This is a genomic window from Paenibacillus vortex V453 (genome assembly GCF_000193415.1).
Lineage (GTDB): Bacteria > Bacillota > Bacilli > Paenibacillales > Paenibacillaceae > Paenibacillus_AQ > Paenibacillus_AQ glucanolyticus.
In genome coordinates this window covers 1-57,671 of sequence record NZ_ADHJ01000001.1, presented here as the reverse complement: position 1 = coordinate 57,671, position 57,671 = coordinate 1, and the positions used below count along the sequence as shown (strand labels likewise).

The 57,671-nt window shown below is 51.3% G+C and carries 46 protein-coding genes and 4 pseudogenes; 35 read left to right on the top strand and 15 right to left on the bottom strand.

The annotated features are described in order from the left end of the window. The first annotated feature begins 329 nt into the window (after positions 1-329). The gene (locus PVOR_RS00250; protein WP_006207038.1) at positions 330-2,252 is read left to right on the top strand and encodes an amidase family protein; all 1,923 of its coding nucleotides are present in this window, start codon (positions 330-332) and stop codon (positions 2,250-2,252) included. Between the two features lie 103 nt (positions 2,253-2,355). Here the strand turns inward: PVOR_RS00250 and PVOR_RS00245 are convergent, their stop codons facing one another. From PVOR_RS00245 to PVOR_RS00220, 6 genes are all read right to left on the bottom strand, one after another. Further along, the gene (locus tag PVOR_RS00245; RefSeq protein WP_006207037.1) at positions 2,356-3,945 is read right to left on the bottom strand and encodes a hypothetical protein; all 1,590 of its coding nucleotides are present in this window, start codon (positions 3,943-3,945) and stop codon (positions 2,356-2,358) included. A gap of 152 nt (positions 3,946-4,097) precedes the next feature. Further along, positions 4,098-5,450: a hemolysin family protein gene (locus tag PVOR_RS00240; RefSeq protein ID WP_040680020.1), complete on the bottom strand. Its 1,353-nt coding sequence runs from the start codon at positions 5,448-5,450 to the stop codon at positions 4,098-4,100. Between the two features lie 57 nt (positions 5,451-5,507). Further along, a complete protein-coding gene (locus PVOR_RS00235) occupies positions 5,508-5,756 on the bottom strand; it encodes a hypothetical protein (protein ID WP_231887955.1) in 249 nt (82 codons plus the stop codon). Between the two features lie 487 nt (positions 5,757-6,243). Continuing rightward, complete coding sequence (locus PVOR_RS00230) at positions 6,244-8,103, bottom strand: LTA synthase family protein (RefSeq protein WP_006207033.1); 1,860 nt, start codon at positions 8,101-8,103, stop codon at positions 6,244-6,246. A gap of 269 nt (positions 8,104-8,372) precedes the next feature. Further along, a complete protein-coding gene (locus PVOR_RS00225; protein ID WP_006207032.1) occupies positions 8,373-9,062 on the bottom strand; it encodes a CidB/LrgB family autolysis modulator in 690 nt (229 codons plus the stop codon). Then, a complete protein-coding gene (locus tag PVOR_RS00220) occupies positions 9,059-9,430 on the bottom strand; it encodes a CidA/LrgA family protein (protein ID WP_006207031.1) in 372 nt (123 codons plus the stop codon). The genes PVOR_RS00225 and PVOR_RS00220 overlap by 4 nt, the downstream gene beginning before the upstream one ends. 126 nt (positions 9,431-9,556) lie before the next feature. On the opposite strand from PVOR_RS00220, the gene cidR reads away from it, so the two are divergent. From cidR to PVOR_RS00165, 11 genes are all read left to right on the top strand, one after another. Further along, positions 9,557-10,447: a cidABC operon transcriptional activator CidR gene (gene cidR / locus PVOR_RS00215; RefSeq protein WP_006207030.1), complete on the top strand. Its 891-nt coding sequence runs from the start codon at positions 9,557-9,559 to the stop codon at positions 10,445-10,447. A 106-nt stretch (positions 10,448-10,553) separates the two neighbouring features. Continuing rightward, the gene (locus tag PVOR_RS00210) at positions 10,554-12,176 is read left to right on the top strand and encodes a catalase (RefSeq protein WP_006207029.1); all 1,623 of its coding nucleotides are present in this window, start codon (positions 10,554-10,556) and stop codon (positions 12,174-12,176) included. Positions 12,177-12,365: 189 nt separating this feature from the next. Continuing rightward, complete coding sequence (locus PVOR_RS00205) at positions 12,366-13,409, top strand: oxidoreductase (RefSeq protein ID WP_006207027.1); 1,044 nt, start codon at positions 12,366-12,368, stop codon at positions 13,407-13,409. A gap of 142 nt (positions 13,410-13,551) precedes the next feature. Further along, on the top strand, positions 13,552-14,346 hold the full coding sequence (gene pdaA / locus PVOR_RS00200; protein WP_006207026.1) for a delta-lactam-biosynthetic de-N-acetylase: 795 nt from the start codon (positions 13,552-13,554) through the stop codon (positions 14,344-14,346). Positions 14,347-14,495: 149 nt separating this feature from the next. Continuing rightward, positions 14,496-16,784: an ATP-dependent DNA helicase gene (locus PVOR_RS00195; RefSeq protein WP_006207025.1), complete on the top strand. Its 2,289-nt coding sequence runs from the start codon at positions 14,496-14,498 to the stop codon at positions 16,782-16,784. Between the two features lie 395 nt (positions 16,785-17,179). Further along, positions 17,180-18,295 carry a ribosome small subunit-dependent GTPase A gene (gene rsgA / locus PVOR_RS00190; protein WP_040680019.1) on the top strand — a complete coding sequence of 372 codons (1,116 nt, stop codon included), beginning with the start codon at positions 17,180-17,182 and terminating at the stop codon, positions 18,293-18,295. Between the two features lie 226 nt (positions 18,296-18,521). Beyond that, on the top strand, positions 18,522-19,004 hold the full coding sequence (locus PVOR_RS00185; RefSeq protein WP_006207023.1) for a MarR family winged helix-turn-helix transcriptional regulator: 483 nt from the start codon (positions 18,522-18,524) through the stop codon (positions 19,002-19,004). Positions 19,005-19,015: 11 nt separating this feature from the next. After that, positions 19,016-20,743, top strand: coding sequence for an ABC transporter ATP-binding protein (locus tag PVOR_RS00180; protein ID WP_006207022.1), 1,728 nt, complete (start codon positions 19,016-19,018; stop codon positions 20,741-20,743). Continuing rightward, positions 20,740-22,614 carry an ABC transporter ATP-binding protein gene (locus PVOR_RS00175; RefSeq protein ID WP_006207021.1) on the top strand — a complete coding sequence of 625 codons (1,875 nt, stop codon included), beginning with the start codon at positions 20,740-20,742 and terminating at the stop codon, positions 22,612-22,614. The genes PVOR_RS00180 and PVOR_RS00175 overlap by 4 nt, the downstream gene beginning before the upstream one ends. Positions 22,615-22,823: 209 nt before the next feature. After that, positions 22,824-23,717, top strand: coding sequence for a diacylglycerol/lipid kinase family protein (locus PVOR_RS00170; protein ID WP_006207020.1), 894 nt, complete (start codon positions 22,824-22,826; stop codon positions 23,715-23,717). A gap of 83 nt (positions 23,718-23,800) precedes the next feature. After that, entirely contained in the window at positions 23,801-24,253 is a 453-nt protein-coding gene (locus PVOR_RS00165; RefSeq protein ID WP_006207019.1) for a hypothetical protein, read from the top strand. Between the two features lie 90 nt (positions 24,254-24,343). Here the strand turns inward: PVOR_RS00165 and PVOR_RS00160 are convergent, their stop codons facing one another. Further along, positions 24,344-24,532, bottom strand: a complete 189-nt coding sequence (locus tag PVOR_RS00160; protein ID WP_006207018.1) for a hypothetical protein — start codon at positions 24,530-24,532, stop codon at positions 24,344-24,346. Between the two features lie 183 nt (positions 24,533-24,715). Continuing rightward, positions 24,716-26,269, bottom strand: a complete 1,554-nt coding sequence (locus PVOR_RS00155) for an FAD-dependent oxidoreductase (protein ID WP_006207017.1) — start codon at positions 26,267-26,269, stop codon at positions 24,716-24,718. A gap of 235 nt (positions 26,270-26,504) precedes the next feature. On the opposite strand from PVOR_RS00155, the gene PVOR_RS00150 reads away from it, so the two are divergent. The 4 genes from PVOR_RS00150 to PVOR_RS00135 all read left to right on the top strand — a co-directional run bounded on the left by PVOR_RS00150 (position 26,505) and on the right by PVOR_RS00135 (position 31,125). After that, complete coding sequence (locus PVOR_RS00150) at positions 26,505-27,875, top strand: spore germination protein (RefSeq protein WP_006207016.1); 1,371 nt, start codon at positions 26,505-26,507, stop codon at positions 27,873-27,875. After that, complete coding sequence (locus PVOR_RS00145; RefSeq protein WP_006207015.1) at positions 27,868-28,983, top strand: GerAB/ArcD/ProY family transporter; 1,116 nt, start codon at positions 27,868-27,870, stop codon at positions 28,981-28,983. The genes PVOR_RS00150 and PVOR_RS00145 overlap by 8 nt, the downstream gene beginning before the upstream one ends. Beyond that, complete coding sequence (locus PVOR_RS00140) at positions 28,980-30,095, top strand: Ger(x)C family spore germination protein (RefSeq protein WP_006207014.1); 1,116 nt, start codon at positions 28,980-28,982, stop codon at positions 30,093-30,095. The genes PVOR_RS00145 and PVOR_RS00140 overlap by 4 nt, the downstream gene beginning before the upstream one ends. A 79-nt stretch (positions 30,096-30,174) precedes the next feature. Further along, on the top strand, positions 30,175-31,125 hold the full coding sequence (locus tag PVOR_RS00135) for an aldo/keto reductase family protein (protein WP_006207013.1): 951 nt from the start codon (positions 30,175-30,177) through the stop codon (positions 31,123-31,125). Here PVOR_RS00135 and PVOR_RS00130 read toward each other — a convergent pair. The 4 genes from PVOR_RS00130 to PVOR_RS00115 form a co-directional block, all read right to left on the bottom strand. Further along, complete coding sequence (locus tag PVOR_RS00130) at positions 31,122-32,234, bottom strand: GGDEF domain-containing protein (RefSeq protein ID WP_006207012.1); 1,113 nt, start codon at positions 32,232-32,234, stop codon at positions 31,122-31,124. The genes PVOR_RS00135 and PVOR_RS00130 overlap by 4 nt on opposite strands. 108 nt (positions 32,235-32,342) lie before the next feature. Beyond that, positions 32,343-33,446: a sensor histidine kinase gene (locus PVOR_RS00125; RefSeq protein WP_006207011.1), complete on the bottom strand. Its 1,104-nt coding sequence runs from the start codon at positions 33,444-33,446 to the stop codon at positions 32,343-32,345. Next, positions 33,439-34,134 (bottom strand): response regulator transcription factor, encoded by a 696-nt coding sequence (locus tag PVOR_RS00120; protein WP_006207010.1) that lies wholly within the window; start codon positions 34,132-34,134, stop codon positions 33,439-33,441. Before PVOR_RS00120 ends, PVOR_RS00125 begins: the two co-directional genes overlap by 8 nt. Before the next feature lie 128 nt (positions 34,135-34,262). Then, positions 34,263-35,273, bottom strand: coding sequence for a D-alanyl-D-alanine carboxypeptidase family protein (locus PVOR_RS00115; protein ID WP_006207009.1), 1,011 nt, complete (start codon positions 35,271-35,273; stop codon positions 34,263-34,265). 200 nt (positions 35,274-35,473) lie between these two features. Here PVOR_RS00115 and PVOR_RS00110 point away from each other — a divergent pair. From PVOR_RS00110 to PVOR_RS00060, 11 genes and pseudogenes are all read left to right on the top strand, one after another. After that, positions 35,474-35,871, top strand: a pseudogene (locus tag PVOR_RS00110) (Fur family transcriptional regulator). Then, positions 35,847-36,665: a winged helix-turn-helix domain-containing protein gene (locus tag PVOR_RS00105; RefSeq protein WP_006207006.1), complete on the top strand. Its 819-nt coding sequence runs from the start codon at positions 35,847-35,849 to the stop codon at positions 36,663-36,665. Before PVOR_RS00110 ends, PVOR_RS00105 begins: the two are co-directional and overlap by 25 nt. A 176-nt stretch (positions 36,666-36,841) precedes the next feature. Then, positions 36,842-38,302 carry a catalase gene (locus PVOR_RS00100; RefSeq protein WP_006207005.1) on the top strand — a complete coding sequence of 487 codons (1,461 nt, stop codon included), beginning with the start codon at positions 36,842-36,844 and terminating at the stop codon, positions 38,300-38,302. Positions 38,303-38,689: 387 nt separating this feature from the next. After that, positions 38,690-39,506, top strand: a pseudogene (locus PVOR_RS00095) (uroporphyrinogen-III synthase). A 107-nt stretch (positions 39,507-39,613) separates the two neighbouring features. Next, a complete protein-coding gene (locus PVOR_RS00090) occupies positions 39,614-40,252 on the top strand; it encodes a ThuA domain-containing protein (RefSeq protein ID WP_006207003.1) in 639 nt (212 codons plus the stop codon). A 35-nt stretch (positions 40,253-40,287) separates the two neighbouring features. Continuing rightward, positions 40,288-40,987, top strand: a pseudogene (locus PVOR_RS00085) (response regulator transcription factor). Beyond that, positions 40,984-42,338: pseudogene (locus tag PVOR_RS00080) on the top strand (sensor histidine kinase). Before PVOR_RS00085 ends, PVOR_RS00080 begins: the two co-directional pseudogenes overlap by 4 nt. Positions 42,339-42,420: 82 nt before the next feature. Then, entirely contained in the window at positions 42,421-43,068 is a 648-nt protein-coding gene (locus PVOR_RS00075) for a PepSY domain-containing protein (RefSeq protein ID WP_006207002.1), read from the top strand. 119 nt (positions 43,069-43,187) lie between these two features. Beyond that, the gene (locus tag PVOR_RS00070; protein WP_006207001.1) at positions 43,188-43,811 is read left to right on the top strand and encodes a PepSY domain-containing protein; all 624 of its coding nucleotides are present in this window, start codon (positions 43,188-43,190) and stop codon (positions 43,809-43,811) included. A gap of 260 nt (positions 43,812-44,071) precedes the next feature. Next, positions 44,072-44,389, top strand: a complete 318-nt coding sequence (locus PVOR_RS29990) for a phasin family protein (protein ID WP_006207000.1) — start codon at positions 44,072-44,074, stop codon at positions 44,387-44,389. After that, on the top strand, positions 44,390-46,060 hold the full coding sequence (locus PVOR_RS00060; protein WP_006206999.1) for an ABC1 kinase family protein: 1,671 nt from the start codon (positions 44,390-44,392) through the stop codon (positions 46,058-46,060). Between the two features lies 1 nt (position 46,061). Here PVOR_RS00060 and PVOR_RS00055 read toward each other — a convergent pair whose 3' ends face one another. After that, positions 46,062-46,631: a hypothetical protein gene (locus tag PVOR_RS00055; protein ID WP_006206998.1), complete on the bottom strand. Its 570-nt coding sequence runs from the start codon at positions 46,629-46,631 to the stop codon at positions 46,062-46,064. 204 nt (positions 46,632-46,835) lie between these two features. Here PVOR_RS00055 and PVOR_RS00050 point away from each other — a divergent pair, with 204 nt between their 5' ends. The 3 genes from PVOR_RS00050 (at position 46,836) to PVOR_RS00040 (ending at position 50,384) form a co-directional block, all read left to right on the top strand. Further along, positions 46,836-48,515, top strand: a complete 1,680-nt coding sequence (locus PVOR_RS00050) for a DEAD/DEAH box helicase (RefSeq protein ID WP_006206997.1) — start codon at positions 46,836-46,838, stop codon at positions 48,513-48,515. A gap of 94 nt (positions 48,516-48,609) precedes the next feature. Next, a complete protein-coding gene (locus PVOR_RS00045) occupies positions 48,610-48,960 on the top strand; it encodes a DUF3243 domain-containing protein (RefSeq protein WP_006206996.1) in 351 nt (116 codons plus the stop codon). Positions 48,961-49,133: 173 nt separating this feature from the next. Continuing rightward, the gene (locus PVOR_RS00040) at positions 49,134-50,384 is read left to right on the top strand and encodes a hypothetical protein (protein WP_006206995.1); all 1,251 of its coding nucleotides are present in this window, start codon (positions 49,134-49,136) and stop codon (positions 50,382-50,384) included. A 30-nt stretch (positions 50,385-50,414) separates the two neighbouring features. Here the strand turns inward: PVOR_RS00040 and PVOR_RS00035 are convergent, their stop codons facing one another. After that, positions 50,415-50,951: a hypothetical protein gene (locus PVOR_RS00035; protein WP_006206994.1), complete on the bottom strand. Its 537-nt coding sequence runs from the start codon at positions 50,949-50,951 to the stop codon at positions 50,415-50,417. A 331-nt stretch (positions 50,952-51,282) separates the two neighbouring features. On the opposite strand from PVOR_RS00035, the gene PVOR_RS00030 reads away from it, so the two are divergent. Continuing rightward, the gene (locus tag PVOR_RS00030) at positions 51,283-51,762 is read left to right on the top strand and encodes a glutathione peroxidase (RefSeq protein ID WP_006206993.1); all 480 of its coding nucleotides are present in this window, start codon (positions 51,283-51,285) and stop codon (positions 51,760-51,762) included. A 97-nt stretch (positions 51,763-51,859) separates the two neighbouring features. On the opposite strand, the gene PVOR_RS00025 is transcribed toward PVOR_RS00030, so the two are convergent. Further along, positions 51,860-52,495 carry an SDR family oxidoreductase gene (locus PVOR_RS00025; RefSeq protein ID WP_006206992.1) on the bottom strand — a complete coding sequence of 212 codons (636 nt, stop codon included), beginning with the start codon at positions 52,493-52,495 and terminating at the stop codon, positions 51,860-51,862. Between the two features lie 459 nt (positions 52,496-52,954). Here PVOR_RS00025 and PVOR_RS00020 point away from each other — a divergent pair, with 459 nt between their 5' ends. The 4 genes from PVOR_RS00020 to PVOR_RS00005 all read left to right on the top strand — a co-directional run bounded on the left by PVOR_RS00020 (position 52,955) and on the right by PVOR_RS00005 (position 57,324). Continuing rightward, positions 52,955-54,316 carry an FAD-dependent oxidoreductase gene (locus PVOR_RS00020; RefSeq protein ID WP_006206991.1) on the top strand — a complete coding sequence of 454 codons (1,362 nt, stop codon included), beginning with the start codon at positions 52,955-52,957 and terminating at the stop codon, positions 54,314-54,316. A gap of 208 nt (positions 54,317-54,524) precedes the next feature. After that, entirely contained in the window at positions 54,525-55,121 is a 597-nt protein-coding gene (locus PVOR_RS00015) for a DUF4352 domain-containing protein (RefSeq protein WP_006206990.1), read from the top strand. Positions 55,122-55,371: 250 nt separating this feature from the next. Next, entirely contained in the window at positions 55,372-55,965 is a 594-nt protein-coding gene (locus tag PVOR_RS00010) for a TetR/AcrR family transcriptional regulator (protein ID WP_006206989.1), read from the top strand. Between the two features lie 111 nt (positions 55,966-56,076). Then, positions 56,077-57,324 (top strand): MFS transporter, encoded by a 1,248-nt coding sequence (locus PVOR_RS00005; protein ID WP_006206987.1) that lies wholly within the window; start codon positions 56,077-56,079, stop codon positions 57,322-57,324. Positions 57,325-57,671 lie beyond the last annotated feature (347 nt).

Below are 57,671 nucleotides of genomic sequence, written 5' to 3'. Positions count from 1 at the left end.
GTGGTTTGCCGTAGTTGCTAGATTCATTTCAATAGGCACAGATTTATATGTTATATAATATAACATATTATTTATGATAGGAGATGTTTGTTTATGCTATTTAGAGTATAATGTTATTTTAATTAACATATATATCCTTCATTCATTATACTATACGAATCTATAAAAAGAGGAAATTGTTTAATAAATGAATGAAAATAAGTGATAATTACCGATATGCATATAATAATGCGCTTACATTATCGAATTCAAAGATTGTTAGGTTAATTTACATGATCTATGATAGTCACTAACTACCTAACAACATCGATAGATTGGAGCGTGCGTCAATGCGTAAAATGACCTCATGGAAATTAAAAGGGAGTGCGGCACTGCTTAGTGCCTCATTGCTGGCCGGATCGTTCATCCTTACTGGTACACCTGCGGAAGCTAGTTCCAGCACGAGCACGAACGCTGGACAAGTGAGCAGCATCCAGAAGAGCAGCTTAACGTCACCTATTACGGTTCAGGAATTCTCCAAACTGCTGAACGCGGTTGCGAAGGGGAATGGACTTGAATTCAAAGGCCTGGACGGAACCGGAACCATCAAGCGCAAAGACGCTGCAGCTGCCATCTATGAATGGATTGAATTGCCGGAGAGCACAAGCGAATATACAGATTTGTCAGAGGCTGAATCCGAGATTGCAGGTGCCTTGCTGAAGGCAGGGATTATGAACGGTTATAGCAGTACGGTATTTGCGCCCAATCAGCAGGTGACGATTTCCGATGCTCATGTGCTGATCGATCGGATCGAAGCCTATTTAACTCCTTTTGACATTACCGAGGCAACGATTGCAGAGATGCAAACGGCGATGGAACAGAGGAAGGTGACTTCCGTCACACTGGTTCAGCTCTATCTGGCAAGAATCCATCGCTACGATGATCAGCTCCATGCCATCCTGACCGTGAACGACAAGGCGGTGGAGGCGGCTAGAAAGCTGGATGAGGAACGCAGAACGACAGGCCCGCGAGGTCCGCTGCATGGCATCCCGATCATTGTGAAGGATAATTATGATACAGCGGACATGCCGACAACGGCAGGCTGCGTGTGTCTGAAGGACTCCATCCCGGATAACGATTCGGAGCAGGTCGCCCGATTGAAGGCTGCCGGAGCGATTATCATTGCCAAGGCGAATCTGGACGAATTCGCTTTTAATATTACCACGTCCAGTTCACTTGGCGGACAGACGCTAAACCCTTATAATCTGGGGCATTATCCTGGCGGCTCCAGCGGTGGAACCGGGGCGGCGATTGCAGCCAACTTTGCAGCGGCCGGCCTTGGCACGGATACAGGCGGCTCCATTCGGATTCCCTCCTCCTTAAACAGCCTGGTAGGCATCCGGCCTACCATTGGACTGTCCAGCCGTGACGGGATTATACCGCTGGCGTTAACACAGGATGTGGGGGGACCGATGGCCCGGACCGTAGCGGACGCGGCAGCCGTTCTTGAAGCTACCGCAGGTTATGATGCAAAGGATCTGGTGACCACGCAGAGCGTAGGTCGTGTTCCAGACAGTTATTTGAGTTATCTGGACAAGGAAGGTCTTCAAGGTGCGCGGATTGGGGTTGTCACGCAGCTTCTGTCAGGCACGAAGGCCGAGCAGAACGAAGTGAATGATATCACTTTGAAAGCCGTGAAGGATATGGAGAAGTTAGGCGCGACTGCCGTTCATATCGAAATTCCGAATTATGAGGCTATCATGAAATTCCCAAGCCTCAGCGGTTGGGAGTTCAAATTCCAGCTGAATGATTACCTGGAGAGTCTGGGTGAGGATGCACCTTACCATTCCCTGGAGGAGATTATTGCTTCCGGTGAATATCTGGAATCGCATAAGAGCTCCATGGAAGCCAGACAAGCTCGCGAGACCCTGGACGACAACGAGTACCGCAAAATTGTGCTGGACCGTACAAAGCTGACGCAGGAATCGCTGCTGAAGGTGATGGCCGAGCACAATCTGGATGCGCTGGTCTATCCAGCCTCGGCCGAACCGGCTGGCAAACTCGGCGAGGGTCAGAACTCGGGTGTGAACAACAGGCTCAGCCCGTTCTCCGGCTTCCCGGCAATTACAGTTCCAGCGGGCTTTACGGATGGCGGGCTTCCCGTTGGCGTGGAGTTCCTCGGGAAGGCATTTGATGAAGGCACATTGATCAAGCTGGCATACAGTTATGAGCAAGGCACCCTGCATCGCAAATCGCCAACCCTGACTCCGTAAGGCTGATGGGGCAAATATCATGAGGGAAACGGACGGATCAAGAGGATAAACCTTGATCCGTCCGTTTGTTGTTATGGGCTCCTGGAAGAGGAGCCCTCACATTTTACATACTCATTGTATTCTTAGCTTCACGGTACCCGGACAGCTTGTTTACGAAGAACGTAATCAGGAACGAGCAGAGCATGCTGGCTGCCATGGAGACCAGGAAGCCGACGGTGTTATTCGATGTGATCGGACCAATGAAAGAGGGGACGTATGCGGTGCCACGAACCCCGAATATGCCGACAAGCATGCCGCCAAGTCCAGCGGAAGCAATGGCGCCCGCAAATACAAATTTATTCGAGAACATGAATGGATAGGCAGCTTCAACAAAGGTGCCAAAACCCATATTGATGGCAAATCCGGGAGCGGCTACAGCGGCCTCCCCTTTGTCGCGGGGTGCAATGATGTTGGCCAGCGTAATTCCTGCGGATACCATGACCAAGCCGACCATATCCACCGCGCCGAGGAAGCTGTTGCTCGTGGTTTCCATCTCAAGCAGTACGATCGGCAGAATGGCCGCATGATAAACGCCGCCAATGATCGCAGGCCAGATCAGCAGTCCTGCAATCAATCCGGCAATGGCCGGGCTCCAGGAGACCAGCGTTTCGATCAGCATGCGGATGCCCTCGCCAGCACTCAGCGCAATCGGTGCGATGAGAAAGTAGACCAGCAGACCGGCAATCAGCCCTGAGACGCCGCCTGCAACGATGTTGACCGTCGTAGCCGGGAAACGCCACTCCACACATTGACGGAATATGTAATGGACAATGATGCCTGCGCCAATTCCGCCGATGATACCCCCGATAATGCCGCCTTCAACGGACAGGACACCGGCCACGATCCCGGCGACAATGGAGACCTCGTCCAGCTCGGATACCTGCTTGGCTGCAATAACGGCCACGATGACCGGCAGCGCCTTGATCATCAGATCAAACACCTCGGTCAGTGCCGATAATCCCGGAATTTTGCTGACCGCGAGGATTAGGGCCATACCGATGAAGCCGGGAAGCGAGGCCATCATTATGCCTCGAATATTGATGCGGCGCCATGGAGATGAGCTTCCGGCTGCCGCGTGGATGCTCGCTGCTGCGTTCCCGATGACCGGCCGATACGGAAGCCGCCAATGCTTGCTGAGGGAAGTAGCAAACGTGACCGCTCGGGTGCGGTTGGTGGTGCCGGTTGTGCCGGAAGCGGCAATGACGTATGCGCCTTTGGTCTGAATGATCGCCATGGACGTTCCTCCCGTACCGGTCACCGGCAGACGGAACTTGGCGGCAGCCTCAATGGCGTGTCGGTTGCTGCCCTCCGGGTCGGCACTCATTACAATGAGACCGTCAATCTCGCCGAGTTCAATCTGCTCGGCAATTTCCCGGTCAAGCCGCTCGGCAGCCTGATTCACTTGCTGAAGGGTGCCTTCAGCGATAATGACCGGCTCGCCTTGACTAGAATTCCAGCCGTAAAGTGCAGCGGGCGTTGAGTCCTTAGCTGCATCCATGGAGACCTGGGCTGCGATGAACTGTAGAGCCCCGCATGACAGACCGGCGCTCTCCATCTGCACCAATATCTCATCCAGCAGCTTGAGCGGGTCCCTGCCGCCCAGATTGTACAGATTGCCGCCGCTGCTTCCTATAATAGCTATTTGACGATTCATGTCTTGCTGCCCCCCATACGATAACAGATTGTAATTTCTATATTACAGCAGAGTTATAACTTGTTAAAGTGCTAAAATGTCGGCAAAGCATGCAAAAAGCCGCCGTGCATCACCCTGTAAGGGCTGCATGGCGGCTATGGTTCATGGTTCGCTTACTCGTTATGTTCCGTTGTTGCTGCCACGGCAGATGTTTCTTCAGCCGTATTTTCTTCCGTTTCCTTGACGATTTGCAGCTTCGTATAACGGTGGGTTTTCTTCTCGATGACGGTAAACGTCAGATCACGGTAGCTCCATGTATCGCCTTTGGCGAGCTCGGAGTTGTGTCCGTACAGCCAGCCGCCGATGGTATCCAGGTCATCCGTGCTCAGATCGGTATGCAGCAGATCATTGATCCGATTGATGGACACCTTGCCGTCAGCGATGATGCGGTTCGGCTCAGGCTGGGTCAGCTCGCGTTCCTCATCCTCGTCGAATTCATCGCGGATCTCCCCGACGATCTCCTCCAGAATATCCTCAATGGTGATCATGCCGGACGTACCGCCATACTCGTCGATCAGGATGGCCATATGCGTGCCTTCCTGCTGCATTTTGCGAAGTAATTTCTTGATCGGAATCGCTTCGGATACTGTCATGGCCGGATGAATCAGCTTGGACAGATCGATGCTGGCATTGTCATCAAACTCCAGGAAGAACTGCTTGGTGTTAACTATACCGACGATCTGATCCTTGTCGCCGCGTACAACCGGGAAACGGGTGTACTGCTCACGCTTGATAATCTGCAGGTTCGCTGCAAGCGGCTTGTCAACATACAGGCAGATCATATCGGTACGTGGCACCATGATCTCCTTGGCAAGCATATCATCAAAAGCAAAAATTCGGCTTACATAACCATACTCGGCTTGGTTGATCTTCCCGCTCTCATAACTGTCACTCAGGATCATGCGAAGTTCCTCTTCCGAGTGAGCTTCCTCATGTTCACTGGCCGGGTGCATGCCGAACAGACGAACGATTTTGTTGGCGGATCCGTTAAGCAGCCAGATGAACGGGTACATAATGCGGTTGAACCATATAATAGGCGTCGCGCATAAGAACGACACAGCTTCAGCTTTATTGATAGCAATCGTTTTCGGTGCAAGTTCACCGATAACAACGTGGATATAAGTCATAATAACAAAAGCAAGCAGGAATGAGATTAGCGAAGCTACAGCTGACGGGATGGAAAAGTTATCAAACACCGGATGAAGAATCTTCTCGATGGTCGGTTCCCCGAGCCAGCCGAGACCGAGTGCCGTGATGGTAATCCCAAGCTGACACGCAGACAGGTACCCATCCAGATTCGAAGTTACCTTTTTAACGGCAAGAGCGCCTTTACGCCCTTCCATAACCAATTGGTCTACTCGACTGGGACGAAGTCTTATGATAGCAAATTCCGTCATAACGAAAAAAGCGGTAGCTGCAATAAGTACAGCGACTAAAAATAAATTTATGCCTATACTGTCATCCAAACAAAACACATCCTTTTTTTATCTGATCTGAATTAGTTTTTAAATAACCATGGTTTACTATGCATGGCTGTCAACATAATTCGACCTGAATTTCAAAGGTTCCAGCAGCATGTGCTTGAGGATCAGAAACATATCGGTTTCAGTACAGCATGTAACGTTATTCAAGGAAAGCAGAGACACATGGCGCTTATCTTCCAGCTTCAACCGAACAGGCTCCGGCGTTTTGGGGACCGGTGTCGACTCAGGCAGATTGCCTTCGGAAGCTTCCATTCCGTGCGTAGCCGCAGCGGAATCGGTTATGTCCACTAGAGGGACGGGCGTAACGGAAGCGATCAGCAGAAGGCCAAGTGTTGAACATATAATTCTGATTATCCTTCGTATGGGGTCCAAGTCGGATCGTCACTCCTACAATTCGTAATCGAGTTGCTCTAAAAAAATATATGGCTAAAATGTCATCCTATGAATGCGTAATTTGAGTTGTTGTACGTAATTTCACCACGAATGCGGTTTTCAAAACAAGGTATATTGTTAAGATTATAAAATTTATAGTTTTCAGCGAAGCTGAACAAATTCGATGATCGCAAGAAAAAATTCCTCTAAACGCGGTCTGTCTACTGAAAGTAAGTCGATAGAGTTTTTCTTATTAATCATAAGAAAAAGTAAGCCACTATGTCAAATGCCAGTTGCTTTCCGTTGTGTAATCCCATAGGGAACAAGGATTGCAGGGTGAGCTGTCTATGAAAAAAAGGACAACTCTCTACGAACCTGGAGAGTTGTCCTGTCATGAAACGAATTATTTATGGAGTGGCAGCTGTCTGACATAGCTGTCGGACAGGTGGAGCAGCTGCAGCGCCCGTTCGAACTCCTCCTGGGAAGCCTGCGTCGACTTCTCATCTGAGCTCGGCAGCGGGTGCTTGGTTCCATCCTCAAAGCCGATTCCCGGGATGTACAGGGTGGTATTGTTGATAAACGTCCCGGAAGGAAGGTAATACCGTTCCGGCAGCAAGTTGTTATCGGTGTTGTTCAGCAAATCCTGACCAAAATGAAGCTGTTGGTCCAACGATACGCCGAGCAGGTTAGAAACCGTTGGCAAGAGGTCGATCTGCCCGCCGACTTGCTCTTTCACTTCCGGTTGAAGGCCTTCGCCATGGATTATGAGCGGAATGTTGATCATATCGCCTGAATTATAGTCCCGGCCATAAATTTCGCGCATCAGCTCTTTATCTTTGTTATCCAGTGAGTAGATCGGCAGTCCAAGGTGATCTCCATAGACAACAACCATGCTGTTATCCCATATCCCGTCCTTCTTCAACTGCTCAATGAATTTGCCGAGCGCGTCATCTGCATAGTTCTGGGAGCGGATATAATCGCCGACAAACGTACCATCATACCGCTCTGGGAGCGTCATCCGGTACTTCTCTTCAGGAATGGTATAAGGATGATGTGCAGACATCGATATGACCTGAGCATAAAACGGCTTTCCTGTATCGTGCATCTTTTTCAGCTCGGCGGCTGTCTTGGAATACAGGGCATCATCCGAGGCGCCGAAGAACAGCTTATCATCCTCACCGAAAAAGGCTTTATCATAATAACGGTTAAAACCGAGCGCTTTATACAGCTCTCCGCGGTTCCAGAACTCCACCACATTGGTATGGAAGGTGGCCGTATCGTAGCCTTCAGCTTGCAGCAATTTCGGCAAGCTAGGGAGGACCCTGTCCGCATAATGCTGCGTTGCCGCCCCCCGCGGCGGGATGTAGAAGGAGGTATTTACAACAAACTCGGCATCGGAGGTATTACCCTGCCCGACATTCTGGAAGAAGTTCGGGAAGTACAGGCTTTCACGAGCCAGCTTGTTCATGTGGGGCGTAATTTCCTTGCCGTCAATCTTCAGATTCATCAAGAACTGCTGGTAAGATTCCATCTGGATGATGATCAGGTTCTTGCCCTGGGCTACACCGGAGAGCAGTGCTTCCTGATCCGATGCTCCAAGTCCCTTCAGTTCATTGATTTTATCCTGCGTGATGGTCTTGGCATCTGCAAGCTCGGTGTTTTCCTGTTGGAAAATCGTGTAGGCTTCGTAATTGAGAATTCCCATCTCCTGCGCCTTTACGATTTCGTTCATGCTTGCGCGGTTAGGCATAATCTGGAACAGGCACAGCATCAGGGAGAACACAAACACGATGGGAACGAATTTGCGTTTCTCTTTTTTGGCATGCCGAATCTTCCACTTCTTCACGCGGTCACTGCGCCACAGCAGTACGAACATGACAATGATATCCGTAAAAATCAGCAAATAATAGGGGTCCATTAAGGAGAACACGCTGTTGCTGACTGCGGTTACCTGGTTGACTTGCTCCAGCGCGTGATACGTCACGATAACGCCGTAGTATTTATAATACATAATAGCTGCAAAGAATATGGCGGTCAGCAGCAGGTTAACGCTCATATAGGCAGCAAGTTTCCGCTTGGAGGCAAACCATTCAATCAAGCTGAACACAAGCCAGATAAAAGGAATTTCTGTAATGAGTGGTTTCCAAGGCATCACATCATCAAAAATGACCATCCAGGCTAAGTAGCTTTTGAGCAGCATAATGACAGAGAAAAATATAAAAGGCTTCGTCATCGTTAACCGAAACCGCGAGGTGGAGAGCACCTGTATCGCCTTCCTTTCAATGCCGCCCAATATTAGGTTCAGGAGCTTTCAGCGGCTATTCGTTTTTTTACCATCGACAGACGTTATTCTTACGGTTCGTTTACATTAGACATGACATTAATTTAACAAAACTTATGAACAGAACTTATTATGACCTCTTCCGCGGAGGTTGTCAAAGAGTTAAAGTAAGTTCCGGAAATGCGCATAACAACACAAAAAAGACAACGAAAAAACCGGTCATCGCCGGTTTAGTCAGAGTCATGCCAATATTAGTGCAGAAATGCCATGATTAGTGGTGCGGTCCCGAGGGTGAAGAGGGCAGCAACAATCATCGAAATGCTGGAGATTGTGCCGGAGAGGGAGCTGAATTCGAATGCTTTGGATGTGCCGGTTCCGTGGGCGCTGGTCCCGAACAGAACGCCTCTTGCGATATCGCCCCGAATCCGGAAAATTCGCATGACGGCCGGTCCGATCATGGAGCCCAGAATGCCGGTCATGATGACAAAGACAGCGGTCATGTTGGGCACCCCCCCGATGACCTCAGATACGTTCATGGCAATGGGCGTTGTAATGGAGCGCGGCACAAGGCTGGTGGCAAGAGAGCTGTTCAGGTGCATCCATTTTGCAAGAAACGCAGAGGATACCATCGCCAGCACCGACCCGGTCAGCACGCTGAGCATAATCTCGGCAGCATGCTTCTTCAGGGTTTGAAAGTTCTTGTACAGCGGAACGGCAAAGGCGATCGTTGCCGGTCCCAGCAGCTTGCTTATCCACTGCGCACCTTCATTGTATGTTTCATAGGATACGCCCGTTTGTGTCAATATCACAACAAGGAGCACCGGAGTAATCAGGAGCGGAGACAAATAGACCTTGGGAAAGCGGCGGTACAGCCTTTTGGCGCCCGCATAGATACCGATCGTTAACAGCAGTCCAACGAATGCAGACAGCAGGATGTTCATGGCGTTCTCCGCTCCTTTCGAGTGGAGATGAAGCCGGCTGTCAGCCCCGAACTCACCATCACGATAACGGTGCTGAACAGAACAACAACTAGAATCTGGAGCCCTTCGGCTTCCAGCATCGGGAAATATTTCATGATACCGACTGCAGCAGGGATAAAGAACAGCAGCAATTCGGCGAGCAGCCAATTAGCGCCAAGCTCAATCCACTCCAGACGCAGGATCTTGGTTTCGAGCAGAATAAACACCACGGCAATGCCGAGTATGCTTCCGGGTATCCCCAGATGCAGCCATTCGGCCAGTTTATCCATTCCCATGGAAAGAAGCATGAAACCGGCCACTTGCAGAGTTCCTTTCAATATGTTGATCATGACCGGCCTCCTATGTTTTCAGTATTAATGAAATTTTACAACGATAATTTTCATAGGTAAAATGCATATATCGAATGATAACTATTCCATTTATCTATACATAGAAGAATCAGGAGGGTGGATCGGATGGACATACGGCATCTGGAGTATTTTCTTGAGGTCGCCAGGAATCAGAGCTTCACCAAGGCGGCGGAGAAGCTTTATATTACGCAGCCGACAATCAGCAAGACCATTCGCAACATGGAGGATGAATGGGGCGTCACCTTGTTCTACCGGCAGGGCAAGCGAATCGAGCTGACGGATGCGGGCCATATCATGTACCAGCAGGCACAGCAGATGGTGGATTCCTTCCAGCGCGTATCCGCCGAGCTGGAGGATCTGATGAACCTGAAGCGCGGACATCTCCGAATCGGTCTTCCGCCTATGGTGGGCTCAAGCTTTTTTCCAGAGGTGATCGGGCAGTTCCACCAGGAATACCCAAAGATTACCATTCAGCTTATTGAGGATGGCGCCAAGAAGGTGGAGGCCGATGTGGAGAGCGGCCAGACGGACATCGGGGTTGCCGTGCTGCCGGTTAACGAAGAGGTGTTTCACTATTATTCCTTTGTGAAAGAGAAGTTGAATCTGCTTGTACATCCGTCCCATCGGCTTGCAGGCAGAGATCATGTGAACCTGAATGAGCTTGCGGAGGAAGCGTTTGTGTTGTTCCGCGAGGATTTCACGCTCCATGACCGGATCATCCGGGAATGTATAAGCGCAGGCTTCGAGCCTAGAGTGGTCTACGAAAGCTCGCAGTGGGACCTCATCAGCGGCATGGTGGCTGCGAATCTGGGGATAGCCCTGCTGCCGGAAACGATCTGCAAAGAAATCGATTCCTCACGCGTTACCATTCTGCCGCTGGATAATCCGGTGATTCCTTGGCAGCTCGGCATGATCTGGAGGAAGGACCGGTATCTGTCTTTTGCTGTCAGGGAATGGATCAGCTTTACACGCGGGCTGCTGGGAGAACGGGGATAAGTTTGTTTTGAATTGAGCTGCATTTCATACATTTTCACTCCTTGGACATAATATCCATAGTAAGAGAACCAATTACAAGCTATCTATCCAAGGAGGAATGACATTCGTGAGTGGCCAAGAACATGAGGGGAATAATGGGATTAACCAGGAGCGCACAGGTTTTGCACAAAACCGGGGTGAGACGGAGCGGGAGGATACACTGACTAATCGTCAGGGGCATCCGATATCAGACAATCAGAATGTAAGAACGGTTGGAAACCGGGGACCGATGACACTGGAGAATTATCATTTTCTCGAGAAGATTACGCATTTTGACCGGGAACGCATTCCGGAACGCGTTGTGCATGCCAGGGGAGCAGGGGCCCACGGCTACTTTGAAACGTATGGAAAAGTGGGCGATGAGCCCGTCTCAAAGTATACGCGGGCGAAGCTGTTTCAGGTTGAAGGCAAGCGAACTCCGGTATTTGTGCGGTTCTCGACCGTAGTCCACGGCTCCGGCTCGCCTGAAACGTTACGTGACCCACGCGGATTTGCCGTCAAGTTCTATACGGAGGAAGGCAACTGGGATTTGGTGGGCAACAACCTGAAAATATTTTTCATCCGTGATCCGCTCAAATTCCCGGATATGGTGCATGCGTTCAAGCCTGATCCGGTATCCAACGTCCCGGGGCCAGTCGGCATGTTCGACTTCGTATCCCGTTCTCCGGAAGCGACGCATATGATCACGTTTCTGTGGTCCCCTTGGGGTATCCCGGCGAATTACCGCCAAATGCAGGGCTCTGGTGTGAATACATACAAATGGGTCAATGCAGATGGAGTCGGTGTGCTGGTGAAGTATCACTGGGAGCCGCTCAAGCAGGGGATCAAAAACCTGACGCAGGAAGAAGCAAACAAGATTCAGGGCATGAATGACAGCCACGCTACCCAGGATCTGTATGAGGCGATTGAGCGCGGAGAATATCCGGAGTGGGAACTGTGCGTTCAGATTATGAGCGACGACGATCATCCGGAGCTGGAATTTGATCCGCTTGATCCGACCAAGCTGTGGCCGGAAGATCAGTTCCCGTTCTTAAAGGTTGGTAAAATGGTGCTGAACCGCAATCCGGAGAACTACTATAACGAGGTGGAGCAAGCGGCCTTCGGAACCGGCGTGCTTGTGGACGGACTTGACTTCTCGGACGACAAGCTGCTGCAGGGCCGTACCTTCTCTTACTCGGATACCCAGCGGCATCGCGTAGGCACGAACTATCTGCAGCTGCCAATCAACGCACCGAAGAAGCGGGTAGCGACCAATCAGCGCGGCGGACAAATGTCTTATTTTGTGGATAAGGCGCCAGGGCAGAGCCCACATGTGGATTATGAGCCTTCCATGACGGACGGCTTGGTGGAAGCCTCGCAGACAGCGAAGCCGCATCAGCCTCACTACGATGCGAATCTCGTGCGCCAGAAGCTTGATCGCACGCTGGACTTTAAGCAGGCTGGCGATACGTACCGAGCATTCGAGGACTGGGAGCGCAATGAACTGATCAACAATCTGGTGGGTGCGCTAAGTCAATGCGATGTTCGCATTCAAGAGAAAATGGTGGAGCATTTCACGTACGCGGATGAGGATTACGGACGCCGCGTTAGGGAAGGCCTGGAACAGGCGAAGAAGGGCTCGGATGGAGATTCACGTGAACAAGCGGTAGAGGATGCCAGCCGCATGGGGCATGAGGCTGATCCTTATTAATTGTATCGCTTGTGCTTGTACACAGCGTCACTTTGATAACGAGAGAATAGAGAAGCCGCCTGCAACAAAGTTAGCCGCAGGCGGCTTTTTTCCGGTTGTAAAATATTTGCGGGATGTTAAGATGTTGCAAGGAATCACAGCGATCCTTATAGAATCAACATAGAACCATGGGAAGAGGAGGCTTGCGTTATGGCAATACAAGCGGGGATCATCGGATACGGCCTGTCCGGATCGGTGTTTCATGCACCGATCCTGAGAAGCGTGCCGGATTATAAGGTACACACGGTTGTGTCATCGGATCCGGATAAGGTTCACAAGGATGTGCCGGATACGGCTGTTGTCGACAGTGTGGATGAACTCTTGTCGGTTTCGGAGATTGACGTTGTCATCATTACGAGTCCTAATACAACACATTATGAATATTCACGGTTGGCCCTTGAGGCTGGCAAGCATGTGGTTGTAGAGAAACCGTTCACCGTAACCGCTGCCGAAGCGGACGAGCTGATTGAGCTTGCCAAGCAGAAGGGCGTCCTGCTTACGGTATACCATAACCGCCGCTGGGACAATGACTTTCTGACCGTCCGCAACCTGCTGGAAACGGGAGCGCTCGGCAAGCTTTCCATTTATCAATCACAGTTCAGCCGCTACCGTCCTGAGGTGCAATCCGAGCGGTGGAGAGAGCAGGCAGCTCCCGGTTCAGGCATATTATACGATCTGGGCTCGCACCTGATTGATCAGGCTCTGTTCCTGTTTGGTCTGCCGGAGACGTTATGGGCAGATTTAAGAATAGAGCGCAAAGGTTCCAAAGCGCATGATTATTTTCATCTGGTGCTGGGTTACGCAACGTTCCGCGTCATTCTGCACTCCGGCTCACTGGTACGGCAAGCCGGCCCGAAATTCGAGCTGCATGGCGATAAGGGAAGTTTCCTGAAATATGGGATGGACCCTCAAGAAGGCCAGTTGAAGCAGGGCATGCGCCCAGGGGATGCAGGCTGGGGGGAAGACTCGCCGGATCAATACGGAGAGCTCGCTACCGAGCTGAGCGGGCTGGCAGTCCAAGGTGAGATTGAGACGCTGCCAGGACGTTATCAGGCATTCTACCAGGGACTTGCTGAAGCCATTCTTAAAGGGGGGGCTTTACCCGTCCAAGCGGAGGAAGCCCGCAACGTGATCCGGATGATCGAGTATGCGCTGCAAAGTCATCAGGAGGGACGTACCATCCAAATTACGTAGCAAAGGATCTCTCTTGTGTCAGGTTAACGTTGGTTTACACATAGTTTGCTCCGATTTGTGGGATATTAGGTGATGCAACCCTGGGCACGTCTTTCATAGGGGCGATTGATCCATATCACTACAAAGAAGGAGAGAGGCGGATATGAAGAAACGTGGAGTCCTTCGGTCGGCGCTTGTGCTTCTGATGAGTTTGGCGATAGTGCTGACCATCTCTGGAGCAGTCTTGGCGGCCGGAAGCGGTCCGTTTCACTTTGGATTTAAGAAAAGCGTCAATGGCCAGCTGCCCTCGATCAATGAGGAAGGCTTTAAGGAGCTTCTGCAAAAATACGATGCCATCTTCATGGGCGATGCCGAGCAGAAGGAGCTTTATCTCACGTTTGATAACGGCTATGAGAATGGTTATACCTCCCGTATCCTGGATACGCTCAAAGAGAAGAAGGTGCCCGCCACCTTCTTCGTGACCGGACATTACGTGAAGACACAGGCGGATCTGCTGAAGCGGATGACGGCGGAAGGCCATATTATCGGCAACCATTCCTGGAATCACCCCGATGTTACCACGATTTCGGCAGAGAAGCTGACTGAGGAGCTGGAGCGGGTGAAGAAGGAGGTCATGAGCATAACCGGCCAGCCGGACATGAAGTATTTGCGTACACCGCGCGGCATATTCGACGAGAAGTCCCTTGCAACCAGCAAACAATTGGGATATACCAATGTCTTCTGGTCGCTGGCGTATATGGACTGGGATGTGAAGTCACAGCGCGGCGCACAGTATGCTTACGACAAGGTGACCGCACAGCTGCACCCGGGTGCAGTCATCCTGCTTCATTCGATCTCCAAGGACAATACAGAGGCGCTGGGGCGAATCATTGATGAAGCGAAGAACCGGGGCTACGAGTTTAAGAGTTTGGATCAGATGCAGAAAAAAGCTCCATAAGTGACCGTTTCGCATAGCGTGCAGATGGTATCCGCGAGGATAACCGTCCGCACGCTTTTTTCTGTATCGATCTGCGCGGATGCTTCGCATTCAGGAACGAATGTTTGGTATAATACGCTTCATAAGAACATGAACGATAGGAGACCATCATGCCTCATACTATCCAAATATCCGTAAGGCCGCTGGTGGAATACGTCTTTCGCAGCGGCAGCATTACCTCGGGCTTTCGCACGGCGACCTCCCTCACCGAGGGTACCCGCGCGCATCAGCAAGTACAGCGCGATTATGGCGAGAACGATCAGAAGGAAGTGCAGCTTGAAGTCGAGATTCCGTACGAGGATCTGCTGTTTGTGGTGGAGGGTCGCTGTGACGGCCTGATTTGGGAGGAAGAACGGATCATGATTGATGAGATCAAGTCGACCTCCGGAGATTTGGGCGAGATTACCGAGCACACCTACCCGGTTCACTGGGCGCAAGCCAAAATGTATGCCTATATGTATGCGAAGTTGCATGAGATGCCAAGGATGGCAGTCAGATTGACCTATTTCCAAGTGCCGAGCGGAGAGCGGAAGCAGTTCGTGCAGGAATGGAGTTTGCCTCAGCTGGAATCCTTTGTGCTTGAGGTCGTGGGGGCATATGCTCCCTATGCGAACCTGTTAAGAGAGCATGCCGAGCGGAGAGATCGGAGCATCCGCGAGCTTAAATTCCCGTTTCCTGCCTACCGGGAGGGACAGCGGAAGCTTGCTGGTGCCGTATATAAAAGCATCGGTGAAGGACGGAGATTGTTCGCCAAAGCGCCGACCGGCATAGGCAAAACCATATCCACGCTGTTTCCTTCGGTTAAAGCGATCGGTGAAGGACTGCTATCGCGGATCTTTTACCTGACAGCCAAAACGATTACCCGAACCACCGCGGAGGAAGCCATGGCGCGCATGGAGCGTCAAGGGCTCTGTATGCACGCAGTCACGCTGACGGCGAAGGACAAGATCTGTTTCAGTGAAGCGGAGGGCTGCAGTCAGATGGGCTGTGCGTTCTCGGAGGGCTACTATGACCGGATCAATGACGCCATACTGGATCTGCTCTCGAATGAAACGTTGATCACGAGGCCCGTCATTGAGGATTATGCCCGCAAGCATACGGTCTGTCCGTTTGAGTTCTCGCTGGACGCCGCTTATGCGGCTGATGCCGTCATCTGTGATTACAACTATGTGTTTGACCCGCGTGTATCCTTCAAGCGTATGCCGGAGGAAGTGAAGAAGCGCAGCGTGCTGCTCGTTGATGAGGCGCATAATCTGGTGGACCGCGCGAGAGGGATGTTCTCGGCTGAACTGAATAAATCTGCGTTCTTAGAGCTGCAGAGGGCTTATAAAGAGAGCAATCCCACGCTGTACAATACGGCTAAACGGGTCAATAACCGCTTTAAGATTCTGCGCAAGGCCGGTGAAGAGGAAGAGCGGATTGTAGGCTCCCAGCAGCCGGAGATGATGGTCGAACTATTGGAGGATTTTGCCCTCCAGGCGGAAGCCGAACTGATGACAGGCAAAAGCGGGGATGAGGCCGATGCGCTTTTGGAGTGCTATTTTGCCGTACAGGGCTATCTGCGTATCTCCAAGCTGTATGACGACCGGTTTGTCACCTATGCAGAGATGAGTCAGAGCGAGGTGTTTCTCAAGCTGTTTTGTCTGGATCCCTCTTATTTGCTTCAGCAAGCGGCCAAGAATTATCGGTCCAGCGTGTTTTTCTCGGCCACCCTGATGCCGCTCGGCTATTATCGCGATATGCTGGGAGCGGAGGAAGAGGACTACAGCCTCTCGATTCCGTCCCCATTCTCGGCCGAGCAGCTGGATGTGCGAGTTCTGCCATTGTCGACGCGGTTCAAGGATCGGGAGCGGAGCCGTGAGGCCATCGTGCGGATGCTGAGTGCTCTGGTTCAGGAGCAGCCGGTGAATACCTTGATTTTTCTGCCGTCCTACCCCTACATGCAGGATATTCATGAAGACTTCGCCCGAATGAATCCCGGGGCACGCACGCTGCTTCAGGGACACGGGATGAGCGAGGAGGAGCGGGAGGCGTTCCTGAATGCATTTCAGGCGGATGCAGCCGATCCGCTGATCGGCTTTGCGGTAATGGGCGGCATTTTCTCGGAGGGTATTGATCTGAAGGGAGAACGGCTCTCCAGTGTCGTAGTGATCGGCGTGGGATTGCCGCAGTTGTCTTTCGAGAATGACATCATCAAGGATTATTTCGACCGTACCGGCAAGAGGGGATACGATTACGCTTACGTGTACCCGGGGATGAACAAAGTGCTGCAGGCCGGAGGACGCCTGATTCGATCAGAGCAAGACAGCGGTACGCTCACACTTGTCGATGACCGTTTTCTGAATCGCCAATACGGGATGCTGCTGCCAGAGGAGTGGAGAAATTTTAGGCGATTCTAAATTTTTCATGGGATGTTGACACCTGGAAATTGGAACTCTATAATACGGATATATTAATTAAGCAGAAGGAGGCTGATGTCAAATGGTTATGATGCATAGTGGATGGGTCGCTTTGACGTTGGTCTCTTTGGACGGGAAATTCTAATGGTAACGAAGAGGTGAGGCTTCAGATCGAGCCCTCACTTCCATACCTGGAACCCGCAGGAGACCGTGTTTGGTATCCTGCGGGTTTTTTGTGTCTATACTCGGGGTTTGGTACTGTCTTCACGGGGTAACCGTAGGGGCATGATGCCTTCTTCTGGTGTATATTCAGATCAGCCGCAGATACAAATCTGCGGTTTTTTTGTGTTTTGATATAACAACCAAATTGATAATGATAAGGGGATATAACGAATTTGACTAAACAAGAAATGACACCGTTACACACATATGGATGGAATGAACACTGGAGCTTGATGGCTGAGCAGATGCCGAAGCAGGACAAAGAGCTCGTGCCGGCGCGCGTGACAGCCCAGTTCTCAAAGCAATACCGCATTATAACCCAAGAAGGTGAGCAGACGGCTGTTGTCACAGGGAAGTATGAATACGAAGCGGGCAGCAAAAGCGATTTCCCGGCTGTCGGCGATTGGGTGCTGGTCGAGCCGCTCCAGGGCGAATCGCGGGCCGTCATTCATAAGCTGCTGCCCCGCAAGTCCGCTGTCACGCGCAGGGAAGCAGGCAGCGTGCCGGATGAGCAGGTTATCGCCGCGAACATCGATACCGTGTTTATCATTAATGCGCTGAATAAGGATTTTAATGTCCGCAGAATTGAACGCTATTTAATTGCTGTCTGGGAGAGCGGAGCTGCACCGGTCATCCTGCTCACCAAGGCGGATCTATGTGAATCGCCTGAAACATATGTCTCGCTGGTGGAAGAGGTCGCTCTCGGTGTGCCGGTGTTTGTGGTGAGCTCCTTAAAGGACCAAGGGAAGGAGCAGCTTCAAGATTACTTGGTGCAAGGGAAGACAGTGGCAATAACGGGCACTTCCGGGGCGGGCAAATCCACGTTATTGAACTGGCTGTCCGGTCAGGAGATGCAGCGTGTTCAAGGGATTCGGGAAGAGGATGCAAGGGGACGCCATACCACGACACACCGGGAGCTGTTCGTGCTGCCGGGAGGTGCTATCATGGTGGATACCCCGGGCATGAGGGAGCTGCAGCTGTGGGATTCAGAGGAGGGGTTTGAGACTGCCTTTGCGGACATCTCCACGCTCTCGCAGCAGTGTCGATTCCATGATTGCCGACATGAGACCGAAGCAGGCTGCGCGGTCCGGGAAGCATTGCAGGACGGGACGCTGGATGCAAAGCGTTATGCGAATTACAAGAAAACAGAGCGCGAGCTCGCTCATATCGCCCGTAAAGAAAAGGCAAGCACCCGGCGGCAGAACAAGAGCTCTGGCAAGTCGTTACGCAAGAGCGGCAGAGTGCACCAAGGGGCTTATCAGCAGCTTCTATACGACGAGGAATTATAGTGTTACGGGAAGACCGAAGTCGATTTGACTTCGGTCTTCTCCAGGTATATAGTTAGGTAACCAAATAGATTGGCAAACTATCTATTTAAGGAGAAATGGTCTGTACCATGTCAATTCAAGCTTTAGTGCTGTAGAGAAGAGGTGGCCAATGACACAGGATAAACAACCAGATTCACATAATGGAGATACCGTTGACGAGGAAAGACAGTCACGAGAAGAAAGGTGCATGAAGGGGGGCATGCGGGAAGACAGCGTAGCCAGCAGGCTCCTGTACAGCATCCGTATGTTTCATAAGCAGGAGTGGGATCAGCACATGATTTCCGGTTATACCCCTGGTGAAATTCGAGTTCTAATGGGGCTCAGACATCATATCGAGCCTGACGGACCCGGTATGAAGGTGTCGGAGATCAGCAGCATGATGAACGTTACGTCACCAACGATCACGCAATTTATCAACGGCTTGGAGAGTAAAGGCTTGGTGGAGCGAGTGATGGATGCACAGGACCGACGCGCGGTTCGCGTACAGCTTACGGAGGCAGGGAACCGTATTGTCCAGCAAACCTACCTGAAAGTCAAAAACAACTTTAACGAGATGGTTGATTTTCTTGGTGAAGAGGACAGCGTCAAGCTGACGGAGCTGCTGACGAAGATTTACCAATTCCAAGAACATAAGCGCAATTCGAATGAAACAACATCAGACAACGAGTAGGGGTGGGGGATTTGTTAAAGCTGTTTCAATACATGAAACCATACCGGACAGCGGTCATTTTTGTTCTGCTGTTCACATTTTTCCAATGTCTGTCTGATCTTTACTTGCCGACCTTGATGGCTGACATTGTGGATATCGGCATCGTGAAGGGAGACGTTCCTTACATTTGGAGTGTGGGAGGTTTTATGCTCCTGGTTACAGCAGGCGGCATGGTCTGCTCCATTGCGGCAAGTTATTTGGCATCCAAATCGGCAACCGGTTTTGGCCGGATTCTGCGTGGGCGCGTATTCTCCCATGTCGAGAATTTTACGCTGCAGGAATTTGACAAGATCGGAACAGCTTCCCTGATAACCCGTACCACCAACGATATCACACAGGTGCAGCAGGTCACGATCATGATTCTTCGCATGATGGCCATCGCGCCGATGATGTGTATCGGGGGCATCGTGATGGCGGTATCGAGAGATCCGGGACTGACAACGGTGCTTCTGATCGTCCTGCCGATTCTCGCGTTGGCTATTTTCATCATTGCCAAAAAAGGGATTCCGCTCTTCAAGGCCATACAGATCAAGATTGATACACTCAGCCGCGTGCTGCGTGAGAATCTGACCGGAATGCGGGTCATCCGTTCGTTTAACCGCATGGACCATGAGACGGTCCGGTTTAATGATGCCAATGAGGATCTGACAGCCACCTCGATCAAGGTTAACAAAATCATGGGTGCCATGATGCCCGTCATGATGCTTGTCATGAACTTCGCCACGCTGGCGATCGTTTGGTTCGGAGCCCACCGCATAGAAGCCGAACACATGAAGGTCGGTGACCTCATGGCCTTCCTCCAATACGCGATGATGATCATGTTCTCACTGATCATGCTGTCCGTCATGTTTGTCATGATTCCGCGCGCGCAGGCATCGGCAGTCCGGATCAATGAGGTATTGAACATGATACCGGAGATCCACGATCCGAAGCAGCCGCGGAATACCGGCATTCCGACGGGTTCCATTGAATTTCAGGACGTCACCTTCTATTATCCGGGCGCAGAGGAGCCGGCCATATCCGATATCTCCTTCCAGGCAGGACCGGGTGAGATTACCGCGATTATTGGAGGAACAGGTTCAGGCAAATCAACGCTGATCAGCTTGATTCCGCGTTTCTATGATGTGACCTCCGGGCGGATTCTCGTCAACGGGACGGATATTCGGGACTTGATGCAGGAAGATCTGCGGAACCGGATCGGATTTGTGCCGCAGAAGGCGCTGTTGTTCACCGGTACGATTGCAGAGAATATCCGCTACGGCAAGGAAGACGCAACGGACGAGGAGATTCAGCATGCCGCGAAAGTTGCCCAGGCGGCTGATTTCATCTCTTCAATGGAAGGCGGTTATGATGCCGAGATTTCCCAAGGCGGCAGCAATGTATCCGGAGGCCAGAAGCAGCGGCTCTCCATTGCCAGGGCGCTGGTCCGGAGACCTGAAATCTACGTGTTCGATGACAGTTTCTCTGCGCTGGATTTCAAGACCGATGCGAATCTTCGTGCAGCGCTGAGGGAGGAAACGACCGAGGCTACGGTTCTGATTGTGGCCCAGCGTGTCAGCACCGTCTTGGACGCTGACCGAATCATCGTGCTGGAACAGGGACGCATTGCCGGAATGGGCACGCATGGGGAACTTATGGCATCAAGCGATGTGTACCGTGAAATTGTCACCTCACAGCTGTCAGAGGAGGAGATCGCATGAGCGAGAAGAAACGGGGAGGACATCCTCGGGGCCAGGGCGGTCCCTTCGGCGGCGGGCCGCATGGTGCCGGGATGGCAGCCGAGAAAGCCAAGGATTTCAAGGGGACTTTGCGCCGGCTTACACGATACCTTAAGCCCCATACGGGGAAACTGCTGATCGTCTTGACCGCAGCCATCTTGAGTACGATATTCAGCATTGTGAGCCCGAAAATTCTCGGTGATGCAACCACGATCCTGTTCAAAGGATTCATGGCCAAAATGCAGGGCGTACCGGGTGCCGGGATTGATTTTGATGCCATTCGGAATATCATGCTCTGGCTGGCAGGCCTGTATCTGTTAAGCTCGCTGTTTGCTTATATCCAGCAATATGTCATGGCTGGCGTGGCACAGCGGACTGTTTACGATCTGCGCAAGGATGTCTATAACAAGCTCGGACGCCTGCCGCTTAAATATTTTGACGCCCGTACGCATGGGGAGACGCTGAGCCGGGTCACGAACGATATGGACAATATCAGCAGTACGCTTCAGCAGAGTCTTACACAGATGATTACCTCTGTGGTAACACTGGTCGGGGTTATCATCATGATGCTTACAATCAGTCCGCTGCTGACTCTGGTGGTTATATTGACCCTGCCGCTCAGCGTGGTGGTCACCATCATGGTTGCCAAGCGCTCTCAGAAGCATTTCGTGGCACAACAGAAGCATCTGGGCCAACTGAACGGACATGTGGAAGAGATGTATACAGGTCATAAAGTGGTGAAGGCGTTTGGCCGGGAACGACAATCGATGGAGCAATTCGATGAAGTCAACGACAAGCTCTATGATGCCGGATGGAAAGCCCAGTTCATCTCGGGAACGATCATGCCGCTGATGAGTTTTGTTGGCAATATCGGGTATGTGATCGTGAGTGTTGTCGGTGGCGTTCTGGTCACCCGCAGAGCAATCGAGATCGGGGATATCCAGGCGTTCATCCAATATTCACGCCAATTCACACAGCCGATCACGCAGCTTGCCAATATCGCGAATGTCATTCAATCCACGATTGCATCGGCAGAGCGCGTATTTGAAGTGCTGGACGAGGAAGAAGAAGTGTCTGAGCATACGGCTCCGGCAGCCCTCAAGAAGCCGCTCGGCGATGTGTCCTTCCAGAATGTGAGTTTTGGTTATAAAGCGGATCAGCTTCTGATCGAGGATATGAACGTCGATGTGAAGCACGGACAGACGGTGGCTATTGTCGGTCCAACCGGTGCAGGGAAGACCACGCTTATTAATCTGCTGATGCGGTTCTATGAGCTTAACAAGGGCAAAATTACGATAGACGGAACGGATATTACGTCCCTTCGACGGGGTGAGCTTCGCAGCCTGTTCGGAATGGTGCTCCAGGATACCTGGCTCTTTAACGGGACGATCCGGGAAAATATCGGATACGGCCGCGAGGGGACCACGGAGGAAGAGATCATCAGAGCAGCGGAAGCGGCTCATGCCGACCACTTCATCCGGACGCTGCCGGACGGCTATGACACCGTTCTGAACGAGGAGGCCTCCAACATATCGCAAGGGCAGAAGCAGCTGCTCACGATTGCGCGGGCCATTCTGGCGAATCCGTCGATTCTGATTCTTGACGAAGCGACCAGCAGCGTGGATACCCGGACCGAGCTGTACATTCAGAAGGCGATGAATGAGCTGATGAAGGACCGGACCAGCTTTGTCATTGCGCATCGTCTATCCACGATTCGCGATGCGGACCTTATTCTGGTTATGAACAAGGGCAGCATCATTGAACAGGGAACCCATCAGGAGTTGCTGTTGCAAGAAGGCTTCTATGCGGACCTGTACAACAGTCAGTTCAGCGATCAGCATGAGGCTGGATAACAGAATGCAGGCATAATTGAAGTCCCTGAAGACCCCTTCGATTGCAGAAGGGGTCTTCTTATTCCAGCATGGAGGGCTGATTTAAAGCTGCAGCATGATGGGTCGGAGGTGAACGGGGACCTATTCAAGCTGTACTGATTAATAGGTTCACGACAAAGGGTAATAATAGAAGCAAGACATTCCGGTACGGATATGAGGGGGGTCATGGAATGATGTATAGTCGGGCATTGCTGGTGTACAACCAGAACGCAGGCCAGCAGGAAACGCTGCAGCAGCTGGCGGCGGTAATTCCAGTATTGGCGAAGAACGTGAAGGAGCTGGTGTTGTATCAGACCTTTAAGCCTGGCGAGGGGGAGGCAGTGTGCAGGGATCAAGGCGGGACATACGATCTCATTCTCATTATGGGCGGGGACGGCTCGGTCCATGAGTGTGTTAATGGCATTGCAACGCTGGATCATCCGCCGCTCGTAGGGATTTTGCCTGTGGGCACTTGCAATGATTTTGCCCGCTCCATGAATCTGCCGGTGGAGCTTGCGCTCGCGGCTGACGAATTAATGAAGGGACATGTTCGGGAATTGGATATCGGCATGGCTCAAGGCCGGGTGTTCACGAATTTTTTCGGAGTGGGCCTCATTACGGACACGTCGGAGAATATCAATCCGGATTTGAAAGGGAAACTGGGCAAATTGAGTTATTTTATCAGCATGCTGCAAACCGTACGTGCTGCTGAACCCTTCTCTTACAGTCTGGAATATGACGGACATACCAGCGAAGGCGAGGCCGTCATGATCTACATTTCGAATGGCCGTTACCTCGGGACTCGTCCGCTTCCCTTTACGCTCGATTCGCTCTGTGATGGTTTACTGGATGTGCTGATTATCCGTGAAGCCGGACTTCCGCTGTTAAAAGAACTGTTAAGCCGCAAGGTCGAAGGGGAGTGGAAGCCGGCCAATGAGAGCATAGAGTATGTGAAGGCCGCTTCGGTCAAGCTGACCACGGCAAAGCCCATGAAGGCCGATACGGATGGTGAGGTCTATATGGAGGCCCCGGCTGACGTGTCTGTCAGGCCCCGCGGCTTAAGGTTTTTGGTCGGGGGAGAGTGAGTCGGCAGGCATATTTGATATTGCATTTTCATATGGTTCTTTTATAATGATGTTTATATCTTTAAAGGGAGCCATGATCATCATTGAATAAGTCCGAACTGAACCGAATTACGCAAGAGCTTCTACGTCGGTCGGGCAGCAGTGTCACCGTGGAGATGGATACGTATTTTCCAGGGGGCCGGTTAATCGGCGGGAAATACGTGATGCATTCACATCGTGTGACGATGTATACCGAGGTCATACGCCAGCAGTGTCTTCAGCTGTTTGGATCACTTGAGTCGTTTAATGCTTATTATGCGGTGGTGTTTGCCCATGAGCTGGGCCATTCGATGGACCTGAAACTCACGGAACTGTGTGACCGGATGGATGGAACGATCGATGAATGGGATCAGAAGCAGATTGCGCTGCAAATCGAGGAAAATGCCTGGAATAATGCGATGCCGTGGATCCAGGATATTGATCCGGCTTTCATTCGTGTCATCGTAGACCGGTCGCTCGAGGCCTACCGGGACGAGCTGGCCCCGGAAATCGCTTAGCTTGGGCCAGCCCATATCCACTGCCTTCCGCAATCACATGTCCACAGGCACCCGCGAGGGTGTCTTTTTTGATTGGACGGCAGGTGTGATCTAATATCGAATGTGATGCAGAATGAAACCAAAGATGGCAGCCACCACAATGAAAGCGCCTGCTGCAGCGAGGGTCATTAAAAAATCACGGATCAGGCCATGCTGCTGGATGCCGCCTAATTTTTCCTTCGCTTTCCGTTCGGAAACCTCTTCTTTAATGCGATCCAAATATTCAGGGCCAAGCACCATGGCGATTCCTCCTATAACGAATTTATTACGATTATACCAGAAATAGGATGATTTTGGTGTTGATTAGGGAATTAAGGCGGTTTAGAAGCCCGCTATTAAACGAATAACCAAATTAGAGTAAAAAAACGAGGCGGGACCCTTGGTTTCCGCCTCGTTTTTTTATGCGTTACAGCCTCATGATATTTAGTCCTCAGCGTCCAACTGCTTCAATGGCTCTATGGCCGGGCCTTCCAGCACCTTGCCATCATAACGGAATCGGGACCCGTGACATGGACAATCCCAGGAGCGCTCGCCCTCGTTCCATTCCACCTCGCAGCCGAGGTGTGTGCAGGTCGTGTCCACGAGATGCAGATTCCCCTGGTCATCCTTGTAAGCTCCTGCCCGTTGGCCGTTATGACGAACGACGGCACCTTCGCCTATCTTCAGTTCGGTAATGTCGGCATGGGACAGGTCCACTTTGCCAGCCACAAAATCTTTGGCAACCGTCGCATTTTGCACAACAAATGTTTTGATGCTCGGGTCTGCCTTGAATCGGGACGGGTTGAACATGTCGGCATAACGGTTCGTTTTCCCTAAGATTTGATCACTGATGATGTTCGCGGCCAGTGTTCCTGTTGTCATGCCCCACTTGCGGAAGCCTGTCGCAACATAAATCCGGTCATGCTTCGAAGTAATTGGTCCGATGTATGGCAGATTGTCCAGTGTAATCAGATCCTGCGTCGACCAGCGGTAGGGAATGGCGGAAGCCCCCAGCAGATTACCGGCAAACAGCTCCAGATTCTCATAATGCTGATGGGTGCAGATGCTGCGTCCCGTGGGATGATTCTCCCCGCCGACAATGACCAGATCCTCACCGTTATAGGAAGCTGAACGCAGGGAGCGCTTTGGCTTATCCACACTCAGGTACATCCCGCCTGGATAGGCCGTCTCAGGTTTAACGGCAATCGCATAGGAGCGTTCCACGTGCAGCCGTGTGAAGAACAATCCCTTCCCGTCATAGAACGGAAAATGGGAGGCGGAAACAGCGTGGTTGCAAGTAATGCGGTGGCCGCCCCGCTTGGTCAGCAGTGTAATCGGTCCTTCGGTTTCAGCCTTTTCATCCATGGTGGTGTTTTCATAGATCCGCCCCCCGAGCATGAGAAACTGTTCGGTCAGGTGCTTTAGATACTGCAGCGGGTGGAATTGGTATTGCCCCGGCATCTTGATAGCTCCCCGTATCGGCATGGGCAGGGAAAGACTGTCCTGCCATTCTCCCGGAATCCCGAGCTGCTCATAGGCTTTGATTTCGTCCTCCAGCTTCGCGAGATACTTGTCGTCCTCCTGGGCGTAGATATAAGCGTCCTCCAGCTTCAGCCCGAACTTCTCTTCATCCCCGCCAACGATATTCCGTATGAATTCGATCGCTTCCCGGTTTCCTTCGTAATAGAGCCGGGCGTTCTCCTCGCCAAAATGACTCGTCAATTCATGGTAGATCAGCCCATGCTGGGCCGTTACCTTGGCTGTTGTGTATCCCGTCGCTCCGTTCAGTATGCGGCCAGCCTCAATCAATACGACATCCTTGCCGGCCTTGGCCAGCAGGTAGGCGGTTGTAATCCCGGTGATGCCGGCTCCGACAATGGCAACGTCTGCTTCTATATCTTCGGCCAGACGGGGAAAAGTAGGCAGCTCGGTTGTCGCTCTCCACAGCGATTCCGGATATCGCGGCAGCTCTTGATATGATGGATTGGATGGGTTCATTCCGATTCCTCCTCGGCTTCTTTAGGCATTATCCTCAAACTTAAGGCTCCTTGTCTCCATTATTACCACAGAGGGATGATTAGAAACGAAGCCCGAGCTGTGAATGGCGACTTAATCTACCCTTCTCCTGAATTTGCATGAATTTCTGAATACTCGTAATAATTTGGAACATTTGTGCAGAACCTAGAGAAACGACATGATCATCGGAATTCTATGAAAAACGAGGGGAATTATCATGAGCAGCGAGACACATAAGACACATCTAAATGCCTCACACGCTAAACAATGGCTGCAGAAGCAGCTCCATAAGGTCGGGGATATCGAGGAGCGGGAGCTTAAGAATCAGGAGGATCACGCGTTATTGCTTTATTTCAAGAGCATGTGCGATCCCGTTGTGGTGAATGAGGACCTGATTAACCGGTTTTATGAATTGAACTCTCTGAAGATTTACGAAGAATTCATTCGATCCTTCCCTTCAACGATTGAGCCAGCAGAGGAATCGGAGCTCATGCGCAATATGCTTCGGGGCTGCGTCGTGGTATTCATTCAGGATCGGGTGCTCCTGTTTGATGCCGTGTTGATCAATGCAGGCGATATTCAGCCTGCCAGCACGGAGAATGTCATTCAAGGGCCGGATGACTCCTTTACCGAGAATATTGAAGTGAATTTGAATTTAATACGCCATCGTTACCAAACGGCCAATCTGAAATCGGAGTTTATGACGGTAGGGAAAATATCCCAGACCCGGATTATCATCCTCTATGATGTGACCAAAGCCGATGAGTCGGTTTTGGAGGAATTAAGGAAGCGTCTTTCCGAACTCAAATCAGATATTGTCCAGTCTGCATCCGAGATTGAGCGGCATACGATGCACCCTCAGCTAAGACTGTTCCCAACGTTAATGTTGACCGAGCGGCCGGACCGGACGGTCATGAATATTTCCCAGGGAAAAGTAGCCGTCCTTGTTGACTCGACGGGGTACGCAATTCTGCTTCCGGCGATCTTCAACGATTTCTTTACAGCCATGGATGACAAAATCCAGCTGCCCCCTATCGGATGGTTCCTCAAGGGAATCCGGTACATCGCATTGTTTGTGACGGTCCTCATGCCGAGCCTGTATGTGGCTTTTACCTCCTACAATCCCGAAATACTCAAAATGCAGATTACACTGCTCATTGCGGGCAGCCGGGCCACCGTCCCGTATCCCTCCTTCTTCGAAGTAATCTTTATGCTTCTGGCGATGGAGTTTCTGACGGAGGCAAGTGTCCGGCTGCCGAAGGCGATAGGCCAGACCGCCTGCGTGGTCGGTGGACTCATACTGGGTACAGCGGCTACAGAAGCGGGGCTCGTCAGCAATATCATGATTATTTTGGTGGCTGCAGTGGCGGTTACGAACTTTGTTATTCCGATCAACATGATGAGTTCCGGCATCCGCGTGACCAAGTACATATTCATTCTCCTGGCTACCTTTTTCGGGCTGGTAGGCATTGTGCTGGGTGTCGTTGCAACGATTATGTACTTAACCAGCCTGCGGTCGTTCGGTAAGCCTTATCTGAAGATGTTTGCGGTGGAGTGGAGCAATAAGGGGGATCAGCAGAGTGGTTAGAAATAAATATTTTTATTACCTCTTCCTACTCAATGCGACCATCAACCTGATTAACTATGTGCCCAGGATCCTGATTCAGGACCGATTTGACGGTGCCTTGATATCCATTCTGATAGCGATCCCTATCGGATCCTTGCTGCTATATACTTTCACCAAGCTAATCCAGAAATTTCCTGGCGAAGGACTGCCGGAAATTTTCAATTCCGTGATGCCTGCATGGATATCCGGCGTGCTTCTGGTTCTGTACGGATTAGGGTGGTATTTCTCCAGCGTCATTACGCTGGTCAGTTTTGTGGATATTACCAACCGGTATGTCAGCCCGGATGTGTCGCCCATTATCGTGCTGATTGGGTTTCTGGTTGTCGTGGCACTTAGTGCAAGGCTGGATTCGGAGTCGATCCTGTATGCCCTGGAAATGATCCTTTATATGACCGTTCCGATCATTATGTACATGGCTTGGCGTGTTTTTAGTAATCCCTACTACAGCTGGGATGCGGTCAGGCAGATCATTACGCATCTGTGGGACATACCCAATTACCGGACGGTTGCAGCCGCGACCTACATTTATACCGGATATATCAATATGGTGGTTTTCAATCGGATCTTCCACAAGTTCAGGGTAAAGCATATCTGGTCCATCGTCATCGTAAGTATTCTAACGCTGGCGGTATCCATTTTTGCGCCGATCGGACTGCTTGGAGCAGCGGGAGCAGGGGAGCATGTGTATCCTGCCTTCTCCACCGTAGACTCGCTTCGCATCCGCTACTTCATCATTGAACGGATGATTTACGTGTTCTATGTGGTCTATATGTGCCTTTCCCTCGTCAATTCCATTGTCCACTGGCATGTGGGCAAGGAATTGATTCTGGGCGGATTTCGGCTGAAGTCCGATAAACCGGAGTCCATTCGTAAGAAGCGGAAGGTGGAATGGTGGGTGCTTGCTGCTTTTTGCGTGATCATCCTTGCATCCTCAATGGCCATCAATCAATACTCTTTGAATGATATGGCCATTGTCTTCCTCGATGTTCGGTTTGCGGGAGAATTCCTGTTAATTGCCCTGTTATTCTACGCCGTGTGGAGAAGGAGAAGGAGGAGGAAGCGGGCATGAACATGCTGAAACGTCGGCTGGTCTGGGTGTTGTGCTGCTCGATGCTTACACTTACACTCTCGGGATGTGAGTTTCGGGATATCGACCTTCGCCTCTTTGTGGTATCCATCGGTGTTGACGTGTCGGAGAAAAGTCCCGATCTGTATAACTTCAGCTTCAAGATTTCGATCCCTTCGGGTGACCCGAAAACCGGCGAGGAGAAGTCGCTTCTCATTACCGAGGAGTCCGACAGCATCGCGGAGGCGATTCGTCAAGTCAAATCCAAAGTGGACAAAGAGCTCGATTTTGGACATTGCAAAGGCGTAATGTACGGTGAAGCCTATGCCCGCCGGGATATTAGCAAAATTGAGGACTGGACGGTCCGCCGGAGGGACATGCAGCTTCTGATGTATCCGGCGGTTGCGATCCCGACGGCGGAGGAGGTGCTCAGGGCAGAGCCGCCAACCGAACGGATTGCCGGTAACGCTATTTTTCTGGCGCTGAGCGAGGATGGCACGGAGTCCCCTTTTATTACGAGGACCTATTCCTTTGATCTTGCCCGCCGAATGACCGAGGTAGGGGAGGATCCTGTCATGCCTGTCGTTGAGGTAGGCGAGAAGAATGTTCTGAATATCAATAAGGTTGCCCTGATGGATAAGTCCAAGGTTAAGGTAATTCTCACGAAGGATGAGACCCGTCTGTTCAACCTGCTCGATCTTCGGAATCTAAGCACCAACTTTGGCACCCGCGTTGACGGGGAATTGATTGAGGTCAACACGGACAGGACGCGGGCAAGCTATAAGATCGTAACCAGCCCGAAGGGGCAAGAAGCGATCCATTTTCGGGTTCGCATTCAAGCCACGCTGGAGGAGAAGGAGGATATCAAGCTATTGACACCGGAAGAAGTAAAAAAAATCGAGGGGATATACAATAAGGAGCTCTCTAAAGCGATAACCGATGTGCTGGAAAAAATCCGGAAAACAGGCCGGGATCCACTTGGCTTCGGTCTTCGGTACGGGGGTACGCATTGGAATAATAAAACCGAAATGGAGGAATGGGCGGCGATCTATCCTCATATCAAGTTTAATGTTACCGTAAAATTAAGAATCAAATCTACCGGTTATAAGCAGTAGACAGGGTTACTCTATCCATCGTACAGGAAGATGTTACAATAATGGGGAAGCATCTATCTTGTATAAGGAGGTTTCACATATGGAATTTAGAAGATTGGGCGGAAGCGGGCTGAAGGTCAGCGATATCAGTCTCGGGAGCTGGCTGACGTACGGAGGATATGTGGAACGGGAGAATGCAGTCAAGTCGATTCAGACGGCGTATGGGCTCGGCGTCAACTTTTTTGATACGGCAAATGTGTATGCCCAAGGGGCAGCCGAGGTGGTTGTAGGTGAAACCTTGAGGGCATTCCCAAGGGAATCCTATGTGCTGGCAACAAAAGTATTCGGCAAGATGGGGGACGGACCGAATGATCAGGGGCTTTCCCGCAAACATATTAAGGAGCAGTGTGATGCGAGTCTGAAACGGCTTGGTACCGATTATGTCGATATTTATTATTGCCACCGATACCATGAAGAGACACCGCTTGAAGAAACGCTGCGCGCGCTGGATGACCTCGTTCGGCAAGGCAAGGTGCTCTATGTAGGAGTCAGTATGTGGACAGCTGCCCAAATGGAGGCGGCATTGGCTGTTGCGGACCGATATCTGCTGGACCGCATCGTGGTGAATCAGCCGCTGTATAATATGTTTGAGCGTAAGATTGAGGAGGAGGTCATTCCGCTTGGCGAGAAGAAAGGGATTGGCCAGGTAGTCTATTCTCCCCTTGCGCAGGGACTGTTGACGGGCAAGTATGCCTCGAGGGAAGAAGTGCCGGATAACAGCCGTGCATCCAAGATCGGAGCGGATCGAATCAAAATGAGTGAAGACCGCCTCCAGAAGGTGCAGGCGCTCGGGCGCATAGCTGACGAGCTGGGCATCACCGTCGGCCAATTGGCCCTGGCCTGGATTTTGCGTCAGGACAACGTATCCAGTGCGCTTGTCGGCGCAAGCCGCCCGGAGCAGGTCGAAGAGAACGTGAAGGCTTCCGGCATCAAGCTGTCGCCGGATACGCTGTCTGTCATCGAAGAGGTATTAAAGGCGGATCAAGGCTAAGAGAGGACCAGGTCATTGATTTCTACGGCGGAGCATACGCGGTTGCGCCCGCTGTTCTTGGCGCGGTAAAGCTCATGGTCCGCTTGCTGGAGCAGCTCCTTGGCATCCTTCGACCGGACCGTATCCGGATGAACGGCGGCTCCGATCGACACGGTGATCCGCAGCCTGGTCCCGTCTTCAAGGACGAATACATGGCGTTCTACTGCGGCCCGGATCCGTTCGGCAATCGCAGCCGTTTCGTCGATGGTTGCTTCCGGAACGAGCACCGAGAATTCTTCCCCGCCGTTGCGGGACACTTCGTCAAAAGAACGGGAATGCTCCCTCAGCACTTTGCTGAGCTGCTGCAAAACGACATCTCCGGCCGCGTGGCCGTAGGTGTCGTTTATTTTTTTGAAATGGTCGATGTCCACGACCAGAACGCCCAGCCGTTCGCTGAAATGCTGGGCTTCGAGAAAGCGCTCGGACAACAGCTGCTCAAACTGGCGCAAATTGTGCAGGCTGGTCAGATGATCGGTCTCCGCGTTTTTTTTCATTTGCAGAAACAATTTATTGGAGGTATGGATATACTCGGTCAGCATGTAGATGACAACGGTGGCAAGCACCGATATAATCAGATGCTGCGTAAAGACGGCAAACACTTTTTGGTGGTTCTGAATATTCATCCACATAATAAACAGGAGCACCAGCATGCTGGATACACTCATGATCATCATTTTGGTCAACCGGTCCCAACGCGTGCGAGACAGGGTTCCGCAGATCATGCCGATCAGCAGCATGCCGGCACCCGCAATGGCAGAGGAAGCGGACATGCCGAACAGGATCATCCGTCCGAGTGCAATCAGAACGCCTGCTATCAACGACGGAAGCCAGCCCAAGTAGCTGGCAATCACCACGATAGCCAAATGCCGCAAATCGGCAAAAAACCTGGGATCAATCGGAAAAGAATAGTACATCAGAATGATCCCGTAGATGCCAAAGAGCAATCCGGCATTGATCTTCACGGTAGTGGAGGGAGTCACAACGCCGGCCACATATTTTTTGGACAGCAGTCCGGATAAATATAAAAAGGTTACGAATATACAAAAGTTGGTGAACAGGATATTAGTCATGAGAAGGGATTCATTCCTTTCACGTGCTTGCACCAGCAGTGCAAGGCGATGAGGACATTCATCCCTATTTTATCGGAAAATGGAATTGTATGTCGAATATTAATTGTTTTATTTGTTAATTTCAGGAGCCTGTAGCGGCAGTCGGACTTCGAACATTGTAAGTTCCGTGCTGCTGGTTACCTGAATCGTGCCGTGATGGGCGTCGACGATGGTTTTCACGATGGCTAAACCCAGTCCTGAGCCGCCGGTTTGATCCGTGCGCGATTCGTCGGCCCGGTAGAATCGCTCGAACAGGTGGGGGATGGCATGCTGAGGGATCGGAGGGCCATAATTGATCACCTGCACGATAGCAACCTTCGGTTCCCGGGATACTCTCAAATCCACCCTTCCGGCATCCCGCCCATGCCGCACTGCATTGGACAGCAGGTTCTCGAAGGTACGCATCAGTTTATCCCCGTCCGAGGAGATCATGATTTTCTCCGTAGCGGGCGTGAATACCACCTGCACCTTCTCATGCTGTCCCGTTAATGAAAAATCCACGGCCAATTGCCCGAGCAGCTCCACCAAATTAATATCGACCCGATTGATCGGAGAATAGCCCATGCGGGTGTATTCAAACAAATCGCTGACGAGACCGCCCAGACGCAGCGATTTATCGTAGGCGATATCGGTGTAATAACGGAGTTCGACTTCATCCTTGTAACGATCCTCTTTCACCAGCCGCAAGTACCCGATGATGGAAGTGAGCGGGGTGCGCAGATCATGGGAGACGTTGCTAATGAGCTCGTTCTTGGACTGTACCGCCATGCGTTCTTCTGCCAGTGATAGTTTGAGCTGCTTGGCCATTTGATTGATTTGCTTGGCCATTTGGCCCAGCTCGTCATTCGATCTGATGAGAATTTCCTGGTCCAGTTCTCCCTTTGCCAACCGTTTCGTTCCCTCCATTAGCTGGTTAATTTGACGAATGGTCCCTTGACTAAGGAGCAGTACAATGCAGATAAACAGTACAATGCCAACCATCGTTGCAACAATCGGAAACCCGAAGAAATTCTCCAGGAGACGATCCACACTAAAGAGAGCGGCTACCATTGGTTCCCGCCAATAATCCCGCCCGATCAATCGTATGATCTGCTGAGCGATAAACAACATGATCAGGGTGAGGCCTCCGCTGACCAAGAACAGCATGATGATTTTCCACTGCAGCTTACGCATGGATTTTGTACCCGACGCCCCATACGGTTTGGATCAGCTTGTAACCGAGCTCCTTCTCAAGCTTGTCCCGCAGGTTGCTGATGTGAACCATGACCGTGTTGTTGGATACGTAGTATTTCTCCTTCCAGACCTGCTGAAATATATCCTCGGCGCTGAAGATTCTTCCTGGTTGACGGGCCAGCAAGTACAGGATCTCAAATTCCCTTGCCGTCAGGGAAACCGATCTGCCATTGGCGGTGACTTCATGTGTGGTCCGGTTGATATCGAGTCCGTCAATCTGGATGCGGTCGGTGTGTCCCTGCTGAAGCTCGGTATTGTACTGCGTGGAACGCCGCAGCAGTGTTTTGACACGTGTGGTCAGTTCCAGCGGATTGAAGGGTTTAATCATATAGTCATCGGCGCCCGTCATCAGCCCCAGGATCTTATCCATATCCTCGCTCTTGGCGCTCAGCATCAGGATAGGGATGGACGAGGTTTCCCGAATCCTGCGGCAGGTGTCGATTCCGTTCAGCCTGGGCATCATGACATCCAGGATGACGAGATCCACCGTGCCTTCGTTCGTTGCCATGGCCAGCAGCGCTTCTTCCCCGTCATGGGCCTGAATAACGCGGTATCCTTCATTCTCCAGATAGATGGAGATCAGTCCGGATATTTCTTTATCATCGTCTACAATCAATACACTTCTCATCGGTATCCTCCATTAAATCACCCATTAAAGTCTAAACTTTCCTAATAAACAGTGTACCCTAAAATAAGCCCGCACAGCTTAGATTTCAATCCGATGCGTCTTTAGGTTGGATATGAGTCAAGGGCCATTTAATTAAAAAGGAGGGATAGGAGATTCGAAAACATGCCTTGACGCTCGAAGCCGTAATTCATCAGCTTCCGGGTTTCCGTGAACCGCTGATCCGTGCTCTCGGTTCCCATCACGACAGAGATCAACCGATTCCCTCCCCGCGCTGCGGTACCGGTAAAACAATAGCCGGCTGAGCTCGTATAACCGGTCTTGAAGCCGTCATTGCCCACATAGCCGTGCGCTTCGCCTGGCAGCATAAGATTGGTGGTATGCAGGGTAAGGTCCTTCTGCGGCAGCGGAAAATCCCGTTGGCTGGTGACTTCAAGCAGATCAGGGTGTTTATTCATGATCCAGCGGGCCAGCATGGCCGAGTCTCTGGCGGTCATGATGGTCTCTCCTTCGGTGGCCGCTTCCGCAAACGAAGCCAGATCGGCAGCAGGCAGCCCCGAAGCATTGGCAAATACGGTACGGTCGGAAAGACCGATTTCCTTCGCCCGGGCATTCATTTCCTTCACAAACTGTGTCTCCGACCCTTTTAGATGTTCGGCAATGGCCACCGCGGCATCATTGGCTGAATGAATAATGAGCGCCTGGAACAATTGTGTCAGGGTGTAAGACTCCCCTTCGACCATGCCAATACCCGAACCCGGCACTCCTGCAGCGTAACGACTGATGGATACCTCCTCGTCCCAAGCATGCTGTCCGGAACGGACAGCATCAAGCACCAGCAGCTCGGTCATCATTTTGGACATGCTTGCAGGGGGAAGTGGAAGATCGGCATGCTGGGCATAGAGCACCCGGCCCGTCTCGGCATGAATCAGGATGGCTGAGCTGGCTTTAATGGAAGGGGGAATAATTACCCTTGTTATGTACACCGCCATAAGAATAACGACAAACAACAGAAGCAGCAGACTGAGACGGGCGCGTCCATTGCGGCGTTTTGCCCGATTGCTCTGCCGTCTGTTTGTTTCCTGCCGGGGTGGTTCGGATGTGGATGAAGGTTTATAGGGATGCTTGGCAACGGATTCCATGGCTGTATATCGACTCCTTTAACTGGCTGTTATTTGCATTAACATCTATGTTTCTAGTCTATCCATACAAGCTAAAGGAATTTTTAACGGAATCTAAAGAAATCTTAAAGATTACCAGCGGCATTTTCAGCGGCGGATATTGACCTTGAGATGAATAAGATTTATACTTGATCTAAAAATAAATTAAAAGGGTGAATACCTTGAGATCTTTAAATCTGACGACACAACGCCAAGCAGTATACGATGTCCTTCGGTAAGTCGCATGATCATCCGACAGCTGCGGATATCATGAACCGACTGGTGGAGAAAGGATATAATCTTGCATACGGGACCGTTTATAATTCCCTGCGTTATCTGACGGATAAACAGCGTGATCCGAGAGTTGAAGCTTGGGGAGAGCGCAAGCCGATACGATGCCCGTACAGACGAACACCAGCACATTATTTGTGAAGTATGCGGAAAAGTCGACGAAGTCATGACGGAGGTGCCGGAGGATTGGGCGGCTACCGTGGCTGGCGAAACCAGCTATGTGATCCATCATGCTCACGTCGTATTCGGGGGGGTGTGTCCAGAATGCCAAATCAAACGGAAGAAATGATGGAGCCGGGAACGGTCTATCCGTTTCCGGAATGGAAATCCGGCAATCTGTTTGTTCGTCCGACGGCCGCTATGGCGATTGGCGATGCTTGTCCTACAACGCTGCGGGCCGCGTTATTGAGCCGTTCTCCAGGGCGGGTTCATGAAATGTTCATTACGCTGACGGACAACTGCTTTGAGGTGATGATGTTCCGAAAATGGGAACCGCGCCTGCAATCGGCTCTGAATACAGGACTGATCATTGCCGATATGACGGGCTGCCGGAATATGGCGGCATTCAACAAGGAGAAGGAGCTTCTGCTTCCCGAACGATCCTCCATTCCGATTCTGTACCTCGTGGGCGAGGAGCTGATGAGCAATGCAGGCTCAAGCCTGCTCGATGAAGAGCTTATGGTATGGCCTGCCCGCTCCAAGGATACGATGATGTATCAGGTACAGCGGACGATTCGATTGTTCTCACCCGCTGCGGGTTTGCCTGGAGAAGAGGAAGCTGTACGCGGTTTGGTGTACAAGGACTTATCGATTGATCGGGATAAAATGACCATTCACCGCGGAAGCACCCCCATTCACTTGACCAAGACAGAGTATCATTTGCTGATGCTGATGCTGGACAGCGAAGGGGCCGTCTGCACGCGTGAGGATCTGATGTGCAAGATTTGGGATACGGACTTTATGGGCGGCAGCAATGTGGTGGATGTCCATATCAAAAGCTTGCGTAAAAAGCTGAGCGACAATGCGGGAGCCCCGCGCTATATTGCAACAGTTAGAGGAGTGGGATACCGCCTGGCGGATTAATCCCCTCTTTTTTTTGCGTGCCTTCACGGTCTTTTCGATCGTTCATCTGAACTTCATATAAGGATCATATAACACTCATGCGACAATCATGATCTGCTGGATTCTCCGATGATACAATCATCTCATAAATTTAGATTCAGTCTAAAATCAATTATAGAGATGATGGAGGTTCATACATGGACAGATTAACAACCAACCAAGGGGCTCCTGTAGGAGATAACCAAAATTCGAAAACGGCTGGCCGCCGCGGACCGACGCTGCTTGAGGATTATCATCTGATCGAAAAAATCGCCCATTTCGACCGTGAACGGATTCCGGAGCGTGTCGTTCACGCTCGCGGTGCAGGGGCGCACGGCGTGTTTGTGGTCGAGAATGATATGAAGGCTTATACCAGAGCTGCATTCCTGCAGGAAATTGGTCAGGAAACACCTGTCCTTGTGCGTTTCTCAACGGTTATCCATGGAACAGGATCACCGGAGACCGCTCGTGATCCACGCGGTTTTGCCGTGAAGTTCTACACGGAAGAAGGAAACTACGACATTGTGGGCAATCACCTCCCGGTCTTCTTTATCCGGGACGCCATTAAATTCCCGGATATGGTGCATTCCCTGAAACCTTCGCCCGAGAGCAATATTCAAGAGGCCGGCCGCTACTGGGATTTCATGACGCTGTCACCGGAATCCACGCATATGATGACTTGGCTGTTCTCGGATCATGGTACACCGGCAAATTATCGCGAGCTTGACGGCTTTGGTGTGCATTCCTTCAAGTGGGTCAATGGTGAAGGCAAAGTAACGTACATCAAATATAAGTGGGAATCCGTGCAAGGGGTAAGAACGCTGGATGTGGATCAAGCGGGTGAGGTGCAGGGCAAGGACTTCAATCATGCCACCCGTGATCTGCGCGAACATATCGAAAATGGTGATTTTCCGAAGTGGCGCCTGCAGGTGCAGCTGATGTCCCCCGATGAGATGGACGATTTGTCCTTTGATGCGCTGGATCCTACCAAGACCTGGCCGGAGGATCGCTTCCCATTCATCACCGTAGGTACGATGACACTAAACCGCAACCCGCAGAACTACTTTGCCGAGGTAGAGCAGGCCGCTTTCTCTCCAAGCGCTTTGGTGCCGGGTATTGAGCCATCCGAGGATAAATTGCTGCAAGGCCGCTTGTTCTCTTACCCGGATACGCAGCGTCATCGACTGGGACCGAATTATTTGCAGCTTCCGATCAACTGCCCGTACGCACCTGTGCGTAATCATCAGCGCGACGGCTTCATGAACGTGAAGCAGGATCCGTCACCGGTCAATTATGAGCCGAACAGTTATACAACGGGTCCTGTGGAAGACCCGTCGGTCCGCGAGAGCGAAGCTCCATTGACGGGGAGCGTTGTTCGTCAGCGCATCGAGAAAACGGATGATTTCACGCAAGCCGGTGAATTGTACCGTTCGTTTACGCAGCAGCAGAAGGACCATTTACTTCGCAATCTGATTGACGACCTGAGCCAGGTCAAATCCGATATCCAGCTGCGAGCCGTATGCAACTTCTACCGTGCAGACGCCGAATATGGCGCGAAACTCGCGGCAGGACTCGGCGTGGACCTGAGCGGATTTATCCCGGGCAGTCAGCAGAAGTAAGGCAAGAACAACCGATAGGAGCCTCCATCTTGTTCCCGCTGTGCAGGGTGGAGGCCTTTATATAAACGGTGATCCGAGATCACCAGCCAAGAGGGGTACCCGTGTTACAATGGGTACCCCTCTATTTGAATCCATTCCAATTTACGTTCTGAATGAACACGTACAGGATGATGGCCGGCTTCATACACCGGCTGCATTCTATGACATGGGTCTTGGGTTCCTTTCGTTATGGTCGCAGGTTTAGTAAAGGGAGATTTGGAAGAATAAGACCAAAGTGGCTTTATCTATAGGGTCAGGGCCTTTATACTGGAGTCAATACTAGATACTATAAGCTGTACTAAATTAACGGATGCACAGGCAAGAATTTAAGAGAGCGAGGCATATAAGATGGCACAGCATATGAAGGATCGGATCGTAGCCTTGGCCGGCCCGCGTAAAGCGGCAGACATGGCCAAGCTGGTGGAGAAGATGGGAGGAACCGCACTGCTTCGTCCGGCGCAGGGAACTGTGTTTTTGGATGATGAAGTGCTGCGCAGCTCTATCGAGGCTTGGCTCAAGGCGCCTGCGCCGTGGGCGATCTTTACGACAGGAATCGGCCTGGAGGCCATTTATGATATGGCAGAACAGATGGGCCTTATGGATACATTGAATGAAACGATGCAGCACACCTTCATTGCGGCAAGAGGGTAACAAAACCGCAAATGCGCTTAAAAAACGCGGTCTTGCGCCCGTTGTCAGAGATGATGACGGCAGTACGGCCGGTCTCATCCGGTCACTCGAGCCGCATGATTTCACAGGCAAGCGTGTCATTCTGCAGCTTCATGGCGAGTCGGCGCCCAAGCTGGTGGAGTGGCTCGAAGGCCGCGGCGCTACGGTTGAGCAGATTCTGCCGTACCAGCATATTCCACCGCTTGAGGAAGACATTTCGCAGCTTGTCGATGAAATCATCGGCGGCAAGGTCCATGCCGTTGCTTTTACCAGTGCACCCCAGTTTCGTTTTTTAGCTGATTATGCCCGTGCCCATGGCAAGCTGGAGGCGGTGCTGGAGGCATTCCGGGGAACTGTCCTGGCAGCGGCTGTAGGGAAGGTTACAGCCCAGGGGCTGCGTGAGGAAGGCATTGAACGCATGGTGGTTCCGGAGGAGGAGCGGATGGGCAGCATGATGGTGACGCTTGGCCGCTACTTTGCTCAAAATCAAGAATAATGTGATGATATAGAATGGGAGCTGGCAAGATTAGCTTCCATTCCGGCTTCTGATGCATGTTTTCGGAGGATCATGTGAAATATGGAGTAGTAATAGGAGGATGACCAATGGATAAGAAAAAAGCATTGCTGCTCGGCAGCTATACCCACCCGAAGTTTCATCCGCTGCAAGGCATCGATAAACAAATGACGCATCTGCTGAATGATATGTTCACCGTGCAGTGCACGGAAAATCATAAAATGCTTCATGAGAGCAATCTGTACCCTTATGAGTTATGCATCGCCTACAGCGATTTGTGGGACGAGCGCGTCTCCCCCCGGCAGACCGCCGGCTTGCTGTCCTATGTAAGCGGAGGCGGTGGATTGCTTGTCATTCATAACGGGGTGACGCTGGCTAACCGGTATGAGCTGGCCCAGCTGATCGGCGCCCGGTTTGACGGACACCCGCCAATGGAGAAGCTGTATTTTGTCCCCGGGGAGACCGAACACGATATTACGGAAGGCATGGAGCCTTTTGTGCTGGATGAGGAGCCTTATCGCTTCATATTTGATCCCTTCACCGAGAAAACGGTGCTGCTGCATTATGAATTCGAAGGGAAGCAGTGGCCTGCTGCCTGGTGTCATACGTATGGCATCGGACGCGTGGTATTCCTGATGCCGGGTCACCATGAGCCGTCCTTTCTCCAGCCACAGCTGCGGCTCATGATCACGCAGGCAGCGAAGTGGGCTGCACGTGTTCCAGGTTAAATGATTTCGTGAGGATATCGGTGGGAGGGACGCGCGTGAGCGGGAAGATTTTAATTGTAGAGGATGAAGTGAAAATATCCCGCTTGCTTGAAATCGAGCTGGAGAGTGAAGGTTATCAAGTGACCAAGGCGGATAACGGCCTGGATGCGCTGGAGGCTTACCGCAGTCAGGACGTGGATTTGATATTGCTGGACGTCATGCTGCCGGGGATGAGCGGGATCGAGCTGCTTCGCCGGATTCGTGCGCATGATACGCACACGGCCGTGCTGCTGCCTGACTGCCAAGAGCTCTGTTGAGGATAAAGTGTCAGGGCTTGATCTTGGAGCCAACGATTATATTACGAAGCCGTTTCAGATCGAAGAGCTGCTGGCGCGGATTCGTGCGGCATTGCGGCTTCAGGGGGCTCAGCATTCGGCAGAGCAGTCAGACGGGGAGTGGCTTACGGCTGCGGACCTGAAATTGAATGAGGGCACGCGTGAAGTCATTCGCGATGAACGAAGAATGGATCTGACGCCGCGCGAATTCGACCTGCTCGTATACTTGCTGAAGAACAAACGGCAGGTGCTGAATCGCGAGCAGATTCTTGCCGCCGTATGGGGATATGATTACTACGGCGATACCAACGTCGTTGATGTATACATACGCTATGTCCGCAAAAAAATCGATCAGGACGGCAAGCCGGAGTTGATTCACACCGTTCGCGGTGTCGGCTATGTGCTGAAAGATACCCCATGAAGCTGAGCAGCAAAATCCACCTCTATTCGTCGGTGCTGATGGCTGTCATCCTGATTGTCATGAATTTATGCATCTATTATGTGTTCAGCAAAATGTCGCTGGACAGCCAGCTGAAACAGGCGGAGGTTGAGGCGTCCAGCATAGCCCGGGGCATGGCGCATTCAGCCGCTGCCATTCCCGTCGGTGATTTGCTGCGAAGCTATGTACCAGCTGACGGGAAGATTCAATTCGTCCCGGCGGACAGCAAGGTCAAATCTCCGTTTGTGACCTCCTCCGGCGAGGAGATGGAAGGGCTCAAGCTGCCGTATAACACCAATAAGCAGGTAAAGCAGATTTCGTATGAAGGCATGCGTTACGTGATGGTTTCCATGCCGGTGATTTGGAGTGACGGGGCTGTTTACAACATCCAAATTTCCCGCAGCCTGGCCGCAACGATGGAGACGCTGCAGGCACTCCGAATCGTACTGGTGGCTGTAACCGCCATAGGGCTTGTCCCGATCGTGGTTTCTACGCGGGTGCTGGGGAGATTGATCATGCAGCCGATCACCGGCTTGACCCATACGATGCAGGATATTACGTCAAACGCGGCCGCTTCCGGCGAATCGAGCTGAAGGAGAAATCCAAGGACGAGCTGGTTGAGATGGGCGCTGCGTTTAACGACATGATTACGCTGCTGGAGAGCAATCACGCCAAGCAGGAGCAATTTGTATCCAACGCTTCCCATGAGCTGAAGACACCTCTGACCATTATTGAGAGTTACGCAAGCTTGTTGAAGCGTCGTGGAATGGATCGGCCCGAATTGTTCATGGAGTCGGTCGAAGCGATTCACTCTGAGGCCATTCGAATGAAGGAAATGACGGAGCAGCTGCTGCTGCTTGCCCGCAATCAGGAGCAGTGGCAAGTTGAGATGGAGCAGGTGGATCTTGTTGCATTGTCGGAGTCCTCGGCGCGTGCTTTTCGCGATGCCTACAATCGCACGGTGGAGATTAAAGCCGATGGTGAGGTTCTCGGCTGGACAGACAGCCGCAGGCTGAAGCAGCTCTTATTCATTCTGCTGGATAATGCGCGTAAATACAGTGACGAGCATATGATCATCGAGATTGGAAACCAATCATCCGAGGCCTATATCCGGGTTATCGACCGCGGAATCGGAATAACCAAAGACGAGCTGGAGCATGTGTTTGACCGCTTCTACCGGGTGGACGAGGCCCGCGGCCGCCGCGGCGGAGGGGCGGGGCTCGGCTTGTCCCTAGCGAAGGATATCGCAGCAGCCATCTCTGCCGTTGTGGAGCTGGACAGCCTGCCTGGCGTGGGCACAACAGCCACGATTCGCATGAGGGCCTCCCAATAGAAGAAAAGCACCCTTTTCTCATCAAATTCTAACCAAACTGCGCTATACTGACGGAAAAGACGAATGTGTCCGAGGTGATTAGATGCGTAAAAAAGTCAGTTTGCTGCTGGGTGTCGTTCTCGTTGTGGCTGTTATGATCATTGTGAATGCGGTCTGGAGTCCGTTCAGCCGTTCGACGGAGGCCATGTCACAGGCTGAAGCCGTTCGTGGGGTATTGGAGCAATACCAGGGCGGTGAAATTATAAAAGCATCCCTGGAAGGTGAGATGTACCGGATGGAGCTTCAATCGGACACCGGAAAGTACGAGCTGACAGTGGATGCCCGTAACGGGGACATCGTGTCCATCAAACCACTGGACCAAGCGGAAGTGAAGCCGGAGCCGGAGCCGGTTGACCCCGTTGACCCCGTGCAGCCACCGGATCAGGGTAATCCCCCCAAGCCGGGAGAGAACGGTGGGGAGGGAACAACAGACGGCGAAAGCGGAAACGGTACAGGGATCAACAACCCCGAGCCGCCTAAAACGATGATTACCAAAGAACAGGCGACCAAACTCTCCTTAGGGAAGGTAGCGGGAACGGTTGAAGACGTGGAGTATCGCGAGAGCAAGAGCAGCCGTTACTATCTGGTGGAGATTGAGCGGGAAGATGGACGGGAAGCAACCATTCAAGTCCATGCGATTACAGGCGAAATTATGACGATTACATGGGACGACGATGATGACGATGAATAATGAGAGGGTATTTCACATTTTATCATCGTTTTCTAATCTTTTTCTCGGAGTGCTCTCATTTTGAACGTTTATATTAGGTTTGTAGAGATAACCAAGAGAGTATAGAGGAGGCGTAAGATATGAAAAAAGGAACATTGTGGGCAGGTGCACTGTCCGTGGCAATCGCGGCAAGTGGAGTATACGGTTATAACGCTGTGCAGGCGGCAGGATCAGAAAAGGCCCCGGCAGCGAAGCAGCAGCTGATCGGTATGGAGAAGGCAGAGCAGTTGGCACTGGCCGCTGCCAGCGGTAAAGTGGAGAGCATTGATATCGACCGCAAAAAAGGCAAGCTGGTCTATGATGTGGAGATCCAGCAGAAAAACCGGGATGTGGATGTATGGATTGATGCCTACACAGGCAAATCCCTCGGTGTTCGGGTAGACCAGGACGATGATGATAATGACCGCGACAACATTCCCGCCAATCTGATTGGTGCCGGCAAGGCTTCTGCTATTGCAGTCCAACATGTTAAGGGCGGGACTGCTGTGGAAGTGGATTTGGACCAAGATGACGGCAAATGGGTGTATGACGTTGAAGTCAAGACAGCCAAAGGGTCGTCTGAGGTAGAAGTTCATGCCGTCAGCGGCAAAGTGATCAAGGCAGAGAATGAGAAGCATGACGACCGCGATGACGATGACGACCACCATGACCGGGATCATGATGATGATCGTGACGATAACGATAACGATCGTGATGACGACTAAGCCGTTTTTCATCCTCACGGAATAGATGCATAAGCGAACAGGCGGGGGTATGGTTTCCCCCGCCTGTTCGCTTTTTTCATGATGGCACCTGAATGGTCGTTCTGTTCATCTGAAACCAAGATGCCCTCATATTTAGAGTGAAATCAGGGGAAATTGATAAGGAAGCTTCTCTATACTTATGAAGGCAAGTCCAAGGATAGATGTTTTTGCCAGCATTACAGGTTATAATGGAACCAGACAACGACCGGGAGGGATATACCTTGAGTGATCTTTTTAAAAAAGCAATCTCGTTAGGATTGGGCCTTACCGTAGTCAGCAAGGAAAAAGTAGAGAAAGTCGTGGATGATTTGGTTAAACGCGGGGAGCTTGCTCCTGCGGAGTCCAAGGCACTTGTGAACCGTCTCGTGGAACGCGGCGAAGAAGAGCAGTCGCAGATCAAGACGTATATTTATGAACAGGTGCAGCGTGTATTGTCCGAGCTGGACGTACCTAAAGAGAGTGATGTCGCCAGCCTGGAACAGCGCATTGCCGCTCTGGAGAAGAAGGTCGTAGAACTGGAAGGATCGCAGCAGGAATAGATGGCGGTCCGAATCCGACATGCCGGACGTTACCGGGAAATCGCCATGGCGCTCATGCGTCATGGCTTTGGCTATATGGTGGAGGAGATGGGACTGTTTCATGTCCTGTCGCTGCCGGTCCGCTGGAGTTCCAGGGAGCAGCCGGAGACCATCACCTTAGGGGAACGCATCCGGCGGGTGCTTGAGGATCTTGGGCCGGCATTTGTGAAGCTTGGCCAACTGGCGAGTACAAGATCCGACCTGCTGCCAGACCATATTATCCAGGAATTGGTCAAGCTGCAGGAGCGGGTTCCTCCTTTTTCTTCTGCCAGCGCGCGGGAGCTGATTGAGCAAGAATGGGGAATGCCGATTGACGACGTATTGAGTGAGTTTGAAGAGAAGCCGCTGGCTGCTGCCTCGATTGGGCAGGTTCATGCCGGGAGGCTGAAGTCTGGAGAATGGGTAGCGATCAAAGTTCAGCGGCCGGGCGTAGCCCGAATGATCGGCCGTGACTTGGAGATATTACGGGATTTAATCTCGATTGCCGAGCGTCACTGGGAATGGGTCAAGCTGTACCGGGTGGACCGGATTGTTGACGAATTTGCCAGAGCCATGATGGCAGAGCTGGATTACAGCCATGAGGCCCGAAATGCAGAGAAGGTTGCATCGCAGATGACGGAGCATGAATTTATCCGCATTCCGCGGATTTATTGGGAGTACACGTCATCCAAGGTGCTGATGATGGAGTATGCGGAGGGTCTTACGTTAAGCCGGCGGCAGGAGATTGTAGCCAAGGGACATGATCTGAAGGCTATCGCGGAGCATCTGATTGACGGCATGCTGCAGCAGATTTTTCTTGAAGGGTTCTTTCATGCGGACCCTCATCCCGGGAATCTGCTCGTCCGAGAGGACGGGAAGCTGGTTTTTCTGGATTTCGGGCTGGTCGGACAGCTCAGTGAGAGTATGAGGGATCATCTGTCCGGACTCATTATTGCGCTGATGCGGCGGAACTCGGAAGGGATGATCCGGGCAATTTCCAGAATGGGTTTGATCCCGGAGGATTGTGATATGGACTCCCTGCGGTCCGATATGGACCGGCTGCGGGGAGAATATTATGATGTTCCATTCTCCCAAGTGCGTATCGGCAAGGCGCTGACGGATTTGTTTGCCGTAGCTCAGCGCCATCAGATTATGCTGCCTCCGGATCTGACACTTCTGGGCAAATCATTGCTGACGCTTGAAGGGGTCATCGAGATGCTGGATCCGAATCTCAGCATTATCGATATGGCGGAGCCTTTTGGACGAAAGCTATTGAAGAAGCGGTATAATACCCGCCGAATCGGCAGGAAGGTGCTGGATGGGGTAGCGGGTCTTGCGGAGAGTTTGCTTGATCTGCCTGGACAGGCCAGACAGCTGTCGGCTCTGATCAGCAAAGGGAAGCTGCGGGTGGAGATCAGCGTTCCGGAGCTGCAAGCGCTGATGCGCAAGCTGGATCAGATCAGTAACCGGCTGTCTTTCAGCATTGTACTTCTCGCTTTCAGCATTATTATGGTTGGCTTGATTATCGGTTCGTCACTCAGTCGGGAGCCGATGATGCTGTGGAGCTTCCCGGTAATCGAAGTCGGATTCATTGTAGCCCTGCTCATGGTCGCATGGCTGCTGTATGCGATATTCAAATCCGGGAGGTTCTAGCCTAGCCGGCAGATTCGGCTCTGGCTCGCTTGCGCTGCTGCACCCAGGTTTGGACCCCGATCAGGATCCACTCAATCAGGTGGAAGAACAGCGCAATGAACAGCGATTGCAGCCAGCCTCCGATCGGAATGGCCGGTATCAGCAGGGACACGATGTATAGCAGAACCGTATCGAATGCAATCGTAACGGCTTGCTTGATATAGATGGAGGCGTCCTTGCGAAGGAGCAGCCGCAGCAAGGCGATGACCAATGGGTGAATAAGGCTCTCGAAGATCAGGAATCCGATCAGAACGATGAGCGAGAAGCCCAGCAATACGCCATTGCTGTCGAAGGCAAGGGTGTCGCCGGATCCCGCTGGGTCGGGCAATGGGAACCACCCCGCATATAACATAGCGAAGAGCTCAAGCGGTATAATAATGAAGGCTGACAACAGTGGGATAACCCACAGCTTCTTACGGAAGGGAACATGGGGCTCCCCGTCACGCCGCGATATGTAATTGATCATCAGATTGATAAGGCCGAACAGGATCAGCAGGATGAGTGCTGTCAGGATGAGCTGTACGTTGTTCATTTCGGAGCACCTCCTCGCTTAGTGTAAACTGGATATCTATATGTTGACATTACCAAAGTCAGGGACGTTTGTCAGTTTCTTTACAACTAGAACGATTCCGAAGGACATTTTGTTGGGACTAATGCAGGTTATGCGTGATATCCAGCCAAACCAGTATAGAAGATAAACGCAACAGATGCTAAAAAATTAAATGAGGTGGAACGTTTGCCGAACTTTCAACAACTGGGTATTGACGAACAAAGAGTAAGGAAACTGAAGGAGCAGGGAATTACGGTGCCGACTCCGGTGCAACAAGAGAGCATCCCGCTGCTGATCGATGGAAAAGATGTTATCGCCCGGGCACGCACCGGCACCGGGAAGACGCTGGCTTTCATGCTGCCGATTCTGCAGCAGATCGATCCCAAGCGGGCGTATCCGCAGGCGCTCATTATTGCGCCAACGCGGGAGCTGGCATTGCAAATTACGGAAGAAGCCAAGAAGCTCACAGCCGGAGAGCCGGATGGCATTAAGATTCTGGCGGTATATGGCGGGCAGGACGTGGAGAAGCAGCTGCGCAAGCTTGAGGGCGGGCGCCACCTGATCATTGGCACACCTGGACGTCTGCTGGATCATTTACGCCGCGGCACGCTGGAGCTGGGCGGTGTCAAACAGCTGGTGCTGGATGAAGCCGATCAGATGCTGCATATGGGCTTCCTGGATGATGTGGAGGCGCTGATTCACGCACTTCCATATCGGCGTCAGACGATGCTCTTCTCTGCCACGATGCCTGCCGGGGTGAAGCAGCTGGCTGGAAACTATATGAATCAACCGGTTGATATAGTCATTAAAGGAGCCTCCCCGATTCCGCTGGAGCAGATTCAGCAGGTAGTGGTCGAGTGTACGGACCGCTCGAAGCAGGATGCCTTGCGTACGATGATTGAGCAGTATAACCCGTTCCTGGCGATTATCTTCTGCCGGACGAAGCGCAGAGCGAGTATCTTGAATGATGCGCTGCTGGCCCATGGCTACCAGTCGGACGAGCTGCACGGGGACCTGTCCCAGGCGAAGCGGGAAGCGGTGATGAAGCGATTCCGGGATGCCAAGCTGCAGCTGCTGGTGGCAACGGACGTTGCTGCCAGGGGGCTTGACGTGGAAGGCGTTACGCATGTATTTAACTACGACATGCCTCATGATGTCGAGAGTTACATCCATCGCATCGGACGGACCGGACGGGCCGGGGGTAACGGAATGGCGATCACCTTCGCGGCTGGCAAGGACCTTAATGACCTGCAGCGAATTGAAGAAGGAATTTCCCTGCGTTTAAAGCGTGTGCGTTATGACTCTGGTGCTGGCAGCCTTCGGGAAAGCACTGGCGATTCAGGCAGGGATGCAGGCAGACCGAGAAACACAAGAAGTGTCTCCTCACTCGAATCCGATAATGAACGTGGACAAGGCAGAGGCCGTGCGGATCGTGGGACGGGCTCCGGGCGGAGCCGGGGTAACCATTCTGGAAGCGCGCGCGGCGAGCAGAGCCGGGGAAGAGGCGAGTCGTCACGCCGGGATGAGCGTGGAACTGGCCGGGTCAGCAGCCGCGAGGGTCGCGCAGGCGAAGGCCGAGGACCGTCACTGGCTGGTGAACGTGGCAGCAGCAGCCGCGGGGGTCGCGCAGGCGAAGGCCGAGGACCGTCACAGGCTGGTGGACGTGGCGGCAGTAGCCGTGAAGGTCGCGCAGGCGAAGGCCGTGGGCCGTCACAGGCCGGAGTGCGCGGCAGCAGCAGCGGACGCGGGCAATCCAGGACCGAAAGCCGGGGGAGTCAGAACAGTCGCGGTGGTCAAGGCGGTACTCGTAATTCCGAAGGCCACGGTGCAAGAGGCCAAGGCGGCGGACGGCGCGGCGGGCGTTAAGTACTGAGGGAATTTTTAGGAGAAACCTGTTTCAATTCGGGTGAGCACGGTTAAGTACAGAGCGTTACCTAGTCGAAGACAAGGAGGCGTTATCATGTCTGAACATAATCATGTTGTGAATAAGAATGGTGAGCTGGATGTGAGTAAGGTTGACCATGCGCTGGACCGAATTGACGATGGGGATAAGGAGCGGATTCTGGCTGACTTTGATGCCTTCCAATCCTATTTGAACAAGCGAATTCAGCTTGCTGAGAGCATCGGTTTGAATGAAGAGCAGCTCGCTCAGGCCGCAGAGAAGGTAGCAGGTTACCTGGCGGCAAATGAGGAGCCCCGTAATTCCGAGGAGAAGCTTCTTCAGGAATTATGGAAGGTTGGTACACAAGCGGAGCAGCATCAGCTGGCTCATCTGCTTGTTAAACTGGCTCAGAACCGTACGGCTCAGTAAGGCGAAGAATGAAACGAAAACCTTCCCCGGCCGCTGTCGGGGGAGGTTTTTTGGTTCGGAACAACGGCATGAAACCATAAACATAATTTATGGGAGGCAGGGCCTTGTTTCATTTTCGTTACATATTGTTTTCTCCGATAACAACAATAGAATATAAGGAGGGAGTTACCTGAATGTCTCTGGTGATTCATGAGCAGAGAAAACCCCAAATGCAGCCCTTTTATTGGGTGATTACCTTCGAAATGCACGTGCTGGGGCTGCTCCTTAGCTTGGTGCTAACGATGGGACCCTTGATTCTGCTGTACCTCTGGACCCATATTTGGTCCTGGATAAGTCTAGCTGCCATACCTGCAGGCATCTTTATGGGAGCTAAGCTGTTTAGAAGCTTGAAGGGACATGTCTGGACCAACACACATCTGGATGAGTACTTGTTATATGAGGATCATGTGGAGTACGAGAGGTGGGACCCAGAGTCAAAAGATTCGTTCAAGGGGAGCCTATGGCTCGGCGATGTGAAGGAAATATACTATGGAAGGTATATTTTTTCATATAGTTATGCCTATAAGAAGAGCAAAATGAGCGAAACACTGCCTATGGCAGAACTGATGCCAGTCCTGTATCTCGTGGGTACAGGAGAGCAGGGGGACCGGACGGTGGCCATTCCTTTTATCGATCCGATGGATGCCAACCGCTGGCTGGAGGTCATAGGTCGGCGGGACCTTCCGATATATCTGACCTCGATCATCGTACAGGATCTGGCAGATGAATCGGTTGCCGATGTGCTTCGCGAAGACGAGGATTTGGAACAGACCGCATTCGACGGCAACATAGAGCGGGAATATCGGCCTTATCTGGACCGTCTCTTGCAGGAGAGCGGTGAGGAGCGGGAACTGACGGAAGAAGAACTGAATCAGCTGGAATACGAGATGAAGCTGTACCAATACGAAGAGGCGCTTCAAAAGCGGAGATCGGCGTTTCGCGGAACGGGGCTGCTTGCCTGGCTGGTATTCCCTGTTCAGTTCGGCATCGCATTCTGGTTGACCCGTGCGGCAGAGCAAGGTACCGTGGATCCGGAACAAATGCTGTACCCGATTCTGCTTCTTGGACTTTTCTCCATTCTGTTTTTTGTTCTGGTGAAATGGATGCGCTGGCTGCAGATTCTCATCTTCCCGGGGGTCACGTTCATTACGTTTGTTTTTTTGGACTTCTCCGAAGTTGAAACCGACCCTTCTTACCAGATGTCGAGCATGATGCTTGCCATGACCATGCTGTCTCTGCCGGTGGTTACTCTTATCTATTTGGGTATACGGCATATGCGCAAAGGACGTGACATCAAGAAACTCCCGCCCATCCCAGAGCCCTGCCAGCCTGTGTCCCAAACGAATGATGCAGGTGTCAGGCCAGAAAACCATCTGTCAACTTGAGCTTGATAATATAAACGAAGAACGCAGCCCTCATACCTCGGGCTGCGCTTCATAATGGAATCGATACGTTGCCATGGGGTGGCTGGTGAACGTGGAATCCAGCTTTTTCTTCTCACCCGGTTCCAGTGTCACGCCTTCGTAGGTCTTGATAAATACCTCTTCATCCTCGCTGTCGTAGAGGTAAACCCGGATATGACCACTGAATGTTTGAGTCGCATGATAGTTGCCTGCATAGACCACGATATCGGCGTCATCCTCATTCTTATATGCACCGACATAAGCGATGACGTAATCCTGAGTCCCATGAAGCTGACCGTTTGCTTGTTTGTCCTCATACCGCTGATCCAGGCTTTGTATCATCGTTTCTTCCTTGTACAGGGATTCCTGGGTGATCAGGCCGATCGGGATCGTCAGCATAAAGTAGAAGATGAGCGCTGAGAGCCCTGTGCTTCGCAGCACCGTCTTCTTGTCATATCCACCCATGATCAGTCCGATAAATGCAATCAGGACCATGAGAAGGACGATGAGATGCCATGGAGATAAAAACATTTCGGGGTATAATTTCATTGCTCTTGCCTCGCTTATGTATGAGTATATGATGGATACATAAGATCCAACCCTCTCGGGTCATTACCCTGCTGGCCTGCTGTCTAAACATGCTTGTTTGTCATCAAGTATATGTCCGTTCATTATGGCAAAGCATGCAATGTAGGCTGCAGTTCATAGTACCATTCAATTCGATACAAAAGGATACACTTTATGCTCTTTATGGCCATATCAGAACCGGGATTTGGTTTGACGGCATTTATTCGGTATGATGGAGGGAGACCACAAGGCTTCAGCGTCACGGCAGGAGTCTAATGTCCATTCAAAACAAAGCCGGGGAGGAGATCCAAAGATGTCAGTTTATGAATATCAAGCAACAAACCCATCAGGCCAGGAAGTTTCACTCGATCAGTATTCAGGCAAGGTTCTGATTATAGCGAATACGGCAAGTCAATGTGGTCTTACGCCACAATATGGCGAGCTTCAGCAGTTGTATGACCAGTACGGCCAGCAAGGGCTGCAGGTTCTTGGCTTCCCGTGCAATCAGTTTGGCGGACAGGAGCCGGGGACAAGTGAAGAGGCAGCATCGTTCTGTCAAATAAACTATGGTGTGAAATTTCCGGTTTTCGAGAAGATTGATGTGAACGGGGAAGGGGCGCATCCGTTGTTTCAATATTTGAAATCGGAGCAGCCAGGACCGAATGAAGGCGGGGAGATCGCCTGGAATTTTACGAAGTTCCTGGTGGATCGTGAGGGTAACGTTGTTCAGCGGTTCGAACCGCGCGACACACCTGAATCGATGAAGAGTGCTATCGAATCACTGCTGGGTTAAAGGCAGAATATATCGCTAATATAACAGGGCTGTTTCCTAACAGGGCGTATTTGTCCGCAGGAGAACAGTCCTGTTTTTTCTTTTGGTAACGAATATATTAACTTGAGGCTAACTCCTTCAGGGCATCCTCTATATGACGCTGGCCTTGAATCAGATCAAACGTGGTATTCTCCGTTTCCGGCAGTGAAAGACATAACACCGCGGCATGCGCAACATCATGACGGGATACGGGCCCGGCCTTCGGGAGATTGGAATCCGCTTCAACCGTTCCGGTAGGCTCATGATCCGTTAACTCTCCTGCCCGAATGATGGTGTGAGTTAGCGTACTCTCGGCAAGAATGACTTCTGCCTTATGCTTAGCGAGCAGATATGGTTTCAGCTCAGGCAGGTTCCCCGGATTCTTGGTCTCCATACAGCTGATCATAATAAAGCGTGGAATCCCTTCAAGCACGCACTGCTCGATCAGCCGGACGGTGCCGATTTGATCGGTCTCCTGCGGATCCTCGGTGACCCCGGCTCCCACTGCACAAATAACGGCATCGACATCTTTCAGGCCCCCTGAATAAGTCTGAGCCAAATCGCCGACAATTCCTTCTGCACCTTCCTGCTCCATATTTCGCTTATGATCCTCATCCGGAATGAGACCGCGCACTTGATATCCTTTTTGTACAAGAAGCTTCGCAATCAGCCTTCCGGTTGATCCACCGGCTCCAGCAACAAATACGGTAGTCATCTCCAAACACCTCCTGCACACTCATTACCCGCTGTCGGTTGTTTCAAAAAGGGCATATTCTGTTATTAATAAGAAAACCTGTTTGAGGCCTCATGCTTCTAATCTCACTTATCGGAACGACATCTGTTAGCTTGCCCTGATTTGAAGCCGGTATGCTGAGGTTTTTAAGGTCCATTTATACGATGCTCACGTTGTCAATCTCATCGGCAATTGTCATCGCATCAGTCCATATTTTTCATCACTCACACCATGTGAATTTATGAACAATGTGTGAAATTCGAGATTGCCTATTGATCTGTGAAATAAATCACATTATAATGAGACTATAAAGTGAAAATATTCACAATAATATTTCCAGTCGCTGCATTCAAGTTCATCAAGGGTTACCAAGCATGAATCCAGTCAAAACAGCTCATCTTAAACAAATATAAAGCTTCAAATTTGGAGGAGGAAAAAACCATGAAAGTTGCCGTTATCGGTTGTACCCATGCAGGAACGTCCGCCATTGTAAATACCGCCAAGCTTTACCCCGATGCACAGATTACCGTTTATGAACGCAATGATAATATCTCTTTCCTATCGTGTGGCATCGCGCTTTATGTCGGGGGCGTTGTAAAAGATCCTGACGGATTGTTCTACTCTTCACCTCAGAAGCTCGACGAGCTGGGTGTTGAGACCAAGATGAAACATGAGATTATTTCGGTGGATACAGATCGCAAAATTTTGAAAGTTCGTAATCTGGTTACATCGGAAACCTTTGAAGATACGTTTGATAAGCTGATCGTAACAACTGGATCGTGGCCTATTGTGCCTAAGCTTGAGGGCATTGATCTGAATAATATTCTGCTCTGCAAAAACTATAACCATTCCAACACCATCATCGAAAAGGCACAAGGTGCGAAGCACATTACGGTGGTTGGCGCAGGCTACATCGGCGTGGAGCTTGTTGAGGCTTTCCAGCAGAACGGCAAGCATGTCACCCTCATCGACAGCGCCGACCGCATTCTGAACAAATATCTCGACCCTGAATTTAGCGGCAAGGTGGAAGAATCCTTCCGGGAAAAAGGGATCAAGATGGCGATGGGTCAGACGGTAACCTCTTTCCAGGGGGAGGATGGCAACGTGAACAAGGTCATCACCGACAAGGGTGAGATCGACACGGACCTGGTTATCCTCTGTATCGGCTTCCGCCCGAACACGGAGCTGTTGAAGGGGCAAGTGGATATGTTGAAAAATGGCGCCATCGTTGTGGATCAATATATGCAGACCAGCAAGCGGGATGTGTATGCGGCGGGCGACTGCTGCTCGGTCCTCTACAATCCGACGGGGAAAATGATGTATATTCCTCTGGCCACCAACGCAGTACGGATGGGTACGCTTGTTGCCCGCAACCTCGTGCAGCCGACAACGCCTTATATGGGCACCCAGGGGACCTCGGGATTGAAAATATACGAGCACAACATTGCATCGACAGGCTTAACCGAAGGATCTGCCAAAGACGAAGATCTTAAAGTGGAGACAGTATCCATAACGGATCACTACCGTCCGGAGTTTATGCCAACCTTTGAACCGGTCACGCTGAAGGTGGTATATGAACAGGATAGCCGCCGGATGTTGGGTGCGCAGATCATTTCCAGAGTGGATATGACACAGTCCATCAACACGCTGTCGGTATGCATACAGAATCGCATGACTATCGACGAGCTGGCATTCATTGACTTTTTCTTCCAGCCGCATTACAACAAGCCGTGGAACTTCCTGAACACGGCTGGCTTGCAGGCATTGCCTGAGATTGAGACGAAAGCTCCGATACATTCTTAATGAGACAACAGTTGGAAGACCCCTGTTTCGGGGGTCTTTTTCTTGTTTAAGAATAATCGCGCAAGCAAAACTTCTTCTGAAACGCTTCCGTCTTCCATAAAAGGGAATCGATCGATTTATGTATTTATGAAGGATTCAGGGTTTTTAAGGCGAAATGGAAATGGTCCGCACATTTAGATATAGTCTTTCAGAGAGGTAGGATAAAGGAATGAATAAAAAAGTTATGCTGGTCGCGGCTGTGTTGTTTTCCATGCTGCTGACAGCTGCTTGTTCCAATGATCAGGCCGATCCCCCGGCAGAGACTCCACCGGCCGTTGTGGGTAACGAGGGGGCGGATGAGAAGGATCCGTCTGCAGAAGAATCGTCTACAGAACCGATCCAAGAGGATAAGGAATCAACTGCAAATACAGATGTGAAACCGATTGGCGAGCCTGCGGCTGTGGGCGACACGGTGGATTATCACGGCGCGGTCATTACGCTGAACAGCGTACGCGATTCAGAAGGCGATGAATACTTAAAGCCTCAGGCTGGCCATACGTTTAAGGTTGTTGAGCTTACTGTGAAGAACAATGGACAGGAGCCGCTTGTCATATCATCAGCGCTGTCTTTTTCCTTGACGGATTCGAGTGATCTTAACTACACGGTCCCTATTACGGATGATGTGAAGATGCTGGATGGTACGGTTGCACCAGGCGGAGAATTAAAAGGTGAAATTCCGTACGAAGTGAAGCAGGGTGTTCAGGGGCTGCAGCTAAGTTACGGCGATCCGATGAAAGAAGGAAGGGCCATTTGGACAGTGGAATAATGGAAGCTTCATTAGAATTGATTGTGAGATGGAAGGGATTTTGCTGGGCAGGGCAGAATCCCTTTTTTTTTCTGTGCATCTGTTGCTGACTTTACACGGGGAGATGTTTTCAGTATGATTATGAGTAAACCGCATAGTCGGTTTCTTGTGAGGGGATGGATTCCATGAACCTTGACTTTCATTTTTATTAAGGGAAAGGTCTTGGCTTTGGGGCTAAGATCGTTATTCCAGACAAGGAGTGCTTACATCTATGTCTTCAGAAAAAGCGCAGCGAAAGCGGGATTTGATTCTGGATAAAGCGAAAGAGCTGTTCATTCAGCGCGGGTATGCGGCTACATCGATGGATGAACTGGTCAAATATACAGGTGCCAGCAAGGGCAGCATTTATTATCACTTCGAAAGCAAGGAAGATTTGTTTGTCAAGCTGCTGGCGAAGCAGAATCAGGAATGGATGGAAGGCTGGAACGATAAAAAAGCCCATTACACCAATTTCGAAGAGAAGCTGTATGGAATAGCCGATCATATGGTTGATGATTTTCAGAATCCGCTGACCAAGATTGCGGAGGAGTTCTATATCAATCAGCCGGAGAATAAGACGATTGTGGCCGAGATGCTTGCTATTTTGCAGGGTCCGCGTACGCTGTACCGAGAGATTATGCTGGAGGGTGCGCGCGAGGGACGGATATCGGAAGGGGATATTGATGAGATCTCCATTATTTTTGGATCGCTGCTGGATGGGTTGTCGATTTCTTACTATGAACGATCCCAGGAGAAATCAAGGATTTTATACCGCAAGGGCGTTACGTACTTTTTAAAAGGTGTGTTAACGAATGGAAGGCCGTAGTTTACATCAGGAAATGATCAGAAGCGTGTTATCGTTCTTGGAACGGGCAAAAGGCGTTTCTGTAATTATAATTAAACCGAACAGTCGGTTTTATATTAGGGGGATGGAAACATGAGGCAATTGTTTGGAAACCGTGCGTTTGTACTGCTTATGGTCTCTGATTTTATGCAAAATATAGGGATCTGGATCCGCAACATGGCGCTGTTGTTCTTCATTATGGAAAAGAGCAACCATGACCCGGTCGCCGTATCGCTGCTTACGGTCATTGAATACGTACCGATTTTTGTCATCTCCATGATCGGTGGCGTGCTGGCAGACCGTTGGCGGCCGAAGCGGACGATGATATGGGGCGACGTGTTAAGCTTCTTATCTATCCTGCTTATTCTGTTCGTGGTATTAGCGGGATACTGGCAGGCGGTGTTTGCCGTTATGCTGGTATCAGCGGTTGTGTCGCAATTCTCGCAGCCTTCGTCGATGAAGATCATCAAGCGGTGCCTGCCGGATGAACATGTGCCAGCGGCTACAGCTTTATCCCAGACGTTAATGTCGCTGTTTATTATTTTGGGTCCCATGGTTGGAACGACGATTTATCAAACTTTTGGCCTTCTAGCTTCATTAATAAGCCTGCTGGTTCTGTTCGCTGCTTCAGCGATCGTATTAACCTTCCTCCCTTCGAGTGTAGATCAAGCACCGGATACCACAGAATCTGCCGGTTCTTTACTGAAGGATATGAAGGCCGGATTTTCTTACATCGCTTCCAGTCGATTGCTGAAAGTGCTGCTCGTGGTCTACATGGTATTGGCGCTTGGCAGCGGACTCGTACAGCCTTTGGATATCTTTGTCATAACGGAGCGGCTCCAGCTGGATATGTCCAGCGTCCAGTGGTTTACGGCTCTGGAAGGTCTGGGCATGCTGATTGGCGGACTGATCGCCGCTGTTATTGCAGGTAAGGTAAAAGGCACCTACTTGCTGTTTGCAGGGCTTTCGTTTCTGGGACTCTCAACCTTTGTAGAGGTGCTGTCCCAGTGGCCGATGCTAACCGGCACGATGCGATTTTTGACCGGGGTGCTGATGGCGATGGCTCAAACCGTATTAATGGCGGTAATGATGCAGCAGGTGGATGAGAAATTCATCGGTCGGCTGGGTGGCGTGATGATGCCGGTCTTTACCGGCATGATGCTGATCGGCTCCGGGTTTACGGGATGGTATATGTCGGCAACCTCGATTGTTGTGGTGTATTTCACGGCGGGAGCCCTCTTCCTATTGTCGTCCTTCATCAGCATGAAGCTTCCGATTTCCAGGGAACCTGTCCAGGAGGCGGAAGCGCCTGTAAGTGTAAACGCCACGGTTAAGGTGTAACCTCTGGGGAGGAGAGTCGCTGGTCTAAGTCGCAGGATGGATGAAGAGCTGCTGATTACTCTAATTCTGTACAGCAACTGCAAGTTAGGTACAGCGCACAATAAGCGGACTGGATGTTGGCTCAATCTGACATGGGGGTGCACATTCCTCCATCTCTAACGGACCTCAGAAGCGTTATTTGCGCTAACTATACTTTCTGGATTTCTGCTTTATTTAACATTCCGGCACACTCTCATGCACACCAGCTCCATCTCTAACGGACATCAGAAGCGTTACTTACGTTAATTAGCTTGATTTAACATTCCGGCATACTCTCATGCACACCAGCTCCATCTCTAACGGACTCC

Excerpts from the sequence above, each read along its gene's own strand:
- PVOR_RS00250 (WP_006207038.1), top strand. The coding sequence starts at position 330 with ATGCGTAAAATGACCTCATGGAAATTAAAAGGGAGTGCGGCACTGCTT.
- PVOR_RS00245 (WP_006207037.1), bottom strand. The coding sequence starts at position 3,945 with ATGAATCGTCAAATAGCTATTATAGGAAGCAGCGGCGGCAATCTGTAC.
- PVOR_RS00225 (WP_006207032.1), bottom strand. The coding sequence starts at position 9,062 with ATGAACATCCTGCTGTCTGCATTCGTTGGACTGCTGTTAACGATCGGT.
- PVOR_RS00220 (WP_006207031.1), bottom strand. The coding sequence starts at position 9,430 with ATGATCAACATATTGAAAGGAACTCTGCAAGTGGCCGGTTTCATGCTT.
- cidR (WP_006207030.1), top strand. The coding sequence starts at position 9,557 with ATGGACATACGGCATCTGGAGTATTTTCTTGAGGTCGCCAGGAATCAG.
- PVOR_RS00205 (WP_006207027.1), top strand. The coding sequence starts at position 12,366 with ATGGCAATACAAGCGGGGATCATCGGATACGGCCTGTCCGGATCGGTG.
- pdaA (WP_006207026.1), top strand. The coding sequence starts at position 13,552 with ATGAAGAAACGTGGAGTCCTTCGGTCGGCGCTTGTGCTTCTGATGAGT.
- PVOR_RS00195 (WP_006207025.1), top strand. The coding sequence starts at position 14,496 with ATGCCTCATACTATCCAAATATCCGTAAGGCCGCTGGTGGAATACGTC.
- PVOR_RS00185 (WP_006207023.1), top strand. The coding sequence starts at position 18,522 with ATGAAGGGGGGCATGCGGGAAGACAGCGTAGCCAGCAGGCTCCTGTAC.
- PVOR_RS00175 (WP_006207021.1), top strand. The coding sequence starts at position 20,740 with ATGAGCGAGAAGAAACGGGGAGGACATCCTCGGGGCCAGGGCGGTCCC.
- PVOR_RS00170 (WP_006207020.1), top strand. The coding sequence starts at position 22,824 with ATGATGTATAGTCGGGCATTGCTGGTGTACAACCAGAACGCAGGCCAG.
- PVOR_RS00160 (WP_006207018.1), bottom strand. The coding sequence starts at position 24,532 with ATGGTGCTTGGCCCTGAATATTTGGATCGCATTAAAGAAGAGGTTTCC.
- PVOR_RS00155 (WP_006207017.1), bottom strand. The coding sequence starts at position 26,269 with ATGAACCCATCCAATCCATCATATCAAGAGCTGCCGCGATATCCGGAA.
- PVOR_RS00150 (WP_006207016.1), top strand. The coding sequence starts at position 26,505 with ATGAGCAGCGAGACACATAAGACACATCTAAATGCCTCACACGCTAAA.
- PVOR_RS00140 (WP_006207014.1), top strand. The coding sequence starts at position 28,980 with ATGAACATGCTGAAACGTCGGCTGGTCTGGGTGTTGTGCTGCTCGATG.
- PVOR_RS00135 (WP_006207013.1), top strand. The coding sequence starts at position 30,175 with ATGGAATTTAGAAGATTGGGCGGAAGCGGGCTGAAGGTCAGCGATATC.
- PVOR_RS00130 (WP_006207012.1), bottom strand. The coding sequence starts at position 32,234 with ATGACTAATATCCTGTTCACCAACTTTTGTATATTCGTAACCTTTTTA.
- PVOR_RS00125 (WP_006207011.1), bottom strand. The coding sequence starts at position 33,446 with ATGCGTAAGCTGCAGTGGAAAATCATCATGCTGTTCTTGGTCAGCGGA.
- PVOR_RS00120 (WP_006207010.1), bottom strand. The coding sequence starts at position 34,134 with ATGAGAAGTGTATTGATTGTAGACGATGATAAAGAAATATCCGGACTG.
- PVOR_RS00115 (WP_006207009.1), bottom strand. The coding sequence starts at position 35,273 with ATGGAATCCGTTGCCAAGCATCCCTATAAACCTTCATCCACATCCGAA.
- PVOR_RS00105 (WP_006207006.1), top strand. The coding sequence starts at position 35,847 with ATGCCAAATCAAACGGAAGAAATGATGGAGCCGGGAACGGTCTATCCG.
- PVOR_RS00100 (WP_006207005.1), top strand. The coding sequence starts at position 36,842 with ATGGACAGATTAACAACCAACCAAGGGGCTCCTGTAGGAGATAACCAA.
- PVOR_RS00090 (WP_006207003.1), top strand. The coding sequence starts at position 39,614 with ATGGATAAGAAAAAAGCATTGCTGCTCGGCAGCTATACCCACCCGAAG.
- PVOR_RS00075 (WP_006207002.1), top strand. The coding sequence starts at position 42,421 with ATGCGTAAAAAAGTCAGTTTGCTGCTGGGTGTCGTTCTCGTTGTGGCT.
- PVOR_RS00070 (WP_006207001.1), top strand. The coding sequence starts at position 43,188 with ATGAAAAAAGGAACATTGTGGGCAGGTGCACTGTCCGTGGCAATCGCG.
- PVOR_RS00060 (WP_006206999.1), top strand. The coding sequence starts at position 44,390 with ATGGCGGTCCGAATCCGACATGCCGGACGTTACCGGGAAATCGCCATG.
- PVOR_RS00055 (WP_006206998.1), bottom strand. The coding sequence starts at position 46,631 with ATGAACAACGTACAGCTCATCCTGACAGCACTCATCCTGCTGATCCTG.
- PVOR_RS00045 (WP_006206996.1), top strand. The coding sequence starts at position 48,610 with ATGTCTGAACATAATCATGTTGTGAATAAGAATGGTGAGCTGGATGTG.
- PVOR_RS00040 (WP_006206995.1), top strand. The coding sequence starts at position 49,134 with ATGTCTCTGGTGATTCATGAGCAGAGAAAACCCCAAATGCAGCCCTTT.
- PVOR_RS00035 (WP_006206994.1), bottom strand. The coding sequence starts at position 50,951 with ATGAAATTATACCCCGAAATGTTTTTATCTCCATGGCATCTCATCGTC.
- PVOR_RS00030 (WP_006206993.1), top strand. The coding sequence starts at position 51,283 with ATGTCAGTTTATGAATATCAAGCAACAAACCCATCAGGCCAGGAAGTT.
- PVOR_RS00025 (WP_006206992.1), bottom strand. The coding sequence starts at position 52,495 with ATGACTACCGTATTTGTTGCTGGAGCCGGTGGATCAACCGGAAGGCTG.
- PVOR_RS00020 (WP_006206991.1), top strand. The coding sequence starts at position 52,955 with ATGAAAGTTGCCGTTATCGGTTGTACCCATGCAGGAACGTCCGCCATT.
- PVOR_RS00015 (WP_006206990.1), top strand. The coding sequence starts at position 54,525 with ATGAATAAAAAAGTTATGCTGGTCGCGGCTGTGTTGTTTTCCATGCTG.
- PVOR_RS00010 (WP_006206989.1), top strand. The coding sequence starts at position 55,372 with ATGTCTTCAGAAAAAGCGCAGCGAAAGCGGGATTTGATTCTGGATAAA.
- PVOR_RS00005 (WP_006206987.1), top strand. The coding sequence starts at position 56,077 with ATGAGGCAATTGTTTGGAAACCGTGCGTTTGTACTGCTTATGGTCTCT.